Source organism: Nocardioides soli (genome assembly GCF_014191495.1).
In the GTDB taxonomy this organism is placed as follows: domain Bacteria; phylum Actinomycetota; class Actinomycetes; order Propionibacteriales; family Nocardioidaceae; genus Nocardioides; species Nocardioides soli.
In genome coordinates this window covers 1,421,583-1,478,988 of record NZ_JACHWR010000002.1, presented here as the reverse complement: position 1 = coordinate 1,478,988, position 57,406 = coordinate 1,421,583, and the positions used below count along the sequence as shown (strand labels likewise).

The following is a 57,406-nucleotide window of genomic DNA, read 5'->3' as shown; positions in this document are numbered from 1 at the left end:
GTCGACGCCGACGCGGTCCACGGTGTTGTCCGACTCGAACTGCCGGTCGGCAGTGGCGTCGGGGACGTACTTCACACAGACGACAATGTTCATGGTGGTGTGGCCGGGACGGCCCCTCCTGTGTCCGATTCCGAGGGCACCGCGCAGCGACGCACCTCAATCCAGGGATGTGGTCGTGAGGCTACCGTCGCGTACCACGGGCCGAAACCGGCGACAGGGTCGGCTTCGTCACAGCCGCGCTGTCAAGCTCGGCCCGAGCTCCCGTCGGGCCGGGCGCAGGTCAGGGCCGGACGATCCGCTCCAGGATCCGTCCGACGACCAGGTAGGCGACCGCGCCGAGGCCCCAGTTGGCCAGCGCGCTCTTGGTCGCCGCGTCGGCCCCCTCGAAGGTGAAGATGCCGTTGTCGCGGGAGAAGACCCCCAGGTCGATGGCGTCGGCGGCGTCGAGGACGAACGAGACGAGCGCGTTGTCCTGGTTCGCGTCCAAGGCGATCAGCAGGGCACCGGTGGCGAGGAACAGCGCACAGACCACCGCGACCAGCCAGATCACCTGGGCCAGGCGCGCGCGCACCGCGACGCCGGCGCCACCGCCCCTTCTCCGCTCCGCCACGTCCGTTCCCATCTGCCTCACCCCTTCGTCGAGGCGACGATCCCCATCCTGACCCATCGGCAAACGGTCAGCGACCCACGAACGCCGCCTTCCCGGGTCCGTTCGCCACGAAGGACTCCATGCCGATCGTGCGGTCCTCGGTCGCGAACAGCGCCGCGAACTGCTGCCGCTCGATCTCCAGCCCGGTCTCGAGGTCGACCTCGCTCCCCCGGTCGATCGACTCCTTGGCCGCCCGGACGGCGTACGACGCGGCGCCCGCGAACTGCTTCGCCCACGCGACGGCCTCGTCGTACACCGCGTCCGCGGCGACGACCCGGTCGACCAGGCCGATCTCGAGCGCCTCGTCGGCCTTGACGAAGCGGCCGGTGAAGATCAGGTCCTTGGCCTTGCTCGGGCCGACCAGGCGGGTCAGCCGCTGGGTGCCGCCGGCGCCGGGGATGATGCCGAGCAGGATCTCGGGCTGGCCGAGCACGGCGTCCTCCGCCGCGAAGCGCACGTCGGCGCATAGCGCCAGCTCGCAGCCGCCGCCGAGGGCATAGCCGGTGACCGCGGCGACGACCGGCTTGGGGATCCGCGCGACGGCGCCGAACGACGACTGCAGCGCGCCGGACCGCTTCACCATGTCCGTGTAGGACATGTCGGCCATCTCCTTGATGTCGGCGCCCGCCGCGAAGACCCGCTCGCCGCCATAGATGACGACGGCCTTGACGTCGTCGCGCTCGGTGGCCTCCAGGGCCGCGGCGCGGATCTCCTCCTGGACCTGCACGTTGAGGGCGTTCATCTTCGGCCGGTCCAGCCGGATCGTCCCGACCCCGTCGGCCACCTCCAGTCGCACGAACTCGCCCATCACGCACCTCGCCTCTCGGTCTGCGGCTGCCCGCCGCTGTTGTCCACGTCCGGTCTCGGGCATTGTGCCGTGATCGGGAACAATGGCGAGCGTGACCCCTGGACTCTGGCGCAGCCGCGGTGAGCGCGCGCCGGTCTGGCCCGGCCGCAGCTGGCCCCTCGGGTCGACGTGGTCGGCGGAGGCCACCAACTTCGCGGTGCACGCGCCGCGCGCCACCGCCGCCTGGGTCTGCCTCTTCGACGACGAGGGCGGCGAACAGCGGCACCGGCTCACCGAGCAGACGCTCGGCATCTGGCACGGAGCGATCCCGGACGTCGCACCGAGCACCCGCTACGGCTACCGGGTCGCCGGGCCCTGGGACCCCGATCAGGGACTGCGGTTCAACCCGAACAAGCTGCTGCTCGACCCGTTCGCCCGTGCCGTCTCCGGCGACCTGACCGTGGACCCCGCCATCTTCGGCTACGACCTGGACGAGCCGGCGGCGATGGACACGCGCGACTCCGCGCCGTACGTCCAGCGCAGCGTGGTCGTCGACGACCGCTTCGACTGGGGCGAGGACCGGCCGCTGCGCTACCGGTGGCGCGACAGCGTCATCTACGAGATGCACGTGAAGGGCATGACCCAGCTGCACGACCGGGTGCCCGAGGAGCTGCGCGGGACGTACGCCGGGCTCGCCACGCCCGCGGTGACCGGCTACCTCCGCGACCTCGGCGTCACCGCGGTCGAGCTGCTGCCGGTGCACCAGTTCGTCTCCGAGCCGGCGCTGACCGAGCGCGGCCTGACCAACTACTGGGGCTACAACTCGATCGGCTACTTCGCCCCGCACCACGCCTACTCCTCCGCCGGCGACCGCGGGCAGCAGGTCACCGAGTTCAAGCAGATGGTCAAGGGGCTGCACGAGGCCGGCATCGAGGTGATCCTCGATGTCGTCTACAACCACACCGCCGAGGCGGGGCCGCTCGGGCCGACCCTGTCCTTCCGGGGCCTCGACGACCGCGGCTTCTACTGCCGGGGCGGCGACGGTGCACCGGGGGCGCCCTTCCAGGACACCTACTGGGACGTGACCGGCTGCGGCAACACCGTCGACGCGTCGAACCCCTTCGCGCTGCGGCTGATCCTCGACTCCCTGCGCTACTGGGTCACCGAGATGCACGTCGACGGCTTCCGCTTCGACCTGATGTCGGCACTGACCCGGGTGCACCACCGGGTCGACATGAACAACCACCTGCTGATGGCGATCGGCCAGGATCCCGTGCTGCGGCACGTGAAGCTGATCGCCGAGCCGTGGGACGCCTCGATGGACGGCTACCGCGTGGGCGAGTTCCCGCCGCCGTGGGTGGAGTGGAACGACCAGTACCGCGACGAGCTCCGCGACTTCTGGCGCAACCACACCTCGGGCATCCGCACCGTCGCGACCCGGCTGGCCGGCTCCTCCGACCTCTACCTGGACGACGGGCGCTCGCCGTACGCCTCGGTCAACTTCGTCACCGCCCATGACGGGTTCACGCTGCGCGACCTGGTGACGTACGAGCGGAAGCACAACGAGGCGAACGGCGAGGACAACCGCGACGGCACCGACAACAACCGCTCGTGGAACCACGGGCTCGAGGGCGAGACCGACGACCCGGCGCTGCTCGGCGTACGCCGACGGCAGGCGGCCAACATGATGGCGACGCTGTGCCTCTCGAACGGTGTCCCGATGATCACCGCGGGCGACGAGCGTGGACGCACCCAGGGCGGCAACAACAACGCCTACGCCCAGGACAACGAGACCTCGTGGATCGACTGGCGCCCCGACGACGCCTGGCTCGACGTGTACGAGATCACCAAGACCGCGCTCCGGCTGCGGCGCGAGCACCCGGCGCTGCGACAGCGGCACTGGTTCGAGGGACGACCCACGATCCGCGGCGGCCCCAAGGACCTGGCCTGGCTGCACCCCTCCGGCCGCGAGATGACCGGCGACGACTGGCACGACCCGAACCTGCGCGCGATCGGCATGTTCGTCTCCGGCGCGCCGCTGCGCTCCCCCGGCCCCCGCGGCGAGCAGCAGGTGGACCGGTCCTTCATGCTCTGGTTCAACTCCGACTGGCTGCCCCAGCGCATCACGCTCCCCGAGAACGACTGGGTGCAGACCGGCGAGGTGGTGCTCTCCACCGACGTCCGACTCCCGGTCGGCACCCACGTCGAGGCCGGCGACCGGATCGCCGTCGGCCGCCGTACCGTCGTCGTCCTCCGCGAGGTCTGACCGCCGGCAGGTGGTTTCGAGGCTCGTCGCTGGCGCTCCTCGCACCTCAACCACCGTGACGGTGGTTGAGGTGCGAGCGAAGCGAGCCTCGAAACCCCGTCTATGGGAGGGCGACGATGCCGAGCTCGGCGGGGGTGGCGAGGAGGTCGTTGCGGGGTACGACGCGGACGGTGTAGCCGAAGGAGCCGGAGCGGTCGAGCACGAGGTCGCCGTCGAAGCGGTGCCGGCCGCCCTCGTAGGACTCGACGGGGTGCAGCGACTCGAGCGCGGTGTCCACGAGGTCGTCCTCGCCGGTGCTGCGCCCGTGGACCAGCTGGACGTCGACCTCCCCGGGCGTGAGATCGCCGAGGGCGACGAACGCTCGCACGCTCATCGTGTCGCCGACCTCGGGGGCGTCGCCGACCCCACTGCTCTCGACGTGCTCGACGCGGACGCCGGGCCAGCCGGCGCGCACCCGCCGCTTCCACGCGGCGAGCTCGACGGCCCCGGCGTAGTCGGAGTTGAGCCGACGCCCGGTGGTCGCGGCCGGCGTGTAGAGCTGGCGGACGTAGTCGCTGACCATCCGGGTGGCGAGCACCTTCGGGCCGAGCGACTTCAGCGTGTGCCGGACCATCTCGATCCAACGGGTCGGCACGCCGTCGGCGTCGACGTCGTAGAAGCGCGGCGCGACCTCGTTCTCGATCAGGTCGTAGAGCGCGGCCGCCTCGAGGTCGTCGCGGTGGTCGACGTCCTCGACGCCGTCGGCCGTGGGGATCGCCCAGCCGTTGTCGCCGTCGTACCACTCGTCCCACCAGCCGTCGAGCACCGACAGGTTCAGGCCGCCGTTGAGCGCGGCCTTCATGCCCGAGGTGCCGCACGCCTCGTAGGGGCGCAGCGGGTTGTTCAGCCAGACGTCGCAGCCGGGGTAGAGCGGCTGCGCCATCGCGATGTCGTAGTTGGGCAGGAACACGATGCGGTGCCGGATCGCGGGGTCGTCGGAGAGCCGCACGATGTCCTGGATCAGCTTCTTGCCGCCGTCGTCGGCGGGGTGCGCCTTGCCGGCGATCACCAGCTGCACGGGCCGCTCGGGGTGCAGCAGCAGGCTCTTGAGCCGCTCGGGGTCGCGCATCATCAGCGTCAGCCGCTTGTACGACGCGGCGCGCCGCGCGAAGCCGATCGTGAGCACGTCGGGGTCGAGGGCCGACTCGATCCAGCCCAGCTCGGCGCGGGCCGAGCCACGCTTCTCCCACGACCGGGCCAGGCGCCGGCGGGCCTCCTGCACGAGCCGCTCGCGCAGCTGTCGCTTGACCGCCCACATCTCGCTGCCCGGCACCTTGTCGGCAGCCGCCCAGAAGGCGTCGGTGTCGTCGCTGTCGGGGTCGGCGCCCTGGCTGGCCGCCAGCGCGATCACCTCGCGGCCGACCCAGGTCGGGGCGTGCACGCCGTTGGTGATCGAGGTGATCGGCACCTCGGCCTCGTCGAAGGCGGGCCACAGGCCGCTGAACATGCCCCGGCTGACGTGCCCGTGCAGCCGGGAGACGCCGTTGGCACGCTGCGCCAGCCGGAAGCCCATGACCGCCATGTTGAAGACGCCCGGGTCGCCGCCGTCGTAGTCCTCGGCGCCGAGCGCGAGCAGCCGGTCGACCGGGACGCCCGGGGTGGCGCCGGCGTCGCTGAAGTACTGCTCGACCAGCGTGCGCGGGAAGCGGTCGATGCCGGCCGGCACCGGGGTGTGGGTGGTGAAGACCGTGGACGCGCGGCCGACCTCGAGCGCGGTGTCGAAGTCGAGGCGCGGGCCGCCTTCGGCGACCGTCAGCTCGCGGATCCGCTCGACCCCGAGGAAGCCGGCGTGGCCCTCGTTGGTGTGGAAGACCTCCGGCGCCGGGTGCCCGGTGATCCGCGTGTAGACGCGCAGCGCCCGCACGCCGCCGACGCCGAGGAGCAGCTCCTGGCGCAGGCGGTGCTCGCTGGTGCCGCCGTACAGGCGGTCGGTCACGTCGCGGTAGTGGTCGGGGTTGCCCTCGATGTCGGTGTCGAGCATCAGCAGCGGCACCCGGCCGACGCTCACGACCCAGATGCGGGCGAGCAGCTCGGGCCCGTCGGGCAGCGCGATGCTGATCGTCGCGCGCTCGCCGTTCGGCTCGCGCAGCAGCGAGATCGGCAGCCCGTCGGGGTCGAGGACCGGGTACGTCTCCTGCTGCCAGCCCTCGCGCGAGAGCGACTGCTTGAAGTAGCCATGCCGGTAGAGCAGGCCGACGCCGACGATCGGTACGCCGAGGTCGCTCGCGGCCTTGAGGTGGTCGCCGGCCAGGATGCCGAGCCCACCGGAGTACTGCGGCAGCACCGCGGTGATGCCGAACTCCGGCGAGAAGTAGGCGATCGCCTCCGGGCCGTCCACGCCCGCCGCCCGGCGCCGCTGGTACCACCGGTCGCCGGTCAGGTAGCGCTCCAGGTCGGCGTGGGCCGCTCTCAGTCGTGCGAGGAACGCCTCGTCGCCGGCCAGCTGCTCCAGGCGCTGACGCCCGACGGCGCCGAGCAGCCCCACCGGATCGCGCCCGGTCGATTCCCACAGCTCGGCGTCGACGTCGGCGAAGACGTCTTGGGTCTCGGGGTGCCACGACCACCGGAGGTTGCCGGCGAGGTCCCCCAGCGCCGCGAGCGGCGGGGGCAGCACGGGGCGGACGGTGAATCGACGGATGGCGCGCACGGGTCGGACGTTACCCCGACATTCTTGGATCGTTCAAAGAGCCGGTCGGGTTTCGGCTGTCGGCAGCCAAGACCCGCACGACACGCCGTAGTCGCCAGGCGTGTCGCGCGGGTTTCGGCTGGCAGCAGCCGAAACCCGCGTGGCCCGCTGCCCTTGCCGCGCGCCATGTGCGTCTGGCTAGGTTGGAGTTCATGGTCGGTCGTATCCCCGTCATGGACGTCACGCCCCTGGTCGACCTGGGCCGACAGCCCGCGAAGGCGACGGTGGGCGAGCCGTTCCCCGTCACCGCCAGCGTGTTCCGCGAGGGGCACGACCAACTGGGTGCCGAGGTCGTGCTGACGGACCCGGCCGGACGACGCCGGCCGCCGGTGCGGATGGTGCCGGACGCCGACGTGCCCGACCGGCACGTCGCCTGGGTGACCCCGGACTCCCCGGGTGCGTGGACCTTCGAGATCGCGGCCTGGTCGGATCCGGTCGCGACCTGGCAGCACGACACCGGCCTGAAGGTGCCGGCCGGCGTCGACGTCGAGCTGATGTTCACCGAGGGCCGGCTGCTGCTCGAGCGGGTCCGCGCGACCCTCGACCCGCGCGACCCGCACACCCCCGACGCGACCGCCGTACTGGGCGCCGGCATCGAGGCCGCCGCCGACGTCGCCCGCCCCGCCGCCGCCCGGCTCGCCGTGCTCCAGGCGCCCGAGCTCGAGGCCGTGCTCACCGCCCACCCGCTGCGCGAGCTGCTCACCGTCGAGGGCCCCTACCCGGCGTACGCCGACCGCTCGAAGGCCCTGTGCAGCAGCTGGTACGAGTTCTTCCCCCGCTCCGAGGGCGCCACCAAGGACCCGAAGACCGGCAAGGTCACCAGCGGGAGCCTCCGGACCGCCGCGAAGCGGCTCGACGCCGTCGCGGCGATGGGCTTCGACGTCGTCTACCTGCCGCCCGTCCACCCGATCGGCGAGGTCAACCGCAAGGGTCCCAACAACACCCTCGACCCCGGCCCCGACGACACCGGCTCCCCGTGGGCGATCGGCTCCAGGTACGGCGGACACGACGCGATCCATCCCGATCTCGGCACGTTCGACGACTTCGACGCCTTCGTCGGCCGGGCGAACTCGCTCGGCCTCGAGGTCGCGCTCGACCTCGCGCTGCAGGCGGCACCCGACCACCCGTGGGTGACCAGCCATCCCGAGTGGTTCACGACCCGCGCCGACGGCACCATCGCCTACGCCGAGAACCCGCCCAAGAAGTACCAGGACATCTACCCGATCAACTTCGACAACGACCCGTCCGGCATCTGTCAGGAGGTGCTGCGGATCGTGCGGCTCTGGATGTCGCACGGCGTCCGGATCTTCCGCGTCGACAACCCGCACACCAAGCCGGTGGCCTTCTGGGAGTGGCTGCTCAAGGAGATCCGGCGCACCGACCCCGACGTCGTCTTCCTCTCCGAGGCGTTCACCCGGCCGGCGATGATGCACGCGCTCGGGGCGATCGGCTTCCACCAGAGCTACACCTACTTCACCTGGCGCAACACCAAGTGGGAGCTCGAGGACTACCTGCAGGAGCTCTCGCACCGCTCCGACCACCTGATGCGGCCGAACCTGTTCGTCAACACCCCCGACATCCTGCACGCCTACCTGCAGTACGGCGGCCCGGCGGCGTTCAAGATCCGGGCCACGATCGCCGCGACGGCGTCGCCGAGCTGGGGCGTGTACGCCGGCTTCGAGCTGTTCGAGCACGTGGCCGTGCGGCCCGGCAGCGAGGAGTACCTGGACTCGGAGAAGTACCAGATCCGGATCCGCGACTGGGACGCCGCCGAGCGCGAGGGGCGCTCGCTCGCGCCGTACCTCACCCGGCTGAACGAGATCCGGCGCGCGCACCCCGCCCTCCGGCTGCTGCGCAACCTCTCGATCCACTGGAGCGACGACGAGAACATCCTGGTGTTCTCGAAGCGGGCCGGGGGTTTCGAGACAGGCGCTAGCGCGCCTTCCTCAACCACCGGCGGCAGCGCCAGCGCGCTTTCCTCAACCACCGGCGGTAGCGCTAGCGCGCCTTCCACAACCACCGGCGGCAGCGCCAGCGCGCCTTCCACAACCACCGGCGGCAGCGCCAGCGCGCCTTCCACAACCACCGGCGGCAGCGCCAGCGCGCCTTCCTCGACCACCGGGGACGACGTGGTGATCGTGGTCGTCAACGTCGACCCGCACGCCGCGCGCGAGACGACGGTGCACCTCGACATGGCGGCACTCGGCCTGGGCGACACCGACTCGTTCGTCGTCCACGACGAGATCAGCGGTGCCGACTGGACGTGGAGCCAGCACAACTACGTGCGGCTCGACCCCTACCAGGAGCCGGCCCACGTGCTCACGTTGAGGAGCACCCGGTGACCCACGACGTGGCGCACAGCGAGGTGCTCGGCCAGAACACGCCCGAGTGGTTCAAGACCGCGGTGTTCTACGAGGTCCTGGTGCGGGCCTTCCGCGACTCCAACGCCGACGGCACCGGCGACTTCCGCGGGCTGGTCGAGAAGCTCGACTACCTCCAGTGGCTCGGCGTCGACTGCCTGTGGATCCCGCCGTTCTTCCCGAGCCCGCTGCGCGACGACGGGTACGACGTCGCCGACTACACCGGCGTGCACCCGGAGATCGGCACGATCGAGGACTTCCACTACTTCCTCGACGAGGCGCACAAGCGCGGCCTCCGGGTGATCATCGACTTCGTCATGAACCACACCAGTGACCAGCACGCATGGTTCCAGGCCTCCCGCTCCGACCCCGAGGGCCCGTACGGCGACTTCTACGTGTGGTCCGACAGCGACGAGCTGTACCAGGACGCCCGGATCATCTTCGTCGACACCGAGCCGTCGAACTGGACCTGGGACCCCGTGCGCCAGCAGTACTTCTGGCACCGGTTCTTCTCCCACCAGCCCGACCTCAACTTCGACAACCCGGCCGTGCACGACGCGATCCTCGACGCGATCCGGTTCTGGCTCGACATGGGCATGGACGGCTTCCGCCTCGACGCGGTCCCCTACCTCTACGAGCGGCCGGGGACCAACGGCGAGAACCTCCCGGAGACCCACGAGTTCCTCAAGAAGGTGCGCAAGGTCGTCGACGACGAGTACCCGGGCCGGGTCCTGCTCTGCGAGGCCAACCAGTGGCCGCAGGACGTCGTGGAGTACTTCGGCGACTTCGACGCCGGCGGCGACGAGTGCCACATGGCCTTCCACTTCCCGGTGATGCCGCGCATCTTCATGGCCGTGCGCCGCGAGTCGCGGTTCCCGATCTCGGAGATCCTCGAGCAGACGCCGCCGATCCCGGCGAAGTGCCAGTGGGGCATCTTCCTGCGCAACCACGACGAGCTGACCCTCGAGATGGTCACCGACGAGGACCGCGACTACATGTGGGGCGAGTACGCCAAGGACCCCCGCATGAAGGCCAACATCGGCATCCGACGGCGGCTCGCCCCGCTGCTCGACAACGACACCAACCAGATGGAGCTCTTCAACGCGCTGCTGCTGTCGCTGCCCGGCTCGCCGGTGCTCTACTACGGCGACGAGATCGGCATGGGCGACAACATCTGGCTCGGCGACCGCGACGGCGTACGCACCCCGATGCAGTGGACCGCCGACCGCAACGCCGGCTTCTCGGCCGCCACGCCCGGCAAGCTCGACCGGCCGGTGATCCAGGACCCGGTCTTCGGGTACCAGTCGGTCAATGTCGAGGCTCAGCTCGAGAACTCCTCGTCGCTCCTGCACTGGACGCGGCGGATGATCCACGCACGCCGCAACCACCCGGCCTTCGGGCTGGGCGCCTTCCACGACCTCGGCGGCTCGAACCCGTCGGTGCTCTCCTACGTGCGCGAGCTCGCGGCGCCGGACGCCGACCCCGCCTCCGGCCACGGCGCGGAGCAGGGGCAGGCGACCGGCGACCTGATCCTCTGCGTCAACAACCTCTCCCGCTTCCCGCAGCCGGTCGAGCTCGACCTGCGCCGCTACCAGGGCCGCCGCCCGGTCGAGCTGCTCGGCGGGGTGCCGTTCCCCGAGATCGGCGAGCTGCCCTACTTGCTGACCCTCGCCGGCTACGGCTTCTACTGGTTCCGGCTGACCGCCCCCGACACCGCTCCCCCGGCCGGCGACGAGGGGGTACTGCTGTGACCGAGACGCCCAGCCCGGGGCCCGACGTGTTCGCGAGGTACCTGGAGCGCACCCGCTGGTTCGGCGGCAAGGGCCGGCCGTTCTCGATCGCCGGCGTACGCCGCATCGGCGAGCTGCCGCGGACCGCGGACGATCCGCGCGTGGTCGTCGACCTCGTCGAGGTCGGGTACGACGACGACCAGGGCGGCACCGAGGTCTACCAGGTGCCGCTGTCGCTCTACACCGACCCGGAGCCGCGGCTCGACCACGCGTTCGTCGGCTGGTGGGAGGAGCCGGCGTACGGCTGGGTGCATGCCTACGACGCGCTGCACGATCGCGAGGCGATGGCGCTCTGGCTCCGGGCCTTCGACCGCGCGGCCCGCGAGCCGGGCGGCAACCTCAACGACGAGAGCGGGCTGCGCTTCCACCGGATCGGCGAGCACGAGCTCGACCTCGAGACGCACTCGACCCTCTTCTCCGGCGAGCAGTCGAACTCGTCGGTGGCGTTCGGCGAGGACGCGCTGATGAAGGTCTTCCGCAAGATCACGCCGGGCGTCAACCCCGACATCAGCGTGCACGACGTGCTCACCCGGGCGGGCTCCGAGCACATCGCGAGCCTCTACGGCTGGCTGGACTGGGTCGACGAGGGCGCCGACGAGGGCCAGGGCACCACCCTCCAGCTCGCGATGCTCCAGCAGTTCCTGCGCACCGCCAGCGACGGCTGGGATCTGGCGCTGGCGAGCGTCCGCAACCTCTACGCCGAGGCCGACCTGCATGCCTACGAGGCCGGTGGCGACTTCGCCGCCGAGGCCGAGCGGCTCGGTGTCGCGCTGCGCGAGGTGCACGACGTGCTGGCCGAGCACTTCCCCGTCGACCGGCTCGACGCCGCGGCCGTCGCCGGACTGGCCGACGACATGGACACGCGGCTCGACCAGGCGCTGCCGGTGGTCCCCGAGCTCGCCGCCCACGCCGACGCCCTGCGCGCGGCGTACGACCGGCTCCGCGGGCTGCGCGACGTGGCGGTCCAACAGGTCCACGGCGACCTCCACCTCGGCCAGACGCTGCGCACCAGCCTGGGCTGGAAGATCGTCGACTTCGAGGGCGAGCCGGCCAAACCGCTGGCCGAGCGGCTCCGGCCCGACTCGCCATGGCGGGACGTCGCCGGGATGCTGCGCTCCTTCGACTACGCGCCGCACGTCGTCGAGCGGCAGTTCGCCGACGACCACCCCGACAACGCCGAGCAGCGCGCCTACCGCGCCGAGGAGTGGGCGCACCGCAACCGCAACCACTTCCTCACGGCGTACGCCGGCGGCGAGTTGAGCGACGACCAGCGGGCACTGCTGGAGGCCTACGTCGCCGACAAGGCCGTCTACGAGACCGTCTACGAGACCCGCAACCGGCCGGCCTGGGTGGCGATCCCGCTCGAGGCCGTCGCGAGGATCGGAGCACCGTGAAGACGACACCCACCGCACTCGAGGTCGGCACCGCCGAGCTGCACCAGGTCGCCCACGGCGAGCACGGCGATCCGCACGGCGTGCTCGGGCCGCACCCCCACGACGGAGGCGTGACCGTCCGGGTGCTCAAGCCGCTCGCGTCCCGGGTCGAGGTGCGCTGGGACGGCGGCGAGGTCGAGCTGCGCCACGAGCACGAGGGCATCTGGGTCGGCGTGCTCCCCGTGCCCGACGTGCCGGACTACCGGGTCGCGGTGTCCTACGACGCCGACGAGGTCGTGCTCGACGACCCCTACCGCTTCCTGCCCACGCTGGGCGAGGTCGACCTGCACCTGATCAACGAGGGCCGCCACGAGCAGCTGTGGGAGGTCCTCGGCGCCCGGGTGCACCACTACCCGGGCGCGCTCGAGCCGGTCGTCGGCACGTCGTTCGCGGTGTGGGCGCCGTCCGCGCGCGCCGTCCGGGTCAAGGCCGACTTCAACAGCTGGGACGGCCGCGAGCACCCGATGCGCCAGCTCGGGACGTCCGGCGTGTGGGAGCTGTTCGTGCCGAACGTCGGCACCGGCACGGCCTACAAGTTCGTGATCCTCGGCCCCGACGGACAGTGGCGCGAGAAGGCCGACCCGATGGCGTTCTGGGCCGAGCGGCCCGCCGACACCGCGTCGAAGGTGTTCGAGTCGTCCTACGAGTGGGGCGACGACGCGTGGCTCGCGGACCGCCCGGACCGCTCCCCCGTCCGCGAGCCGATGAGCATCTACGAGATGCACCTGGGCTCCTGGAAGAAGCATCACGACGGTCGCTACTGGTCCTGGGCCGAGCTCGCCGACGAGCTCCCGGCGTACGTCGCGGGGCTGGGCTTCACCCACGTCGAGCTGATGCCGGTGATGCAGCATCCGTTCGGTGGCTCCTGGGGCTACCACGTGACGTCGTACTTCGCGCCGGACTCGCGGTTCGGCGACCCCGACGGCTTCCGGCTGCTCGTCGACCGGCTGCACCAGGCCGGCGTCGGCGTCATCCTCGACTGGGTGCCCGGCCACTTCGCGACCGACGAGTGGGCGCTCGCGCGCTTCGACGGCACCCCGCTCTACGAGGACCCCAACCCGCAGCGCGGCTGGCACAAGGAGTGGGGCTCCCACATCTTCAACTTCGGCCGGCGCGAGGTGCGCAACTTCCTCTACGCCAACGCGCTGTACTGGCTCGAGGAGTTCCACGCCGACGGGCTGCGCGTCGACGGCGTCGCGTCGATGCTCTACCTCGACTACGCCCGCCAGGAGGGCGAGTGGACGCCGAACGTGCACGGCGGCCACGAGAACCTCGAGGCGGTGCAGTTCCTCCAGGAGATGAACGCCACCGTCTACAAGCGGGTGCCCGGCATCACCACGATCGCCGAGGAGTCGACGTCGTGGCCCGGCGTCACCCGGCCCACGTCGGCCGACGGGCTCGGCTTCGGCTTCAAGTGGAACATGGGCTGGATGCACGACTCGCTCGACTACCTGGCCCACGAGCCGGTGCACCGGGCCTACCACCACGGCGAGATGACGTTCTCGCTCGTCTACGCGTTCTCCGAGAACTACGTGCTGCCGCTCAGCCACGACGAGGTCGTGCACGGCAAGGGCTCGCTGCTGCGCAAGATGCCCGGCGACCGGTGGCAGCAGCTCGCGAACCTGCGCGCCTACCTGGGCTTCATGTGGGCGCACCCCGGCAAGCAGCTGCTGTTCATGGGCAGCGAGCTCGGGCAGGAGTCGGAGTGGGCCGAGTCGCGCGAGCTCGACTGGTGGCTCCTCGACCACCCGGAGCACCGGGGCGTCTCGACGCTCGTGCGCGACCTCAACGCGGCGTACGTCGGCTCGCCGGCGGTGTGGCAGCTCGACGGCAACCCGGCCGGCTTCCAATGGATCGACGCCAACGATGCCGGTCGCAACGTCTTCTCGTTCGTACGCCGCGGCGCCGAGGGCTCGCCCGAGGTGGTGTGCGTGTCCAACTTCGCCGCCGTGCCCCACGACGACTACCGGCTCGGGCTGCCGGCGGCCGGCGACTGGGACGAGATCGTCAACACCGACGCCGAGTCCTACACCGGCTCGGGCGTGGGCAACCTCGGCTCGGTCGCCGCCGTCGAGGGCGAGTGGTCGGGGCAGCCGGCCCACGCCACGATCGTGGTGCCGCCGCTGGCGACGGTGTGGTTGCGGCGGCGGGAGGGCGGTGCGGGTTTCGGCTGACCGCCGTGCCCGCTGTGACTGGTGCGGCCGCCCGGCGTGCGCCGGCTCGCTAGGGTTGCGGCGTGACCGACCCGACGACCACCGTGACGACGGTCGCGGAGGGGATCGCCCGGATCGCGTGGAGCGACGACGAGCCGATCGACGTCATCCGGCACAACGTGGTCGCCGCGCTCGCCGACCACGCCCGCGTCGAGGCGCTGATCGACCCCGACGACGAGGGCGCGCAGCGGGCGGCGACCTGGTCGGGCCTGCGCCGCGAGGGCGTGATGCGCGGCGTCACCGTCGGCGGGGCGCCGGTCGACCGGATCGTCTACGCCCGGCTCGCGACCGACACCCCGCTGCACGAGCCGGAGGGATTCCGGGCGCTGCTCAACTCCTTCCTGCCCCGCAAGCGCGCGATCGGCCAGATGCTGATCCGCGACCACGACGGCCGGGTGCTGCTGTGCAGCCTGACCTACAAGACCGACTGGGACCTGCCCGGCGGCGTGGTCGAGGTCAACGAGGCGCCCCGCGAGGCGGTCGCGCGGGAGATTGAGGAGGAGCTCGGTCTCGAGATCCCGGCCGGCCCGCTGGTGCTCACCGACTGGCTCCCGGCGTGGAGCGGCTGGGACGACGCGCTGTGCCTGGTCTTCGACGGCGGCCGCCACGACGCCGCCCTCACCGACACCATCGTCCGCGAGGCCCGGGAGATCCGGACCGCGGAGTTCTGCACGGTCGACCAGGTGCACGAGCGCTGCGCCGACTTCACCGCCCGCCGCATCGAGGCCGCCCTGGCCAACCTGGCCGCCGGCGGCGGCCCGGCGTACACCGAGTCCGGCCGCTGAGCCGAGTTGGCGCCAGATTCTCGCCGAGCCGGCGCCAGATTTCGGGTGTGCCTGAAATCTGGCGCCCACTCGGCCTTGACTACGGGCGTAACGTTGATTACATGATTACAGATGAACTGAGGGAGCGCGTGACGGGCTGGTTCGCCGGCCGACTCCCGGCCGAGTGGCAGCCCGCCGACGTCACCGTCGACCGCGAGGAGATCACAGTCGTGCTGACCATCGCCGACGTCGAGACCGAAGGGTCCGACGCGGCCGTCGCCGAGGCGCGGGCGGGTCGCGCGTCGGCGTTCCGCGAGGACACCCGCGAGCAGCGGATGGAGATCGCCCAGGAGGCGCAGCACCGGTTCGAGCGCAAGGTCTCGTGGGGACTGGCGATCGGGGAGCGACGCGAGCTCTGGACCCACGTCTCCGCCCCGGTGATGACACGGCTCCGACAGCCGCAGCGCGTGGTGCTCGACACGCTGGTCGACGCGGGTGTGGCCAAGTCGCGGTCCGAGGCGCTCGCCTGGTGCGTCCGCCTGGTCGGGCAGCACGAGGACGACTGGCTCACGGAGCTGCGCGAGGCGATGAGCGGTGTCGCCGACGTAAGGGCGAAGGGTCCCGCGGCCTGACCCGTACCCCTAGATTGACCGCATGCGCTTCCTGCTGAACGTCATCTGGCTCCTGCTCTGCGGCATCTGGATGGCGCTCGGGTACGTCGTCGCCGGGGTCATCTGCTGCATCCTGATCATCACGATCCCGTTCGGGATCGCGTCGTTCCGGATCGCGGCCTACGCCCTGTGGCCCTTCGGCCGCACGGTCATCCGGCAGCCGACCGCGGGATTCTGGTCCGCGATCGGCAACGTGATCTGGGTGGTGGTCGCCGGCATCTGGCTCGCGCTCGGGCACATCGTGACCGGCGTCCTGCTCTGCATCACGATCATCGGCATCCCGCTGGGCGTGGCGAACTTCAAGATGATCCCGGTCTCCCTGCTGCCGCTGGGCCGCCAGATCGTGCGCATCGACGAGGTCACGACCCGGCCGTCGACGGCCTGACGGCCTCAGAAGAGCGCCGAGGCCAGGTTCTGCCGGCCGCGCAGCACCCGCGGGTCGTCGTTACCGACCGCACCGAACAGGCCGAGCAGGTGCTCGCGCGCTCGGTCGCGGTCGTCGCCGGAGGTACGCCGCACCAGGTCGACGAGCCGGTTGAACGCGTCGTCGACGTGCCCGCCGAGCATGTCGAGGTCGGCCACCAGGGTCTGCGCGTCGACGTCGTCGGGGCTCTCGGCCGCGGCGGCGCGGGCGGTGTTCAGGTCGACGCCCTGGGTGCGCTGGAGCACCTTCGCCATCGCCAGGCCGGCCGCGGCCTCGGCGTCGGCGGGGTTGGCGTCGACGAGCTTCTGGTACTCCGCGACCGCGCGGTCGACGTCCCCCTCGCCCAGCGCGTCCTGCGCGGCGGCGTACCGCGGGTCGACGGCCGGCTCGCCGTCGGCGTCCGCCTCGCCGGCGACCATGCGCGGCTGGTGCCGGCCGGCGATGCCGTTGGCGGTGAGCTGCTGCATCACCTGGGTGATCTGCGCCCGGAGCTGGTCGAGCGGGAGCACGTCCTGGAGCAGCGGGGCCGGCCGGCCGTCGAGCACGGCGACCACCAACGGGATCGACGGGATCTGCATCGCCTGCGCGATCTGCGGGGCCGCGTCGATGTCGACGAGCCCGACCAGGAAGCGGCCCTCGAACTCCCCCGACAGCGTCTCGAGGTCGCGCGCCAGGTCGGCGCTCTCGGGCATCCGGGTCGGCGAGTAGAAGACCAGGAAGACCGGCGCGGTCATCGATGCCTCGAGCGTCGACTGGAAGTTCTGCTCGGTGAGCTGGACGGCGTACGACGAGCCGGTCGACGCCCCGTCGGCGGCACCACCGGGGGCGCCGCCGGGAGCCGCGGCCTTCAGGCCGGACAGGTCGACGGCACCGGGACGGGAGAACGGCTGCTGGCTCATGGACCCAATCCTAGGGAGATCACGCCAGACCGAGTTCCACCGCCTCCTCATGCAGCTCCTCGCGCACGCTCGGGTGCGCGGCGTGCTCGATCAGCTGACGGGCCTGCTCGCGCTGGTCGTGGCCGACGATCTCGGCGACTCCCTGCTCCGTCACGACCGCGGTCATCTGGAACGACGTCACCGGCTCGTCGACCAGCGGCACGATCGTCGAGCAGTCGGCCTTGGGGTGCCACGAGCGCAGCGCGATGAACGCCTGGCCGCCGGCACTGTGCATCGCGCCGACGAAGAAGTCGGTCTGGCCGCCGAAACCGGAGTGGATCCGGGCCCCGATCCGCGAGGCGTTCGCCTGGGCGAAGAGGTCTACCTGCAGCGCCGTGTTCACGCTGACCATCGACGGGTTCAGGGCGATCCGGGCCGGGCTGTTGGTGACCTCGGTGCGGGCCATCGCGATCCGCTCGTTGCCGTCGACCCACTCCAGCAGCTCCGGCGACCCGAAGAGGAACGACGCCGTGATCGGCACGTTCCGGTCCAGCGCGCCGACCTTCTCGAGCGCGAAGATGCTGTCGGAGAACATCTCGGTCCACACCCGCAGCCCGCTGCGGTCGCGCAGCCCGGTCAGCGTCGCGTCGGGGACGGCGCCGATGCCCGCCTGCAGCGTCGACCCGTCGGTGACCCGCTCGGCGACCAGCTCGCCGATGCGGGCCGACGCGTCGTCGATCACGGTGACCGGGGCGGTCGGCAGCGGTGCGTCGGCGTCCACGAGGACGTCGACCAGGTCCAGGTCGACGAGCGCGTCGCCGTACGTCCAGGGCATCCGGTCGTTGACCTGCGCGATCACGATGCCGCCGCGGCGCTTGGCGGCCTCCAGCGCGGCGGGCAGCACGTTGACCTCCACCCCCAGCGAGACCTTGCCGCCGCGCGGCCGGGTCGTGTGCAGCACCACGGCGTCCGGCGGGAGCTGGCGGCCGAAGAGCGTCGGCACCATCGACAGCCGCGACGGCACGTAGCTCAGCCGCGGGCTGCGCCGCTGGCCCGGCCCGACGAACGACGTCTCCAGGGTGACGCCGTCGCGGTCCGGCAGTCCGGGCTGGCCGTTGAGCGTCCAGAGCCGGTAGGAGTCCAGCGCCGCGTCGACCAGGCCGACCGTGTGCCACGGGATGGCGTGGTTACCGGTGACGACGATGCGGGGGTTGTCGGGCAGGCGGGTCAGGGCGTCGGCGAGGTCCACGACCCGATTCCACCAGAGAGCCGCCGGTCAGGCACGGGTCGTTGGTCTCTTAGAAGCGGGCCGGCTCGCGGTACTCCCCCCACTCCGCGCGCAGCGCGTCGCAGATCTCCCCCAGGGTGGCCTCGGCGCGGCAGGCGTCGAGCATCGGCTCGATGAGGTTCTCATCGGCGCGGGCGGCGTCGACCATCCGGGTCAGGGCCGCCCGGACGGCGGCGTCGTCGCGAGCGGTACGACGGGCGGCGAGCGTGCGCACCTGCTCGAGCTCGACCTCGTGGGAGACCCGCAGGATCTCCAGCTCGTGGGTCACCGACTCCTCGTGGCAGTTGACGCCGACGATCCTCTTGTCGCGCTTCTCGAGCGCCACCTGGTACTGGAAGGCCGCCTCGGCGATCTCCGACATGAACCAGCCCTCCTCGATGCCGCGCAGCAGGCCGCGGGTGACGAGCCACTCGCCGCCCCGGACGGCCTCGGCGATCCGCGCGGGCTGGTCGGAGGTCAGCGTGGAGCCGCCCATCGCGAGGATCTTGTCGAAGATCGCGGTCGCCTCGGCCTCGATCCGGTCGGTGAGCGCCTCGACGTACCAGGAGCCGCCGAGCGGGTCGGCGACGTTGACGACGCCGGTCTCCTCCATGATCACCTGCTGGGTGCGCAGCGCGATCTCCGCGGCCTGCTCGCTGGGCAGCGCGAGCGTCTCGTCGAGGGCGTTGGTGTGCAGTGAGTTGGTGCCGCCGAGCACCGCCGAGAGCGCCTCGATGCCGGTGCGCACGACGTTGTTGTAGGGCTGCTGCGCGGTGAGCGAGACGCCCGCGGTCTGGGTGTGGAACCGCAGCCACTGCGCCTTCTCCGACGTCGCGCCGTAGACGTCGCGCATCCAGCGGGCCCAGATCCGGCGGGCGGCGCGGAACTTCGCGATCTCCTCGAAGAAGTCCACGTGCGCGTCGAAGAAGAACGACAGCCCGGGCGCGAAGACGTCGACGTCGAGGCCCCGGGACAGCCCCAGCTCGACGTACCCGAACCCGTCGGCGAGGGTGAACGCGAGCTCCTGCGCGGCCGTCGAGCCGGCCTCGCGGATGTGGTAGCCGGAGACCGAGAGCGGCTTGTACGCCGGGATGTTCGCGGCGCAGTACTCCATCAGGTCGCCGATCAGCTTCAGGTGCGGCTCGGGCGCGAAGAGCCACTCCTTCTGGGCGATGTACTCCTTGAAGATGTCGGTCTGGAGCGTGCCGTTGAGCGTGCTGGTGTCGACGCCGGCGCGCTCGGCGGCGACCAGCATCATGCAGAAGACCGGCACGGCGGGGCCGCTGATCGTCATCGACGTCGTGACGTCGCCGAGGTCGATGCCATCGAAGAGCACCTCCATGTCGGCGACGGAGTCGATCGCGACGCCGCAGTGCCCGACCTCGCCGAGCGCCTTCGGGTCGTCGGAGTCGCGGCCCATCAGCGTGGGCATGTCGAAGGCCACCGAGAGGCCACCCCCGCCGCGGCCGAGGATCATCCGGTAGCGCTCGTTGGTCTGCTGGGCGTTGCCGAAGCCGGCGAACTGGCGGATCGTCCACGTCCGTCCGCGATAGCCGGTCGGGTAGAGGCCGCGGGTGAACGGGAACTCGCCGGGCCACTCGGAGTCGTCGGTGCCGTACGCCGGGGCCAGCTCGACGCCGCTCAGCGTCGTGAAGTCCGCGTCGCGGACCCGGGCACTCTCGTAGCGCCGCTGCCAGCGGGCTCGTGCGTTCTCGCTCATGTCGAAATACTAGGACGTCCTACTAATTCCACCAAGCCGACGGACGACGTCCAGAAGATCGGGTATTGCCACCCCTGACTCCGCTCCGGTAGGACGGACTCCGGCGCCGCCCGCCACGAGCGGGTCGCACTCGGCCGGCGCCATCCTCGGGAGGACACATGAAGAGAAAGCTCCTGCCATTCGGGGTCGCCCTCGCCACCTGCGCGGCCGGTCTCCTGATCCCGTCGGGCGCATCATCCGCAGCGCCATCGACCACGGCGGACCGGGCCGCACCCAGCGACGTACGCGAGATCTCGCCCGACGCGAAGTACTCGACCAAGGGGCTCGCCATGCGGCGCGCCCAGGCGCGTGCCAACACGCTCGCCGCGGCGGCCACGCCACCGGTGGGCACCACGCGGTCGTGGCTGGCGCTCGACGACTTCAACGGGCGGCTGTACCTCAAGCCGTACACGCTGAAGGGCGTCGGCGACAAGATCGAGGTCTGGGTCGCCGACGACACCTCCTTCCCCGCCGGCGACTGCCGCGGCACGGCCAGCACCGAGGTCACCCAGGCCCAGGTGGACCGCCTGATCAGCGAGTTCGACGGCAACATGTACCCGAAAGAGACCGCGACCTTCAGCACCCCGCCGGACCTCGACGGCACGAACGCCCAGATCGCCGGCGACTACACCGGCGACGGCGACAACACCGTCGCGCTCGTCGACAACGTGCGTGACGACAACTACTACGACTTCCCGGCGGCCTCGACCTACATCGCGGGGTTCTTCTCGTCGCAGTTCAACGACCTGGTCGACCGCAACGTGATGACCATCGACGCCTACGACTGGGCGCACCGCACCGGCGAGAACCCGCCGGACGAGCCGACGACGGATCCGTGCACCAGCCGGCCCGCGCGGCCCAACCTCTACGAGGGCACCTTCGCCCACGAGTGGCAGCACCTGCTGCACCACTACACCGACCCGTTCGAGGGCAACTGGATCAACGAGGGTCTCTCCGACTTCGCCCAGACGCTCGTCGGGTACGTCGACGCGACCAAGACCGTCGACCAGCCGGGCGCCGACAGCCACCTCTACTGCTTCCAGGGCTTCGGCACCGTGCAGACGCCGTACAACCCCAACCCGCGTGACTGCGGCGGCGCCCAGAACTCCCTGACCCTGTGGGGCGAGGACCCCAACCCGGCGGCCGTGCTGGCCGACTACGGCAACGCCTACTCGATGATGCTCTATCTCTACGACCGCTTCGGCACGGAGTTCATGTCGGCGCTGCACCGCGACGGCACCTACCAGGGCATGGCCAGCCTCGCCCACGAGCTCCAGGCCGAGGGCATCGACGATCCCTACCGGGTCGTGCACCAGTACCAGTCGATGGTGCTGCTGGACAGGATCGTCGGCGACGCCAAGCACTCCGTCGTGCTCGGCGCCGACAAGCGCGTGGTCACGACGCCGAGCCTGCGCTCGACGGTCAACCTCGACAACCCCGAGTCCTACGACACCCCGGGCGCCGCACCCAACGGCGCCGACTACGTCGTGCTGCGCGGGGCGAACGGCGAGACGCTCAAGGGCGCCAAGCTCCGGTCGCTGGTCTTCGACGGGGCCGCGACGCTGCCGACGCAGCCGCTGCTGTGGACCACGGTGACCAACGACCCCGACCGCCCGGGCGACTCCGTGCTCTGGTCGGGCAACGCCAACAACCTCGACGCCGCGGCCGTGGCCGAGGTCACCGTGCCCGCGGCCGACCCGACGCTGCGGTTCCTCGCCAAGTACGGCGCGGAGCTCGGCTACGACTACGGCTACGTGCAGGTCTCGACCGACGGTGGCAAGACCTACACGTCGATCGCCGGAGACAAGACGGTCGACGGGCCCTTCGGCCCGGCCCTCAACGGGACCACGAACGGCTTCGAGCCGCACACCTTCGACCTGTCGGCGTACGCCGGCCAGACGGTGCTGATCAGCTTCCGCTACGTCAGCGACGGCGGTGTCAACGAGGGCGGCCTGCTCCTCGACGACATCGCGGTCGGCGGCACGACCGTCAGCGACGGCTCGAGTCTCGCGCCGTTCCGGTCCCCGACGCAGATCCACCCGCAGGAGGTCCAGAACTGGAACCTCAAGCTGGTCGGCATCCGCGACCGGGGCCGGCCGACGGTGCTCCAGGTGGAGTTCGACGGCAAGCGGCACGTCGACCTGAACCGGCTCGAGCTGGTGGCGGCGGCACCGTTCGAGAAGGTCGTCGCGATCGTGGCGACCGACGACCCGACCGAGCTCGTCCAGCAGTTCGCGCCGTACACCCTGAAGGTCAACGGCGTGACCCAGCCGGGCGGCGCCTGAGCCGGCGGGTCTGACCACGGAGCCGTCCGCCGCGGACCTGCGCCGCGGCGGGCGGCTCCGGGCGTCCGGGCAGCCTGGGCGTCTGGGCGCCTGGGTGCCCCGCGTCGGGTACATCCCCTGGTTTCGACGCGCCCGTCGCGGCCTCGCAGGCTCGGCCGCGGGGCTTGCTCAACCTGGCCGACCCACGGCCCCGACCTCGTTCCTCGGTCGGCCCGAGTCGTCTCAAACCTGGCCGACCCACGGCCCCGACCTCGTTCCTCGGTCGGCCCGAGTCGTCTCAGAAGTCCCCGGCCGCCTTGCGGACCGGCGTCAGCAGTGCCGAGACCTGCTCGAGCTCCGGGTCCGACAGCGCGCCGAGCGCGAAGCCGGCGTCGATGAGATCGCGGGTCGCCACCTCCACGAGCGCGCGGCCCTCGGGCGTGATCTCGGCCAGCACCGCGCGACCGTCGTCGGGGTGTGCGCGGCGTACGACGAGGCCGGCCGCCTCCAGGCGCCGGACGATCGAGGTGACCGAGGTGGGGTGCACCTGCAGCCGCTCCCCCATCTTGCCCAGCGGCAGCGAGCCCCGGGAGGAGAAGGTCAGCAGCACCAGCGCCTCGTAGCGCGCGAAGGTCAGTCCGTGCGGCTTGAGGATGGCATCGAGGCGCCCGATCAGCAGCTGCTGCACGCGCATCAGCGAGGTGACCGCGTGCATGGCGGGCACGCCGTCCCAGCGCTTGCCCCACTGGCGGGCGGCTTCGTCGATCGGGTCGAAGGGCAGGGCCACGAGGGTGAGGTTAGTTGAACCCGCCTCCGGGCAGGCCGGGAGCGCCGCGGAACCCGCCGGATCGCGAGGTCTCGATCACAGGAGCGGTCCGTCCGTCGCGGGCCGCCGAGAGGGGCTCAGCCTCGAGGCTCAGGCGCGCAGGATCTTCTCCATCGACCTGCCCTTGGCGAGCTCGTCGACGAGCTTGTCGAGGTAGCGGATCTGCTGCATCAGCGGGTCCTCGACGTCCTCGACGCGGATGCCGCAGACGACGCCGGTGATCGCGGACGCGTGCGGGTTGAGGTGGGCCTGGGCGAAGAAGTCCTCGAACGTCGTCCCCGCGGCCAGATGCTCCCCCAGCGCGGCCTCGTCGAATCCGGTGAGCCACTCGATCACCTGGTCGACCTCGGCCTTCGTGCGGCCCTTCTTCTCCGCCTTCGTCACGTACAAGGGATAGACCGACGCGAAGCTGGTGGTGAAGATCCGGCTCATGCCTGCGAGCGTAGTTGCTCGCCCGCGCGGTCAGACCAGGTTCACCGCGCGCGCCGAGACCGCCGACATCGCGTGCTCGATGTCGTCGAGGGTCTCCGCCGGGATCTCGGTGTCGACGGACAGGGCGACCAGCGCCTGGCCGCCCGGGGTCTGCCGGGACACCTGCATGCCGGCGATGTTGACGCCGGCCTCGCCGAGGATGCCGCCGACCGTGCCCACCATGCCCGGCCGGTCCGCGTAGGTGAGGAACGCCAGGTGCTGGGTCGGCTCGATGTCGAGGTCGAAGCCGTTGACCTCGACCAGCCGCTCGCGCTGGCCGATGCCGACCAGCGTGCCGCTGACCGAGACGGACGACCCGTCGGCGAGCGTGCCGCGGATCGTGATCAGGTTGCGGTGGTCGGGGCTCTCGGGGTCGATCACGAGCCGGACCGCCAGGCCACGCTCGGCGGCGAGCAGCGGCGCGTTCACGTAGGAGACCTGCTCCTCGACGACGTCGGTGAAGATGCCCTTGAGCGCGGCGAGCTCGAGCACCTTCACGTCGTACTCGGTGATCTCACCACGCACCTCGACGTCGACCTGCTGGGCCACCTCGCCGGCCAGTCCGGTGAACACCCGGCCGAGCTTCTCGGTCAGCGGGATGCCGGGGCGCACCTCCTCGGCGATCACCCCGCCCTGGACGTTGACGGCGTCGGGCACCAGCTCGCCGGACAGCGCGAGCCGGACCGACCGGGCGACGGCGAGCCCCGCCTTCTCCTGGGCCTCCGCCGTGGAGGCGCCCAGGTGCGGGGTGGCCACGACGTTCTCGAGCTCCAGGAGCGGGCTGTCGGTGCACGGCTCGACCGCGAAGACGTCGAGGCCGGCGGCCGCGATCCGGCCCTCCTTGAGTGCGGCGTACAGGGCGGCCTCGTCGACGATCCCGCCGCGCGCCGCGTTGACGAGCACCAGCGACGGCTTCACCTTCGCGAGCTGCTCGGTGCCGATCAGGCCGACGGTCTCGGGGGTCTTCGGGAGATGGACCGACATGAAGTCCGCCTCGACGAGGAGCGTGTCGAGGTCGACGAGCCGCACCCCCATCTGGGCGGCGCGGCCGGCCTGCACGTAGGGGTCGTGGGCGATCACCCGCATGCCGAACGCCGCCAGTCTGTGGGCGACCAGCACGCCGATCCGGCCGAGGCCGACGACGCCGACGGTCTTCTCGTACAGCTCGGTGCCGGTGTAGCGCGAGCGCTTCCACTCCCCCGCCCGGAGCGCCGCATGTGCCGGTGACACGTGGCGCGCCGCGGCGAGCATCAGCGCCACGGCCAGCTCGGCGGCCGAGACGATGTTGGAGGTCGGCGCGTTGACGACCATGACGCCGGCCTGCGTCGCGGCCCGGACGTCGACGTTGTCGAGGCCCACGCCGGCCCGGGCGACGACCTTGAGCCGCCGCGCGGCGGCCAGGACCTCGGCGTCCACCCTCGTCGCGGACCGGACCAGCAGGGCGTCGGCGTCCACGATGGCGGCGAGCAGCTCGGCGCGGTCCGCGCCGTCGCAGCGACGGATCTCGAAGTCCGGGCCCAGCGCCTCGACGGTGGCCGGGCTCAGCTCCTCGGCGATCAGTACGACGGGCAGGTTCACAGCGATGCGGTCCTCGGCAACGAGTGGTTCAGTGGGCACGACGCTGTGCTCGTTCGCGACCCTACCGGACCGGTCGGCTCAATTGAGTGGCGTCCATCTGGCGAGGCCATCTACCCTCGTCGCGTCCCACTCCCTCCCGCAGGCAGGTTCTCTTGGAGCTCTGAGGTGTCCCTCGACCACCACCTCATTTCTGGAGCTCTGCCATGCCCGCACCCACCTCTGTCATCGCCGCGTCCGGCCTCGGCTTCGCCTGGCCCGACGGCACCCCGGTCCTCCAGGACCTCGACCTGCTGGTCTCCCCCGGCCGCTCCGGCCTCGTCGGCGTCAACGGCGCCGGCAAGTCCACCCTGCTGCGCCTCGTCGCGGGGTTGCTGACGCCGACCACCGGCGTCCTGAACGTCGCGGGCGAGGTCGCCTACCTGCCGCAGGACCTGACGCTCGACGTGACCCAGCCCGTCGAGGAGTTCCTCGGCATCGCGGCCGTACGCCGGGCGATCCGCGCGGTCGAGTCCGGCGCCGACGATCCCGCCCGCCTCCAGTCCCACCTGGACACGATCGGCGACGACTGGGACGTCGAGGAGCGAGCGGTCGCCGAGCTCGGCCGGCTCGGGCTCCCGCCCGACGTGCTCGACCGCCGGATGGGCGAGATCTCCGGCGGCGAGGCGACCCAGCTGGGCCTGGCCCGGCTGCTGCTGCGCCGACCCGACGTACTGCTGCTCGACGAGCCCACCAACAACCTCGACGCGGAGGCCCGGCAGCGCCTGTACGACGTCGTCGACGGCTGGAGCCGCTCGATGCTCGTGGTCAGCCACGACCGGGACCTGCTCGAGCGGATGGACCGGATCGGCGACCTGCGTGGCGGGTCCGTGCGGTGGTACGGCGGCGGCTACTCGTCGTACGCCAGCCAGGTCACCGCGGAGCAGGAGGCCGCCGAGCAGGCCGTGACCGCGGCCCGGTCGGACCTGCGTCGCCAGCGCAACGACCGGATCGAGGCCGAGCGGGTGCTCGCGCAGCGTCGCCGGCAGGGCAAGAAGGCGGCCGAGACCAAGGGCCTGCCGCGCATCGTCGTCGGTGCCAAGAAGCGCGCCGCCGAGGAGTCGGCGGCGAAGTACCGCCGGGTCCACGACGACCGCCTGGACCGGGCCCGCGAGCGCCTCGACGAGGCCGAGTCGCGACTGCGGGAGGACCGCGAGATCCGGGTCGACCTGCCCGGCACCGAGGTGCCGCGCGGGCGCGTGGTGCTGGAGGCCGCTCCCGACGACGAGCGGAGCCTGCCGATCAGCGGCCCGGACCGGGTCGGCCTGGTCGGCCCCAACGGCTCGGGCAAGACGACACTGCTGCACCGGCTCATCGACCGGGCCCGGGTGCCGGTCTCCCTGCTCCCCCAGCGCCTGGACGTGCTGGACGACGACGACACCGTGTTCGGCAACGTCGCCCGGCGCGCCCCCGGCGCGGACGCCAACCTGGTCCGGTCGCGACTGGCCCGCTTCCTCTTCCGGGGCGGTGCCGCCGACCGGCGGGTCGGCGACCTGTCCGGGGGCGAGCGGTTCCGGGCGACGCTGGCCGCGCTGCTGCTCGCCGACCCGGCCCCGCAGCTGCTGCTGCTCGACGAGCCGACCAACAACCTCGACTTCGCGTCGTACGACGCCCTCGTGTCGGCGCTGGAGTCGTACCGGGGCGCACTGGTCGTGGCGAGCCACGACTCGGCGTTCCTCGACGACATCGGCGTGGAGCGGATCGTCGACCTCGGAGCTCCCGAGCCGTCGGACGAGGCCTCGGCGGGCTGACCCTGGTGCGTCGTACCTGACCTCAGGGTCGCGGATTTTGCGGTTCCACGACACCTGGGTCAGGTGCGATCGGCGCGCACGACCACGTCTCGGTGCGGGAGCCACCAATCCGACAACGGGCCGAAAATCGCCTGCCGGTCCGGCCCGGGGGCTGACAGGCTGTCCCCATGCACCTCGAGACCGAGCGCCTGGTCATCCGTCCCTGGCGGCACGAGGAGGCCGAGCGGCTGCTCGACATCCTGAGCCGGATGGAGGTCATGAAGTGGCTCGGCGACGGGGAGCCGGTGCTGATGAAGGACCTCGACGAGGCGCACGCGCGGATCGATCGCTACAACACCGAGCGCGACCAGCCGCCGCTGGGGATGTGGGCGGTCGAGCGCCGGAGCGACGGGGTGGTGGCCGGCACCGTGCTGCTGCTGACGCTGCCCAACGCCGAGCACGGCGAGGTCGAGATCGGCTGGCACCTGCACCCGGACTCGTGGGGGCACGGGTACGCGACCGAGGCGGCCGCGGCGGTGCTCGCCCACGGCTTCGATGCCGGGCTGCCCGAGATCATCGCGGTCAGTCACCCGACCAACGACGCGTCGCAGGCGGTGATGCGGCGGCTCGGTATGACCGACCACGGCGTGATCGAGAAGTGGTACGCCGACCCCTCGGCGTACTTCTCGATCACCGCGGAGCAGTGGCGCGCGGCGTGCGGCGGTTTCGAGGCTCGTCGCTAGCGCTCCTCGCACCTCAACCACCGTGAACCGCTCGTCGCTAGCGCTCCTCGCACCTCAACCACCGTGAACCGCTCGTCGCTAGCGCTCCTCGCACCTCAACCACCGTGCGCTGCGGTGGTTGAGGTGCGAGCGAAGCGAGCCTCGAAACCACCGTGAGCGGTGGGGGCTCAGGTCTCGAAGAGCGCCTGACCGACGTACTCGCCCGCTCGGGCGCCGGGCGGCACGGCGAAGAGCGCCGAGCCGGTCACCTTGAGGTACTCCATCAGCGCGTCGGACTTGGCCATCGCGTTCTGGATCGGGATGAAGTGGGTGTCCGGGTCGCGCACGAAGGCGATGAAGAACAGCCCGGCGTCCAGGCCGCCGAGAGCGTCGGAGCCGTCGACGAAGTTGTAGCCGCGGCGCAGCATCCGCGCTCCGCCGTGGAAGTCGGGGTGCACCACCCGGACATGGGCGTCCTTCGGGATCACCGGGCCGGCGCTGCCCGGCATCGTGAAGTCGGGCTCGCTGAACTCGGTGCCGCCCGAGAGCGGCGCACCGGAGTCCTTGGTGCGCCCGACGAACTCCTCCTGCTCGCCGAGCGGCTGGCGGTCCCAGACCTCGATGGTCATGTTCATCCGGCGGGTGACGAGGTAGGAGCCGCCGGCGAGCCAGCCGGCCCGTGGGTCGTCGTCCGCGCCGACCCAGACATGCTCCTCGACCGCGGCGGTCTCCTCCGCCTTCACGTTGGCGGTGCCGTCCTTGAAGCCGAAGAGGTTGCGCGGGGTGGACTGCGAGGTGGACGTCGTCGACGTGCGGCCGAAGCCGAGCTGCGACCAGCGGACCGCGACGGTGCCGAACCCGATGCGCGCCAGGTTGCGGATCGCGTGGACGGCGACCTGCGGGTCGTCGGCGCAGGCCTGCACGCAGAGGTCGCCGTACGAGCGCCGCGGGTCGAGCATGTCGGCCGGGAAGTGCGGGAGGGTGCGCAGGGCCTCCGGCTGCCGGTCGGCGATGCCGAACCGGTCGCGGCCGCGCGCGTCGCGGAACAGGGTCGGGCCGAGGCCGAACGTGATCGTGAGGCCGCTGGCCGGCAGCCCGATCGCCTCGCCGGTGTCGTCGGGCGGCAGGTTCACCGCGCCCTCGGTCGGACCTACCTCGCCGGCCGGGAGCCCGCGGGTCATCCGGTCCGCGGCCTCGGTCCACGCCTTGAGCAGCGCGATCAGCTGCGCCCGGGAGCCCGCGGTCAGGTCGAACGCCGCGAAGTGCAGCCGGTCCTGCGCCGGGGTCGTGATGCCGGCCTGGTGCTTCCCACGGAACGCGAAGGCGTCGTCGCTGCCCGTCGGGTCCGGGCTCTCGGATCCCTCGGCGGCGGTCGCCCGGCCGACGGCGAAGGCACCGGCGGCCAGCCCGGCCGCGGCCACGCCGCCGCCGACCAGGCCCCGTCGGGAGATGTGCTCGCTCAGGACAGCACCGCCGCGGTCAGGTTGGCGAGCGGTTCGGACAGCGCGTTGACGGCGTTCGAGAGCTGCTGGACCTGGTCCTGGCTCAGGTCGTCGTAGTACACGAAGCCGGTGTCGGTGCGCTGCGCGTCGAGCAGCTTCTGCAGCGCCGCGAAGCGCGCGGTCAGCGTCGTCGCGAGCTCGGGGTCCTTCTGCTCGACGATCGGCTGCACGCCCTCGTAGGCGACGCGGGCGCCGTCGACGTTGGCCTGGAAGTCCCAGAGGTCCGTGTGCGACCAGATCTCCTCCTCGCCGGTGACCTTGCCGGTCGCGACCTCCTCGAGCAGGCCCCGGGAGCCGTTGGCGATCTGGTCGACGGTGTAGGTGAGCCGCTGGACGCGCTTGTCGAGGGTCTCGGTGTTCTTCATCAGATCCTCGGCGTACGTCGCCCGCTCCTGGTCGGTGAGCGGGGTGTAGCCGGTCGCCGGCGGCCAGAGGTCCTTCTCGATCCGGTGCCAGCCGGTCCACTCCTGGCCCTCTTCGAGATCGGCCTCGCGGGCGTCCATCATCGGGTCGAGGTCACCGAAGGACTCGGCGACGGTCTCGATCCGCTCCCAGTGCACCCGGGCCTCCGGGTAGAGCGCGCGTGCCTCGTCGTCGCGGCCCGACTCGTAGAGCTCGACGAACTGCTGGGTCTTGGCCACCAGCTGGTCGGACTGGTCCTGGACGTAGGCCTGGTAGTTCTTCAGCGCCTGGCCGACCAGCTGCTGGTCGTCGGCGGAGACGGCGGGCTCCTCGTCGGACTTGCTCACGGTGAAGTCGGCGCGGATGCCGTCGCCCTTCATGCCCGGCTTGCAGGCGGTGACGTACGAGCCGGCCGGCGCGTTGACGACGAGCTCCCGCGAGAGCTGGGGGCCGATGTTCTCGACCTCGCCGACGATCCGCAGGCCGTCCTCGCCGAGCAGGTAGAACTCCGTGACCTGCGAGCCGTCGTTGGTGACCTTGAACCGCAGGGTGCCCGAGGGCGCGTCGACGGCCGAGAGGTCGCACGCGTCGTCGGTCGAGGTGACCGAGACGGTGCGGGCGTCGCCGGAGCCGGAGTCGTCGCCGCGGGTGTTCTCGGTGCAGGCGGCGACGAGCGGGACGGCCGCCACCAGGGCGATCGCGAGGGGCTTGCGCATGTGGTCGGTCCTTCTGGGACGGTCAGACGAGGGGTCAGCTGACGGGAGTGGGCGTGGGAGCGGAGGTCGCGCGGCTGCGCCGGCGCGCCGAGACGAGGAAGAGCGTCATGACGGGTACGACGTACAGAACCCAGACCGCGGCCTCGAGCACGGTCGTCTGCGGGGAGAAGTTGAAGATCCCCTTGAGCAGGGTGGCGTACCAGGTCGTCGGGTCGATCGTGTCGGAGACGTCCCAGGCCAGGGTGTGCAGCCCGGGCAGGATGCCGGCCTCCTGGAGGTCGTGGACGCCGTAGGAGAGGACGCCGCCGGCGACCAGGATCAGGAACGCGCCGGTCCAGGTGAAGAACTTGCTGAGGTTGATCGAGATCGCGCCGCGGTAGAGCAGGTAGCCGAGCAGCACCGCGGTGGCGATGCCGAGCGCGGCGCCGAGCAGCGGCTGCCAGGTGGCGTTGGTGTCGCGGGAGACGGCCTCGGTCGCGGACCACAGGAAGAGCGCGGTCTCCAGGCCCTCCCGGCCGACGGCGAGGATCGCCACCAGGACCAGGGCGAACCACGAGCCCTCGGCGGCCGCGTCGATCTGGCCGCGCAGCTCGCCGCTCAGCGAGCGGGCGGCGCGGGCCATCCAGAAGATCATCCAGGTGACCAGGCCGACCGCGACGATCGACAGGGTGCCGCCGATCGCCTCCTGCGCCTCGAAGGTCAGCCCGCGCGGACCGAAGAACAGCGCGAAGCCGAACCCGAGGGCGATGGCCACGGCGAGCGCCACCCCCACCCAGATCCGGGGCAGCAGGTCGCGCCGGTCGGTCTTGACCAGGTAGGCGACCAGGATGCTGACCACCAGCGAGGCCTCGAGCCCCTCACGCAGGCCGATCAGGTAGTTGGCGAGCACGAACCCTGATCGTACGCTCGTCAGTTAGGTTTGCCTAACCAACTGTGAGTCAGATCGCACAGCCGTCGGGGCCGCAGGCCTCCGCATCGCCGCCGACGGCCTGGAGCACGGGGTGGGCGTCGGCCCAGGCCTGCTGCAGCACTTGGGCGAAGACCTCGGCCGACTGGGCGCCGGAGACGCCGTACTTCTGGTCGACGACGAAGAACGGGACGCCGCTGGCGCCGTACGCCCGGGCCTGGGCGATGTCGGCGGCGACGTCGTCGGCGTACGCCTGGCTCGTCAGTACGCCGCGCACGCGGGCCTCGTCGAGCCCGGCCGCCACCGCGATCTCGGTGAGGACGTCGTGGTCGCCGACGTTGCGGGCCTGCTCGAAGTACGCCGAGAGCAGCGCCTCCTTCAGCTCGCGCTGGCGCGCCGGACCACCGGTCGCGAGCGCGAGGTGGAGCAGCCGGTGCGCGTCGACGGTGTTGGTGTGCACGGTCTCGAAGAGCCGGAACGCCAGGCCCTCCTCGGCGGCGAGGTCGATGAGCTGCTGCTGCATCTGGCGCATCTCCGCCTCGCTGCGGCCGTACTTGCGCGCGATCACGCCGGTCGAGAGCTCGTGGCCGTGCTCGGGGGCCGAGGGGTCGAGCTCGAAGGAGCGGTAGACGACCTCGACGTCGTCCGCGTGCTCGAAGCCGGCCAGGGCGGTCTCCAGACGACGCTTCCCGACGTAGCACCACGGGCAGACGACGTCACTCCAGATCTCGATCTTCACGTCGGGCCAACGCGACCGGCGGACCGAATGTTCCGAATCCAGACGTTCCGTGACCGGTGGTTTCGAGGCTCAGGCGCCAGCGCGCCTTCGCACCTCAACCACCGCCACGGTGGTTGAGGTGCGAGGGCCGCCAGGCCCGAGCCTCGAAACCACCGCCCGCGCACGCCCCCTCGGTCTCGACTTCGGCCCATCGCTGGACGTCGCTCGTAGATCGTATATTCTTATATCTATGATTCGAACCGGCGGCGCGCCGCTCACCATCGCGGGCGGCATCCGGGAGTTCGCGATCGCGAGCCCCCGCGCCACCGCGGTCGTCGACGGCGACCGGACGCTGACCTTCGGGGCGCTCGACGAGCGGGCCAGCCGGCTCGGCGCCCGCCTGCTCGAGCGTGGGCTGCGCCGCGGCGACCGGGTGGCGGTGCTGCTCGGCAACCGGCTGGAGTACCCCGAGATCGCGGCCGGCATCGCAAAGGCCGGCCTCGTCATGGTGCCGCTCAACCCGCGGCTCGCCCCGAGCGAGAGCCGCTACATCCTCGAGCACTCCGGTGCCCGCGCACTGGTGCTCGACGCCGCGCTCGCCGCCGTCGCCGGCGACATCGACGACCTCCGGCTGGTCGTGCTCAGCATCGGTGGCACCCAGCTCGGCCCGGACTACGAGGCCGAGCTCGCGGTCGCGAGCTCCCGCGACCCAGGTGTCGCCGTCGCGGAACAGGACCCGTTCTGCATCGCCTACACCTCCGGCACCACCGGGCGACCCAAGGGCGTCGTCATCTCCCATCGCAGCCGGGCGCTGACCTTCTACCTGAGCGCCCTCGAGTGGGGGCTCGGTCCCGGGCGTACGTCGGCCGCCGTCGCGCCGATGTACCACGGCGCCGGGTTCGCCTTCGGCTACGCGCCGGTCTTCTGCGGCGGCACGGTCACCATGCTGCGGCACTGGGACCCCGAGGAGTTCCTGGCGCTGATGGCCCGGGACCGGGTGCGGTCGACCTTCCTGGTCCCGACCCACGCCCAGATGCTGCGCGGGCTCGGCGAGGGCGCGGTCGCGAAGCACGACCTCGGTGCACTCGACACCCTCTACTTCAACGCCGCCGCACTCCCCTGGCCGCTCAAGCAATGGGTGATGAGCGAGTTCCCCGGCCGCGGCATCCACGAGCTCTACGGCTCCACCGAGGCCGGCATCATCACGAACCTCCGCCCGGCCGACCAGTTCACCAAGCCCGGTTCCGTGGGCCACGCCTGGTTCATGACCGAGCTGCGGGTCGTCGACGACGCCGGCGACCCCGTGCCGGCCGGCGAGCCGGGCGAGCTGTTCAGCCGCTCGCCGTTCCTGATGAACGGCTACCACGACGACCCCGACGCGACCGCGGCGTGCACGACCCACGACGGGTTCCTCACCTGCGGCGACGTGGTGGTCCGCGACGACGACGGCTACGTGCACGTCGTCGACCGCAAGAAGGACCTGATCATCTCCGGCGGCGTCAACGTCTACCCCCGCGAGGTCGAGGACGTGCTCGCGCAGCATCCCGCCGTCGCGGAGTCGGCGATCGTCGGCCTGCCGAGCACGACCTGGGGCGAGGAGGTCGCGGCGTACGTCGTGCTGCGCGACGGCCGCGCGCTCGACGACGCGCTCGCCGGCGACCTCGAGAGCCACTGCCGCGACCGGCTCGCCGGCTTCAAGATCCCCCGTCACTGGAGCGCCCTCCCGGCGCTCCCCCGCAATGCCAGCGGCAAGGTCCTCAAGCGCGAGCTGCGCGACCGGGCCCCCGCCTGACCCACCCCACCCATCACGACCGGAGGAAACGTGCGACCCCACGTCGAGCTCATCCAGGAAGACGACTACGTCTGGCATGCCGCGGAGCTGCCGGCCGGGGAGGGCCGGGCGAGTGAGCGCCGGCTGTCCGTGGACGAGGAGGACGGCTCCTCGTCGTTGCGGGTGGACTTCCACACCGACTGGGGTCGTGGTCCGGGTATCCATCACGCGAACACCGAGTACTACGTGCTCGACGGGCAGATCGACTACGGCGGCCGGAAGATCGGCAAGGGCGGCTACGTCTACGCGCCGAAGGGGGTGCCGACCGACTACCTCAAGATCGCCGAGGGCACCCGGCTGCTGCACTACCGCGAGTACGGCGATGCCGGGTTCGACCCGGTCGAGTCCCTCGGCGGTGCCCGGTCGTGGGCGGAGGCGCGCGAGGAGGTCATCGTGATCGACTCCGAGGCGATGAACTGGGACGCGGTGCCCAACCCCGGCCCGATGCCCGGCCTGTTCATCAAGTACCTCCACGTCGACCCCGTCACCGGCTTCTACACCCGCCTGGTGCACGCCCAGGAGGGTTGGAGCGACCACCGCCTCGCGCACCACCCGTGCTACGAGGAGGCCTACACCACCCAGGGGCTGATGGAGTACAACTTCGGCACCCTCGACCTCGGCACCTACTTCTTCCGCCCCGCCCGGGTCAAGCACGGCCACTTCACGACGATGGAGGGCGGCGCCACCTGGCTGCTGCGCTCCGACGGCGAGCTGGCCAACTGGTACACCCAGCGAGAGTGGGTGCGTTGGGGCGGCGACGGCGTCAACTACGGACCCGCGGGCCTGCAGGAGGAGCCGCACCCGCCGGTGCGCTGGTCGCACTCGACCCACGACCTCGCGACGCCGTGGCGCTCCGACGAGGACATGCGCCAGATGACGGCGTCCTGGCAGTTCCAGATCGACCAGGGCCAGGACAACTCCGCCGTCAAGCACCAGGGCACCGGCGCCGACCCCTCACTGATCGCGATCCTGAAGGCCATGGACGCGGCCAACCTGCAGGGCGGCCACGGCGGTCACGACCACTCGCACGACCACGCGCACGACCACGCGCACGACGAGTCCGCCACGCCGGACTGGGGCTTCTCCGGCCGCGAGGTGGAGCATCCCGACGAGCGGACCGGCACACACGCCCACAACTGGGGCACCCGGGTGGACTGGAAGGACGGCGACCCGATCCCGGCTCCGATCATCTCCTCGCTGCCCGTCCGCAGCCGCTCCCGCGGCCGCTGGGACGGCGACGGAATGTGACGGGCCGCAACTGATGGAAGCGGTCCACGGGTTCAACGGACACAGCCTCGCGGTCTTCCTGCACATCGTGCTGTTCGCCTACTGGCTGGGCGGCGACGTCGGCGTCTACTACGCCAGCCGCTACATCCTCAGGTCCGACCTCGGGCCGGAGGCGCGGGCGGTGTCGACGAGGATCATGCACGGCGTCGACATCGCCCCGCGCATCTCGCTGGTGCTGTTCCTGCCCAGCGGGATCACGCTGATGGCGGTCGGGCCACTGGGCGACGAGTTCTTCGTCGACGGCTGGCTGCTGGTCCTCGTGTGGGTCGCCGGCCTGGCCTGGCTTGCGGTCTCGCTCATCGACTACCGCGGCGGCGACACGCCCCTCGCTCGCCTGTCCCAGAAGGCCGACCTGGTCGTGCGCTACGGGCTCAGCGCCGGGCTCGTCGGGGTGGCGGTCTACACGATGCTCGCCACCGAGCCCTTCGGCGTCGACACCAACCCGACGTGGCTGGGCGCCAAGGTCGCGGCGTACGGGCTGTGCATCTTCTGCGGGGTGATGATCCGCCGGCAGCTCCTGCCCTTCGGCCCGGCGTTCGGCAGGCTCGTCACCAGCGGGTCGACCCCGGAGGTCGAGAGGGCGATCCTCGGCTCGATCCGGCGGTGCGAACCGTGGGTCTACTCCATCTGGACGCTGGTGCTGGTGGCGGCGCTGCTCGGCGTGGTGAAGCCGGGCTCGACGGCGTTCTGACCCCACGGCCGACCCAGCGGCCGACCAGCGGCTCAGGCGGCGGGCAGGATCACGGTGAACGTCGTGCCCTCGCCCAGCCGCGAGCCGACCTCGACCCGGCCCTGGTGGCGCTCCAGGATCGTGGCGACGATCGCCAGGCCCAGGCCGGTGCCGGGCTCGCGCAGCGCGTCGGGGTTGGTGGTGCGGAAGAACGCCCGGAACAACCCCTCCTGGTCGTCCTCGGAGATGCCCAGGCCGGTGTCGGCGACACCCAGCACGACCTCGCCCGCGCGGCGCGCCGCCGACACCGTGATCGAGCCGCCCGCCGGGGTGTACTTCACGGCGTTGCTGACCAGGTTGCCGACGAGGCGGTCGAGCTCGACCGGGTCGCCGGGCACCATCAGCCCGTCCGGCTCCAGGTCGACGGTGACCGTGAGCCCCTTCGACCTGGCCGTCGACTCGACCAGTGACACGACGTCGCGGGCCACCGTGCGCAGGTCGACCGGGACCCGCGTGAGCGGGTGCTGCGGGTTGCTCACCCGGGCCAGCAGGAGGAGGTCGTCGACGACCTTGCCCATGCGCTGGGTGCCGCGGTTCATCGCCTGCTGGTAGCGATCCGCCTGCGGATCGAGGTCGAGGGTCCCGAGCAGCTCGAGGTTGCCCGAGATCACCGTCAGCGGCGTCCGCAGCTCGTGGGAGAGCGTCGCGATCAGCTGGCTGCGGTGGTCGTCGATCTGTTGCAGCTCGCGCACCAGGTTGCGCTCGCGCTCCAGCGCCCCCGCGGTCACCAGGGCGGCGCCGAGGTCGTGGCCGATCTGCAGCGCGGAGTCGATCTCGACCTGCGACCACGGCGGTTGGTCGGCGTGCCGGGAGAGCGCCATGAAGCCCACGCACTCCTCGCCGACGCCGAGCGCGACGCCGAGCACCGACGACACGTCGCGCTGGAGGAAGTGGTCGCGGATCTCGGGCACGTCGGGTGGAATGCTGTCCGCGGTGATCACCACCGGCCGCTGATCGGCCCACAGGCTCGGCGCGACCCGCACGGCCACGTCGACGAGGTCGCGCGAGATCGGGACCAGCCGGCCGGCGTCGGTGCGTACGACGCCCACCCCGGGTCCGTCCGGCTGGAACACCTGGAGCCACGATCCGCGGGCGTCGAAGCCGGTGACCAGCGGGCCGTGGGTGTGTCGCAGCACGTCCTCGAGCGAGCCGTGGGTGGGGCGCGAGGCCGAGCGGATCAGCCGGCGTGCGGACTCCGCGTGGGCCACCTGCTGGACCAGCGCCTCGCGCTCGAACGCCGTCAGCACGGCGCGCTCGGCCTGCGCGGCGTACCGCTCCAGGAGGCCGCGTTGCCGCTCGTCGGGCCGCCGGCCCGACGAGGGCCGGTCGACGGACAGGATGCCGACGACGGCACCGTCGTCGTTGCTGAGCACGGCGAGCAGCCCATCGGTGGGCCGCCAGGCATCGGGGTGCGCGCTGGCCACCTGCTCGACCTCGACCCAGTGGCCCTCGAGCTCGGTGAGAGCGGTGGCCTCGATGAACCGGAGCCGCGGACCCCACGGCCGCGCCCGCTCCAGGACGGGGGTGATGACCGAGACCGGGTCGCTCTCCTCGACGTACGCGCGGTGCTCCTCGGGACCCGTGTAGGCCATCGTGACCAGCTCGTCGCCGAGCACCACCGACAGCGCCGCCACCTCGAAGCCGACCATCTCCGCCACCGACTCCACCATCAGCTGCAGCACGGCACGCGCCGACGAGTCCGACCAGGTCGCGTGGTCGGACTGAATCCTCGATCCGTCAGGCCCCACGGGGCGAACCTATCGCTCGGCGCGCCCCGGGGCGGGACGTCAGCCAGCCAGCCGCCGGCCGAGCAGCCGACCGAGGGTCAGGGCCGGCGTGAGCAGCATGCCGGAGCAGAAGCTGTTGCCGCAGGTGGCACCGGCTCCGATGACCTCGCCGACGGCGTACAGACCGGGGATGGGCGCGCCCGACTCGGTGCGCACCGCGCAGCTCGCGTCGATGTCGAGACCCTGGAAGGTGACCAGCGTGATCGCGTGGTTGCGGATCGCGTAGAAGGGCGGCGTGGCGATCGGCGCGGGCAGATGACGGCGACCGAAGTCGGGATCGGCGCCGGCGGCGACGAAAGAGTTGTAGCGGCCGACGGTCGTCTCGAGGGCGCCCGGCGCGATGCCGGCGAGCGCCGCCAGGGCGGTCAGCGAGCCGGCGGCGTGCACGCCCGGACGAGCGCCTGCCAGCGCCCGCACCTCGTCGGGGTCCCGACCGACCAGCAGCCGCTGGGACCCGGTCGAGAGGGTGAGCGCGGCGTCGTCGAACACCGTCCAGAAGGTCTGGTCGGGGATGCCGACCAGCGCCCGTTCCTTCGCGTCGATCGACGGCTCGTCCTCCGCGACCCAGCGCCGGCCGGTGCGGTCGACGTAGATCTCGCGCGGCGGCCGCTCGGCGGTCAGCACCTGCCGCTCGCGCCAGTTCGCCCGCGCCGGCGAGACCGGGTCGGGCAGCCCGCCGAACGACGGCAGATGGGTGCCGGCACCCTGCAGCGCCGCCCCGACCGACCGCCCGAGCTGCAGCCCGTCGCCGGTCGAGGTGCGGGCGGCGGCCGAGACCAGCGGCGCTCCCTCGAGCTCGGCGAAGAGCTCGGCGTCCGCGCCGTACCCGCCCGTGGCCAGCACCACCGACCGCGCGCGCACCTCGACCTCGGCGCCGTCCCGGTAGGTCTCGACCCCGACCACGGCGTGCCCGTCGGTCACCAGGCCGGTCACCGGCGATCTGGTCCAGAGCTCGACCGTCGACGAGGCCAGCTCGGCGCGAAGCACCTCGAGGATCGAGGCGCCCTCGTCCTTGCCGTAGTAGGTGCGGGCGGTCCGGTAGGGCTCGTGGCCGTGCACGATGCGCGGCGTCTCGGGCGCGAAGGCGAAGCCGCGCGCGGCCAGCCACTCGATCGTCTCGGGCGCGTGCCGTGCGACCTGAGCGACGAGGTCCTCGCGGGCGGTTCCCCGGGCGATCCGGCGGATGTCGTCGAGGTGCGCCTCGGGGCTGTCCTCGATGCCGCGCTCGCGCTGGCGCGCGGTCCCGCCCGCCGCCAGGTGGCCACCGCTGATGTGCAGCGTCCCGCCGATCCGGTCGTCCTTCTCCACGACCAGGACCCGTGCACCCCCGGCGGCCGCGTGCAGCGCCACGCTCAGGCCCGCCGGACCGGCACCGACCACCACGGCGTCGTACTCGAACACTGCCATTGCTAGATCATATATGTTTCAGTGGTGGCTCGGTGGGTTCGTCGGTTTCGGCTGCTGACAGCCGAAACCCGCACGACACGCCGGGGCGCCTCGGCGTGTCGTGCGGGGTCTGGCTGTCAGCAGCCAAAACCCGCATCCTCGACGACCACATGCACGATCCGGTGCGGCGAGGTGACGACGGCCGCCCGGGTGGCACCGAAGGGCGGCAGGTCGAGGGCGAACACCGCGCCGCTCCACGCGCCGGGGTGGCCGTCCGCGCGCCGGCGTACGTCATCGAGGTCGGGCACCGTCACGACCACGCCGACGAGCCCGCGGCGATCGAGCCCGGATCGGCCGAGCAGCGAGCCGCCGGCCGACTCGGGCAGGCCGTAGTCGACGAGGTTGAGATAGGGCTCGTCACGCGCCGGGCCGACGGTCGACGACCGTACCCGGAGCCGCTCCGTCGACCCCAGGAGGTCGCTGAAGGAGGGGTCGTCGAAGGAGTACTCGTACACCACGCCCCAGCCGAGCACGTCGGCATAGAAGTCCAGCGACGGCCCAGCGTCGCCGAGCGGCAGCGAGATGCTGCAGACCTCGCTGACCACGCGGTCACGGATCCTGGCGAAGCCGGCGAAGAAGTCCCGCGGGCCGCTGAGGAACGCCGTCACGGTGCCGTCGGGCCCGGGCAGGTGCGCCTCCCGGAAGGCGCCCTCCGCGAGCTCGTAGCTGGCCTCCCCGGACTCCACCCGGTAGCCGAGACCGCGCGCGTGGGCGACGGCACGGTCCAGGTCGGGCGCGTAGAAGTCCACCACCCGCAGCGCGTCGCGGCCCAGGCGGGTGGCCTCGTCGCGCACGGCGTACGCCGGCACCGGGTCGGGTCGCCACACCACGGCGCCCGCCCAGGTCCCGGGGGTCCGCAGCGCGACCACCTCGGCGCCGTGGACCATCGCCCGGCCCGCCTCGACCATCCCGAAGACGTCGCCCAGACGGCTCAGGTGGGCAGTGAGGTCCGCGGTGGAGAAGAGCGGTCCGAAGAGGCGCGGCACGTCTATATCATCGCATCGTGACCGCTTCCGCAGATGCCGTCCCCGCCGTCGTCCTGGCCCGGGTCCCCGCGGGGGCGCCGACGCCGGAGGACCTCGCGCTCGTGGAGCTGCCGCGCCACCGCCTCGGGGCGGGCCAGGTGCGGGTCCGGGTGACGACGCTCTCCCTCGACCCCTACCAGCGCTCCACGCTCGGCGGCCGACACCTGGGCGACGCTCCGGTCGGCCTCGGCGACGTGCTGCCCGGCCGCTCCGTCGGCGAGGTCGTCGAGTCGCGCGATCCCGGGGTCGCCGTCGGCCGGCGGGTGCTCGCCGAGACCGGGTGGCGCGCCGAGGCGGTCGTCGACGGGGCCGCTGTCACGCCGGTCCAGGTGCCACCGGGGGTCCCGGCCTCCGCCGCCCTGGGCGCTCTCGGCATGCCGGGACTCATGGCGTACGCCGCGCACGTGCGGCACCTGCGCCCGACTGCCGGAGCGACCGTCGTGATCGGCGCGGCGACCGGCGGCGTCGGCTCGGTCGCGGGTCAGCTCGCCCGGCTCGCCGGCGCCCGCACGGTCGGGATCGTCGGCTCCGACGAGAAGGCAGCGCTCGCGACCGGACCTCTGGGGTACGACGTGGCCGTGCGGCGCGGCCCGTCGCTCGCCGACGAGCTCGCCCGGGCGTGCCCGGATCGCATCGACGGGTACTTGCACCTCGGCGACCAGGACACGCTCGACGTCGTCCTGGAGCAGTTGGCGGTCGGCGCCCGGGTGTCGCTGGCCGGGCTGATGGACCAGTACAACGGCGGCGCTCCGACCCGCCTGCGCGCCGGCGCCGTGATGGCGGCCCGGGCCGAGGTGCACGGGATGGTGGTCTACGACCACGGCGACCTCGCGGCCGAGCATGCGCAGCGCGTGGGCGACCTGCTCGCCTCCGGAGCCCTGGTCGCCCCGGAGGATCGCTACGCCGGCCTCGATCGGGCAGCGCTCGCGTTCGCTCGGCTGATGGGCGGGCACACCGTCGGAAAGGTCGTCGTCGACGTCTGACCGCCACTCACCCGACGCGATCGTGCCCCGGCCCTCCTGACGGAGAACCGGGGCACGGTCGTCATGCGCTGGTCAGCAGGCCTTGGCCACAGCCTGCTTCGCGGCCTTGAGCTGCTTCTGGGACTTCGTCAGCTTGCCCTTGGCGGCCTTCAGCTTCTTCTTGGCGGCCTTGACCTTCTTGGCGTTCTTCGCCTTCTTCACCTTGGCCTGAGCCTTCTTGACGTTGGCCTTGGTCTTCTTCACCTTGGTCTGCGCCGCCTTGGCCTTGGCCTCGGCCGCGGTGCACGTCGCCGAGGGCGCCTTCACATCCGGCGGGCCCGCGACGTCCACGCCGACGGCCGCCGAGGTCGAGCCTCCGAAGGCGGCCGCGTCGGTCGGGACGAACGTCGCGGTGTAGGCGTGCCTGCCCGCGGCGACGCCGGCCAGCGCGAGGCTGGCGGCACCCGACGCGACGGCCGACTCTCCGACCTTGGTCGCGCCCTCGCGGAACTCGACCTTGCCGACCGCGCCGGCCGGAGCGACCGTCGCGGCCAGGTGCACGGCGTTGGCGGCCGCGGAGGTCGCCGCCAGCGTCGTCGTGGTCGCCGTCGCGGGCGCCGCCGGTGCGCAGTGGATGAGGTTGTCCGATCCGCTCGCGGTCATGGTGAGGACCGCGCCGGTGACGGCGATCTCGCTCGGAGCGGCGGTGCCCGCACGGTCTCCGCTCAGCGCGGGCATCGCGAACGGGGTGTTGCCGGGCTTGCTCGGCGAGTAGCTGCTCTCACCCGAGAGGGTCACCGCCTCACCGTCGACCGTCGTGGCCAGGTCGACCTTGAACTTGGAGATCGTCACGAACGCCGGCATGCCGGGCACGAAGTCCTCGGCCAGCACGCCGGCCACGTTCGTACCGGTGACGGTCGCCGCCAGGTCGGCGCGGTAGCCGATCGCGAAGTCGCCGAACACACAGGTCAGCTGCTGGGTGTCGCCGAGCCCCACGGGGCCGACCGCGGTGCAGGGCATCTCGGACTCCGAGGTACCGGGCCCGTAGGCCTGCACGCTCATCGTCACGTCGACGCTCTCGATGCTGACCTCGGTCGCGGCGGCGGTGCCGGTGCGGGTGCCGGCGACCTCGGGCATCGGGATGGCCGGATTGTTGGTGATCGGCGTCGGGTAGGTGACGTCGCCGGACAGCTCCACGGCCTCGCCGTCGACCGTGGCGTTGACCACGGCGGAGGTCGCGTGCACCTTCAGGAAGGTCGGCATGCCGGTCGGCGGGATGTCGCTGAGCGTCGCCGTCACGCCGGTGCCGTTCGCGATGACGGCGACCTCGGCCGGGTAGGCGATGTCGAAGGAGCCGAACGCGCACGCCATCTGCTGGTCGATCTCGACCGGCGCGACCGGTGCGCAGGACATGTCGGAGTCCGAGGTGCCCGGCCCGTAGGCCTGGACGCTCATGGTCACGTCGATGCCCGCGACGCCGACCGACGAGACGTCGGCCGTGCCGGTGCGAGTGCCGGTGACGTCGGGCATCTCGATGACGGGGTTGTTCGTGATCGGCGTCGGGTAGGTGACGTCACCGGACAGCTCCACGGTCTCGCCGTTGACGGTGGCGTCGACCACGGCGGAGGTCGCGTGCACCTTCAGGAAGGTCGGCATGCCGGTCGGCGGGATGTCGCTGAGCGTCGCGGAGACCGCGGTGCCGTCGACGGTGAGCGCGACCTCGACGGGATAGGCGATGTCGAAGCTGCCGAACACGCACGAGAGCTGCTGCGTCACGGTCTTGCTGCTCGGTGCCGCCTGGGCCGCGGTGGTCAGCCCCGGCGCGACCAGCGTGCCGACCGTGAGAGCACCGACCACCAGGCCGGCAAGTTTGCGAAAGCGCATCTATTTCCTCCTCGGATGACCCCACCGCCACTGGTGTGGCCTGCGTCTCGTTGCGAGGATATACGATATCTCCACGCGCAGAAGAGTTTCTCGGAGCCGTTCGTCGAGTCCCCGATATCGGCGACGGCCGGGGCTCAGAGTCCGTAGCGGGCGAGCTTGTCCTCGCGGCCACCGCCGGCGAACTTCCGCAGCATCCGCCCGGTCGTCAGCCAGGCGATCTCCTCGCCGTTCTTCCTCGTGGCGAGCATCCGCTCGACGAGGTACGGCGCGACGTCGTCGACGTGGTCACTGAGGATGTTGACCATCTTGCGCTGGCTCTGCACCGACTCGGGGTGGGTGGCGGCCTCGCGCAGCCAACCGTCGGTGATCAGGATCCCGGGCCGCACCTGGCCGACGTGCACCGACGTGCCCGCGACCTCCTTCACCAGAGCCCTGGTGAACAGGTCGAGTCCCCGCTTGGTCGCGGAGTAGACGCCCATCCCGGGCCGGATCGATCCGTCGCTGCCGCCACCGAGGACGTTGAAGACCCGTCCCCCACCTGTCGTCGACATACCGCGCACGGCGACCTGGGCGCCGTTGATGGTGCCGAGCATGTTGGTCGACACCATGACGGCGACCTCGTCCGGCGTGGTCTCGACGATCGTGCGCATCGTGTAGGCGACGCCGGCGTTGTTGACCCAGAGGTCGACGCCGCCGAGCTCGGCGGCCGCCTGGTCCCAGAGGGCCTGCACCTGCGCCGCGTCGCTGACGTCCGTCGGTCGCCCGACCACGCGGGCGCGAGCGTTCGCCTCCGGTTGGAGCTTGCCGACGGCCTCGTCGACCGCCTCGCGAGACCGTCCGGAGACGGCGACGCTGTGGCCGCGGCGGAGCAGCTCGCGGGCGAGCGCGAAGCCGATGCCCTTCGTGCTGCCGGTGACGACTGCGTTGGTCATGACGGGTCCTCCTGGATGGGTCAGCGGGCTCGGGCGAGCACGAGTCGGGCCTGGCGGACCACGGCCTCGTCGACGAAGCGGCCGTCGTCGTCGACGGCGACGCCCGCGCCGGCGAACTCCCAGCGGCCGACGAGGCGGCGGGCCGTCTCCACCTCCTCGGGCGAAGGGGTGAAGACGTCGTTGGCGATCGCGACCTGACCCGGGTGGATGCAGGCGCGGCCGACGAAGCCGAGCCGCGCGAGCTCGACCGTCGACGCCCGGAAGGCGTCGAGGTCACGAAAGTTCGTCGAGACCGGCGCGATCGGCGGCTTGATGCCGGCGGCCGCGGAGGCCAGCACGACGTGCGAACGCGCGTAGAGCAGCTCCCGCTCGTCCGCGCCCGGCACGATGCCGACGTCGGCACGCAGGTCGGCCTCGCCGATCTGCAGTCGCTGCACCCGCGGCGCCCGCGCCAGCTCTCCGGCCCGCAGCACGGCACGGGCGCTCTCGAGGAGGGGCACCACGCCGGCGATCGACCCGAGGGAGGCCAGCAGCTGGTCCAGGTCGAGCAGCTCGTCGACGGTCTCGGTCTTGGCGACCATGAACCCCGTCAGCGCCGGTGCTCCCGCAACGGCGCGAACGTCGGCGTCGCGCATGGGACCGGCGTTCACCCGGACCCAGACGCCCACGTTGTGGAGGACCGGCAGGTCGTGCAGCCAGATGCGGGTCGTGTCGCGGGCGCGCTCCTTGTCACGCGGAGCGACGGCGTCCTCGAGGTCGATGATGACCTCGTCGGCGCCGCGCTCGAGGATCCGCTCCAGCTTGTCCTCGGCATCGCCCGGCACGTAGAGCGCGGAGCGGGCCAGGAAGTCCCTCCGGTCAGCCGACACGGGTCTCCCCCTTGATCAGCGACTTCGCGACGACGGTGCGCAGGATGTCGTTGGTGCCCTCGCCGATGCTCATCAGGATCGAGTCGCGGTAGAGCCGCTCGACCTCGTACTCCGTCGAGTAGCCGTAGCCGCCGTGCACCTTCATCGCGTCGATCGCGGCCTGCAGGGCGACCTCGGAGCAGAAGATCTTGGCCATGCCGGTGGCGCCGTCGGCACGCCCGCGGCGTACGGCGTCGGCGGCCCAGTAGGCCATCAGCCGGGAGGCCTGCACCTGGGTGCCCAGCTCGCCGAGCTTGAGCTGGATCGCCTGGAAGTCGGCGATCGGCTGCCCGAAGGCCTTGCGCTGCTGGGCGTAGGCCAACGCCTCCTCGTGCGCGCGCTGGGCGATGCCGACGGACCGGGCGGCGATGTTGACCCGCCCCCACTCCAGGGCCGAGAGCACCTGCTGCATGCCCTTGCCCTCGACCCCGCCGACCAGCTGGCTCACGGGGACCCGGACGTCGGTCAGCGCGATCTCGCAGGACTCGGTGCCCTTGTAGCCGAGCTTGGCGATGTCCTTGGTGACCTCGTAGCCCGGGGTGTCCGCCTCGATCAACAGCACGCTCATGCCACGGTGGGCGGGGCTCGCCTGCGGGTCGGTCTTGACGAGCACCGGCAGCGGGTCGGCGTACCGCGCGTTGGTGATCCACATCTTCGCGCCGTTGACCACGTAGTGGTCGCCGTCGAGGCGCGCGGTGGTGCGGATGCCCTGCAGGTCGGTGCCGGCGTCGGGCTCGGTCAGGCCGATGCCGGTACGCCGCTCGCCGGTCGCCAGCGCCGGCAGGTAGCGATCCTTCTGGTCCTGGGTGCCGTGCATCGCGATCAGGCGGCAGGCCAGCGAGTGGCTGCCCAGGATGCCCGCGACGCCCATCCAGCCGCGCGCGATCTCCTCGAAGACCAGGGCGAAGGAGACCGGATCGAGGTCGAGCCCGCCGTACTCCTCGGGGACGGTGATGCCGAAGAGCCCCATCTCCTTCATCCCGTCGACGATCTCGGTCGGATAGCGCCCGGACTGCTCCCACTCCCGGGCGACCGGCACGATCTCCTTGTCCACGAACGTGCGCAGCAGCGCCTTGAACTCGCGCTGGTCCTCGTCGAGCTCGAACCTCATCGGGTCTCCTCTTCGATCGGATGGAAGACGGGCAGGGCGCGACCGTCGGGCAGATCCACCCAGCCGACGGCGACGGCCTCGCCGATGGCCGGCTCCGCGGGTAGGCGGCTGAGGAGGATCGGCCCCTCCGGCAGCCGTACGCGCGCGACGACGTACGTCGTCGCGATGTCGGCCCGCGGAGCCCGGTGGACCACGGTGAAGCTGTCGACGGTGCCGCGGCCGCTGGCATCCACCTGCGTCAGGTGCTCGGTCTCACCGCAGCGGGTGCAGACGGCGCGGGGCGGATGCTGCCGATGGCCGCAGGCGCAGGCCTGGACGGTCAGCCGGTGCTGCCGCGTGGCGTCCCACCAGGCCTGGGTCATCTCGTCGGCGAGCGGGACGTCGGGTGGGGGCCACGTCATCGGGCCACCTCCTGCCGCGTCGGCCGGGTGGCGGTGAGCAGGCAACCGAACCTGCCGACCAGACGGTTGCTGACGCACCGCTGCACGGCCGGCTGGCCGGGTGGCGGTGAGCAGGCAACCGATCCGGCCAGCCAAACGGTTGCTGACGCACCGCCGCACGGGCGACTCACCGACGAGCGGTGGGCGATCCACCTGCCGAGCGGGGGGAAACGGTGGATCTCCCACCGCCGACCCGGGACGGCGCCGGGCCGCGGTGCGATATCCACCTGATGAGCGACCGAAAGAGTGGAGGAGCCACCGCCACCCGGAGGCATCGCGGTCATCGCGCCACCCCCAGCAGCACGGTGGCGTGGGTGGAGAGGATGCCGCCGGTGCCGTGGGCGACCGCGACCTCGGCGCCGGGCACCTGCCGGGCGCCGCACTCGCCGCGCAGCTGGCGGACCGCCTCGACCAGCAGCAGCACGCCGAACTGGCCGGGGTGGCAGTAGGACAGCCCGCCGCCGCTGGTGTTCAGCGGCAGCGCCCGCTCCCGCAGGAACGATCCGGCCTCGCCGGGGCCGCAGAAGCCGAGCGCCTCCAGGCTGAGCAGCACGGTGATCGTGAAGGAGTCGTACAGCTGGGCGACGTCGACGTCGGCCGGGGTGAGCCCCGCGCGTCCGAACGCGGCCGCGCCGGAGGCCACGGCGCCGGTGACGGTCAGGTCATCGACCGCCGTCATCGAGGCGTTGGTGGTGCTCTCGCCGTACCCGAGCACCTCGACGGGCGTACGGCGTAGGTCGCGAGCGCGCTCCAGCGAGGTCAGCACGACCGCTCCCCCGCCGTCGGTGACCAGGCAGCAGTCGGCGACGGTCAACGGCGAGGAGAGCATCGGGGCGCCGAGCACGTCGTCGACGGTCAGCGGTCCGGCGTCGTGGCGGTACGCCGCGGGGTTGAGCAGCGCCCACTCCCGGGCGGCGACGGCGACCTCGGCGAGCTGCTCGCGAGAGGCGCCGTGCCGGTGGAGGTAGGCCTGCGCCGCCATGGCGTAGTACGACGCCGGGTAGAGCGGGTCGTACGGCGCCTCGAACTGCGCCTCGGGCGTCCACGCCTCGTAGACCCCGCCGAGCGAGCGCGAGCGCGCCGAGCGCTGGTTCGAGGCGAACGAGATCACCACGACCTCGACCTGCCCGGCCTCGATCGCCTGGGCGGCACGGGCCACGAACATCTCGAACGCCGAGCCGCCCGCGAACGTCGAGTCGGTCCACGACGGCCGGATGCCGAGGTGCTCGGCGAGCGAGGTGGCGGAGAACCGCGCGACCCCCGTGGTCGCGATCCCGTCGACGTCGGCGAGGGAGAGCCCGGCGTCGGCGAGTGCCCGGGTCACGGCCTGGGTCTGCAGACCCAGGATCGACAGCCCGGTCGAGCCGAGGTCGCACTCGGCGGCGCCGACGATCGCGACGCTCATGGGCGCCGCACCTCCGCACGCGCCGGCGCGACGGCGACGCGGGCGCCCTCGCCGACCACCTCGACGGTGCAGTCGAGGGTCGTCAGGTCACCGTCGACCGAGGTCACCCGGCCGGCGCAGCGCACCGTCTCCCCGGCGTACACGAGGTTCTTGAAGCGGAACGAGAGCGCCGTCAGCGTCGCCTCCGGACCGGCCCAGTCCAGCACCATCTCGGCCAGCAGCGCGCCGAAGAGCTGGCCGTCGACGACCGGCGCCGGCAGCCCGCGCTCGCTCAGCCAGGCGCTGTCGTAGTGCAGCCGGTGCCAGTCCCAGGTCGCACCGGCGTAGGCGACCATGTCGGCGAGCTCGATGGTCCGCTCCAGCGACAGCTCCGTCGCTCCGCTCACGGCTGCACCTCGACGTAGATCAGGGTCTCCTCGTTCTCGACGAGCAGCTCGCCCGCCTGGTCGGTGTAGGTCGCCAGCGAGGTGACCACGACCATCCCGGCGCCGGAGCCGGTCGTGCGCTCGGCGACGTCGGTGACCGTCCAGGTCGCGGTGACGACGTCGTCGGGCCGCACCGGCCGGTGGAACCGATAGGAGTTGCCACCGCGCACCTCGCGCGTGCCGGGCAGGTGGAAGTCCCAGCCGTGACCGGCGAAGCCGTTCTCGTCGCGGGGCAGGTTCACGAACTGGTTCGTCTCGCAGACCAGCGTGGGCGGCGCGACGTCGCCGGCCAGGTGCGCCGGATTGTCGTCCCCCGTCGCCAGCGCGAAGTAGCGGATCGCGGCCCGGCCTAGCGGCTCGGGCGCGGTGTACGTCGCCGTGCGGCCGACCAGCGCGCGCACCTCGTCGGTGAGGAGCGTCATGCCGGCTCCCCCGCCAGCACCGCCGTCGGGAAGACCTCGAACAGGAACTCGGAGCGGAGCAGCCCGGCGCACCCGGCGACCGACGCCTTGGCGGCCGGGAACCTCCGCTCGCGGGCCGCCGCGATCTCCGCGGCGTCCCCGTCGGGGCAGACGTACTCGAGCACGTGGGCGAGCCGGTCGGGGGCGGCGCCGACCTCGTCGAGGACGAGCTGGATCGCTGCGTACGTCGCGTCGGCCTGGGCCGCGGAGTCTCCCGGGTGGAGCGCCTCCTGGGTCTCCATGTCGAGGGCGGCGAACCCGCTCATGTAGAGGGTGTCCCCGGCGAGCACGCCGGGGGTGTAGGTGAGGGTGTCGTAGCGCGTCCAGCCCGGGTTGACCGCGGTCAGCGGGAGCCGCGACGCGGTGACGTCGAGCGCGGCCAGCACCCCGGGCCGGTGCAGCCGCGACATCAGGATGCCGCCCGCGCCCGGGTAGACCCCGGCGCCGCCGAGCCGGTCCTTGCGCTCGCGGTGGGTGCGGCGATAGACGTCGCGGGTCGCCGGCGTCGAGTAGTCGTACGTCGTGACCGCGGCGTCGAGCGAGAGCCCCAGCGCCTCGAGCCGGCGGCCGGCCTCGTCCAGGCACCAGGCGTACTGGCCGACGAAGTCGCCCTCGTGCACGACCTCGCCGCTCGCGTCCACCGGGATCACCGTCGGCAGCACGACCGCGCCCTCGCCGACGGGCGGGGCACCGATCTCGGCGCGGTACGCCGCGCCGTCCGGCAGCGACTCGACCACGATCGTGGCGACGTCGCCCTCGGTCGTGCGCAGCTCGTCGTAGCGCTCCAGGGCGTCGACGGTGATGTACTCGGTCCAGGTCATCGGGTCTCCTCCGGGGTCGCGAGGCGGTCGGCGACCGCGATCAGGGCGGGCAGGTCCAGTGCGTCGACGGCAGCGGCGAGCTCGGCCGCGGCGGCGGGGCCGCCGAGGTTGCCGGCGAGCTTGGCGTCCAGGGCCGCACCCGCGCTGCGGTCGACCTGGCCGTGGAGCGTGCGTCCGTCGCCGAGCTCGACGACGACGCGGCTCGGTGCGTCGGCCGCGACCCGGGCGTCGGGCACCTCGGTCACCCGGACCCGGGCGGCGAGGGCGCGGACGTCGGGGCGGGCGAGCGAGTCCGGCGCGTAGGTGTCGACGGTGACCTCGCCGTCGGTCAGCAGCGCGGCGAGGCTCCACGGCAGCGAGAACTTCGCGTCGTACGCCGTGCGCGGGTCGACCTTGTCGGGCGTGCAGACGATCGCGGCGCTGTCGGGGTGCACCTCGACGGCGACCTCGCGGATGGTGGCCGGGTCGAGCGGGAGCACCTGGCGACCGGCGTCGAGCGCGGCGTGCATGAGCTGGCAGGCCGGATAGGGCTTCAGCGTGATCCGGGTGGTCTCCCAGCGCAGGCCGAGGTCGGCCGTCACCAGCGCGGCGTCGGCATGCCCGTCGGCGAGCGCGGCGTAGACGCCGCGCTCACCCTCGACGACGCTGGCCGGTCCGTCCGCCCCGGCCGCCGCCAGCCGGGCGGCCAGGATCCCGGCATGCGAGGCGAGGCCGGGGTGCAGCTGCTTGGTCGACGAGCCGGTGGCCAGGAACTCCAGCAGCCCGCCCGCGCTGCTGCCCGCGATGCCCAGGGCGTCGACGGTGGTGGCGCGGTCGAGCTCCATCAAGCGGGCCGCGACGAGGGCCGAGGAGAAGACGCCGCACGCCATCGTGGCGTGCAGTCCCCGGTGGTGGAACGCGTGCGGCGCCGCCCCCGCGATCCGGCACACGGCCTCGAAGCCGGCGACCGCGGCCACGAGCGCCTCGTCGGCGCCGGCGCCGACCTGCTCCCCCACGGCGAGCAGCGTCGGCAGCACCACCGCGGTGGCGTGCACGAGCCCGCCGGCATGGGTGTCGTCGAAGTCCAGCGCGTGCACGAGCGTGCCGGTCGCGAGCGCCGCGGCCGGCGCCGAGACCCGGACCCCGCGCGCCAACAGCGTCGACTCGGCCGGACCGCCCAGCCCGGCGGCCACGGTCAGCGCGGGCTCGGCGACACCCCGGCGGGCCGCCGCAACGGCGGTCCCGAGCCCGTCGAGCAGGTGCCGGCGGGCCGCCGCGGCGACCTCGTCGGGCAGGTCCGCGCGGCGCAGGCCGAGGGCCCACGCCGCGAGGTCGGAGGAGACGGTCACGGCAGGTCCCCGAAGGCGCCCTGCTCGGTCAGCTCGCTCACCCGGGCCTCGTCGTACCCGAGCAGGTCGCCGAGCAGGCGGTCGGCGTCCTCATGGCGCAACGGCGCGCGGCGGTACGTCGGGCGCTCGGCGCCCACCCGCACCGGCGACGCGACCTGCCGCACCGTGCCGTAGCGCGGGTGCTCGGTCTCGACGAGCAGGTCACGCGCGATCGTGTGCGGCTCGGTCAGGGCCGCCTCGACGTCGTTGATCGGGGCGGTCGGCACCGACGCCGCGCGCAGCGGCTCGACCCACTCGGCCACGGTGCGCTCCGCGAAGATCTCCTCCAGCAGTGGCAGCAGCAGGTCGCGGTTGCGGTCGCGGTCGGCGAACGTCGCGAAGCGCGGGTCGTCGGCCCACTCCGGCCGCTCGATGACGTCGGTGAGGCGCTGCCAGAACTTCTCCTTCGCGCAGCCGACGACCAGCCAGCCGTCCTGGGCCTCGAACGCCTGGAACGGCACCAGCGACGGGTGCGCGGAGTGGCGCGTGCGCACCGGCCGGAACCCGGCGTTGAGGTGCCAGGTCGCCGGATAGGTCAGCAGGCCCATCGCGGTGTCGTAGAGGCTGACGTCGCAGTCCATGCCGACCCCGTCGCGACGCGCCGCGTGGATGCCGGCCAGCAGCGAGATCGCGGCGACGAAGCCGCCGCTGTAGTCGACCATCGACAGCCCCGACTTGGTCGGCGGGCCGTCGGGGTCACCGGTGAGGTCCATCCAACCCGCGAGCGCCTGCAGCACGTAGTCGTAGCCGGGCTCCTGCTGCCGCGGCCCGGTCATCCCGAAGCCGGTGAGCGAGCAGCACACGATCCGCGGGTTGAGGTGCTTGAGGTCGTCGTAGGTGATGCCGATCTTCGCCGGCACGTCGCCGCGCAGATTGCTGTAGACGGCGTCGCCGACCTTCACCAGGTCCTCGAAGACCGCGCGGCCCGCGGGAGTCGCGAGGTCGAGCGACAGGCTTGACTTGTTCCGGTTGAACGCCTCGAAGAAGAGCGAGTCCTCGCCCTCGGCGTACGGCGGCACGTAGCGGCCGACGTCGCCGCCGACGCGCGGGTCCTCGATCTTGATCACCTCGGCGCCCAGGTCGGCCAGGTGCACGCTGCCGAACGGTCCGGCGCCGTACTGCTCGACCGCGATGATGCGAACGTCCTGCAGGGGCTTCATCGGCACAGCTCCTCGATGACGGCGATGACCTCGCGCTGGGCGGCCCGGATCTCGTCCGGCGCGAGCCCGTGGGTGGGCGGGGTGAGCTTGATGGTGTCGGCGAGGCCGGCGTACGCCGCGATCCGCTCGGCGACCTGGTCGCGCGTGCCCGAGAGCGTCAGGGCGTCGACCATCGCGTCGGAGACGTGGCCGGCGAGCCCTCCTGCGGTCGAGCCGGCGAAGGCGTCGATGACCTTCTGCTGGTCCGCGGCGAGGCCGTGGAAGTCGAAGAAGTCGGCGTAGGTGCGGACGGTGGCGTAGAAGCCCACCATGCCGGCGCTGCGGCGCCGGGCGACGGCGGGGTCGCGGTCGACGGAGCAGCAGGCCGACGTGACGACGTCGACCCGGCGACCGTGGGCGCCGAGCTCGGGAAGGATCCTCTCGCGCAGGAACGCCGGCGACGTGAGCTCGTGGGAGATCCAGCCGTCGCCGATCTCGCCGGCCAGCCGGGTCAGGGCCGGCCCCATCGCGGCGAGGTAGACCGGGATGTCGGTGCGCGCCGGCGGGTAGGGCCGCCGGTAGCCGCGGATCCGCATCGGCTCCCGCTCGCCGTCGAGCTCGATCGGCTCGCCGCCGGCGCAGCGGGCCCAGAACTCGCGGACGTTGCGGACCGTCTCGCGCAGCATCGTGACGGGCTTGTCCCAGTCGACGCCGTGCCAGTCCTCGTTGAGCCGACGCACGCCCGTGCCCAGCCCCAGCACGAACCGACCGCCGGAGAGCTCGTCCAGGTCGAGCGCCTCCAAGGCCGTGACCATCGGGCTCCGCGTGAAGGCCAGCGCGATCGCCGTCCCCACCTGCGCGCGCGTGGTGGCGGCCGCGACCGCGGCCGCAGTGACGGTGGCGCTGCGGTGCAGCTCGGGCACCCACACCGCCTCGGCGCCGGCCTCCTCGGCCGCGCGGGCCGCGGCCGCCACCTCGGCCAGGGTCTCGCCCCACGGACCGAACGTGATCCGCATCAGTCCTCCAGCGTCAGCGGCCGCTCGCCCTCGGGGAAGATCCCCTCGAGCTGCTCGGCGCCGCGCCGGTAGACATAGAAGGTGCGCAGGAAGGAGCACACCTCCTTGCCGTCCTGGTTGAGGGTGCGGGTGCGCACGGTCACGATGCCGGCGTGGGGGCGCGAGGACGACTCGCGCTTCTCCTTCACGATCGACTCGCTGTAGAGCGTGTCACCGGCGAAGACCGGGTGGGTCATCCTGATGTCGTCCCAGCCCAGGTTCGCGAACGCGTTCTGGGTCAGGTCGGTGACGCTCTGGCCGACCGCGATCGCGACGGTCAGGGTCGAGACGACCAGCGGCTTGGTGAACTCCGAACGCGCGGCGTACTCGGCGTTGAAGTGCATCTGGTTGGTGTTCATCGTCAGCAGCGAGAACCAGGTGTTGTCGGCCTCGCTCACGGTGCGCCCCAGAGGGTGCTGGTAGACGTCGCCGACGGTGAAGTCCTCGAAGAACCGTCCCTGCCAACCGGGCTGCACGCTCACGCGATCTCTTCCTCTCTGGCGGCGGCGAGCAGCAGCTCGGCGACCGCGTCGGGCCGGGTGAGCGGGGCGTCGTGCCCCGCCTCGACCCAGGCGTACGGGATGCCGCGCTCGTCGAGCCGGCTCCGGGTGGTGCCGCACGGGTACGCCGCCGGCGTGCCCGTGCAGAAGACATAGGTCGTCGCGGCGACCGGCTCGCCGGCCGAGGCCGGGTCCAGCGACGGGGCGAACGGCACCGGCGCGAGCCGCTCGTTCATCCAGGCGGCGGTGGCGGCGTCGAGGTCGCCGGCCGACTCGATCGGCCGTGGCGGGATCATCGTCTCGCGCGGCGGCAGCTGCAGCGGGGAGGCACCCAGGTCGACGGCCCGCTCCCCCGGCTCCGGCACGGCGGCATCGACATACACGATCGCCCGGACGGGCACGCGCAGCGCCACCTCGCGCACGACCACACCGCCCTGGCTGTGCCCGGCGAGCACCACGTCGTCGCCGGTCACCAGCGCCGCGACCTCGTCGACCCAGGTCTCGAGCCCGCTCGCGGTCTCGCTCAGCGTCGGGGCGTGCACCTCGTGACCGGCGGCGCGCAGCAGCGGCGCGACCCGGTCCCAGGCCCAGCCGCCGCGGAACGCCCCGTGGACGAGGACGAACGTACTCACCCGGCGTACCCCGGCTCGTCGAGGACGACCTCGAGGTACTCGCGCGGGTAGGACTCGTAGGGCCGGAGGTGCTCGTACATCGCGACCAGGTGGTCCTGGTAGTCGGGGTGCTGCGTGCACTGCTCGTAGGACGCGACGGAGTCGAAGTAGCGCAGGTGCGTGAAGTGGGTCCGGTCCTCGACCCCGCGCACGAGGCGACGCCCGCGGTAGCCCGGGTGGTCGCGGAAGAAGCGCCCGAACTCCGCGGACAGCGCGACGTACGCCGCGGCGTGCTCCTCGCCCGGCTTCGTCCACGCCTGGCTGACCACCACGATCACGACGGCCTCCCTCCCTGACGGACTCCACGTCGAACACCGATCCGGTGACAACATAGATCATATATCCGTAGCATGCAGGCATGACGAGCAGCACACAGACCAAGACGATCCACGAGTTCCTCGCCGAGGCGCCGGACGTCGACCGCTCCGAGCTCTGGGCGGCGCTCTGGGGCATCCTGAGCGAGGCCAAGAACAAGATCACGGCCGAGCTCGAGGTGACGCCGCACGCCTCGGGCGCCGGCCTCGACTACTGGACCAGCCCCGACGGCGGCTACGAGGGCTCGCTGAACCCCTACGTCGGCGACCCCGACGAGGGCGTCGAGTGGCTGGTCCACTCCTGGATCGGCAACCGCCAGGCGTCGATCCTCGACATGAACCTCCAGGTCTGGCTCGGCCCCCACATCGACGTGCCGCACCTGGTGATCGTCTTCGGCACGGTGCCCCGCGTCTTCCACTTCAGCGATGTGGTGCCGCGCCGCGACCCGATGACCGACGTCGACTACCTCAACCGGTACTTCGAGCCCGAGAACGCCGCGTGGCTGCGGCTGCGCGGCGACGACCGGTTCCTCTGGTCGGTCAGCCACGGCACCTACATGCGGGCGTTCAACTCGCCGATCGCCAACTCCTACATGGCCACCTGTCCCGACGACGAGGCCGTCGCGGTGCTCGGCGAGTCGGTGCGCGAGCGCGTCGACACCTGGCTGCGCTGGGTCCGCGAGGCGCAGCCGGTGCCGGTCGAGGAGCGCGCGGCGCTGCGGCGGCGCGACCACCTGGTGCGTCGCTACGGCTACACCCTCGACCCCATGAACGAGCTGTCCAAGAAGTTCCTCGGAGCCGAGCGCGTCGACGAGCTGGTCGCGACCCGTGCCGGGCTGGGCCAGATCGCCGAGCTGGAGGGTCGGTCGTGAAGGTGCTCGTGATCGGCGCCGGTCTGGTCGGCACCGAGGTCGGCCTCCGCCTACGGGCGCTGGGCCACGACGTCGCGGTCACCACGACGACGCCCGGCAAGGTCGAGGGCCTCCGCGCGCACTTCGACGAGGTGCTCGTGCTGCGCGGCAGCGACCGCGATGCCGTCGCGGCCGCGGTCGCCGGCCGGGATGCGGTCGTCGTCGCCGCCGGACCCTCCGCCCAGCGCGCGATGACGCCCGAGGACCGCGCGACGTCCTACCGCGAGATCCTCGTGGACACCGCCGAGTCCGTCACCGCGGCCGACAACCGGGCGTACCTGGTGGCGCTCTCGTCGCTCTCGGTCTACGGCAACGCCGCCGACCACCTGCCCGAGGTCACCGAGGACTCCCCCGTCACCGACTCGACGGACCCGAGCCCGACGATGTTCCTCGCCATGGAGGGGGTGTACCTCGAGCGGGCCGGCGACCGGGCCTGCGTCTTCCGGTGTGGCGACATCTTCGGCGCCGACGACCCGCCGGTCGAGGCGAAGGTGGGCATGGCGCACCAGTACCTCGGCGGCTCGGTGCCCTTCAGCGGCGACGCGCTCTTCTACCGGCTCGCCGTGGAGGATGCCGCCGACGCGATCGTGCACGCGCTCGAGCGCCGCCTGATCGGCCTCCACAACCTGACGCACCCCGAGGTCCCGCCCACCAACGCGGCGCTCTTCGACGCGATCTCGGCGGCGCAGGGCCTGCCGGCGCTCACCTACCGCGACGAGATCGCCTCACCGCGGAGTCCGATCTCCGTCGCCCGGCTCACCGCGAGCGGCTTCGTCGCCGGCCGGTCGTACGACGCCGCCACCCTGGCCGCCGCGACCTGACCCGGCCGGAGGCCGGCACCGCATCGGCGCAACGGCCATCGGCCCGGCAGCAGGCTGCCGGGCCGGTGGTCGTTCTTCCTGCCGCTCAGGGCTTCCGGCGCGCCACCTGGGGCACGCAGAGCAGGCCCGCCGCGCCGAGCAGCACCAGCGCCAGCGCCCACAGCGCCACGACGGGGAGCGCGTCCCCGCCGCCGGTCTGCGGGAGCGAGCCGCCGTCGGCCGTCGAGCCGCCGTTGGCCGTGCCCGAGCCGTCCGGACCGGCGTCGTCCTCGATCGGCTCGGAGCCGACCTTCATCGTGCCGAGCGACTCGGCGTCGGCCGTGCAGGCGGCGTCGATCGAGAGCGCCGCGAAGTTGAACGTGAACCCGGTGACGGACACCTCCACCTCGTCGTCGCCGGCGACGCTGCCGGTCAGGGTCGGCACCGGCACCTTCTGGCGGGGCGGCGCCACGGCATGGGTCGAGCCCTTCAGGGTGGTCTTCCTCTTGCCGACCACGACGTCGAGAGTGACGTCCATCTTGCCGTCGATCGGCACCGGCGAGATGCCCGGCAGGTCGGTCATCTTCGCGGACAGCGAGATGTCGTGGCCCGCCTTCTTGCGATAGCCCGAGACCGTCACCGTCGCCGGGTAGTCGAAGTCGGTGTTGAGCGGGTTCAGGACGCACGCGAAGTCGACGGAGCCCTTCGCCGGCTTGCCGCTGTCCGACCCGGGCTTCGAGGTCGGCTTCGGGGTCGGCTTCGAGGTCGGCTCGGCCGTGGGACTGGTCGACGCGCTCGGGGTGGCGGTCGCGCTGGTCGTCGTGGTCGGCGTGGGGGTGGGAGTCGCCGTCGGCAGCACGCAGTCGGTGGCGATGCCCATGACGACCAACTGGAAGCTGGTCAGCACGTCGGGCAGCGAGTCGACCGGGAAGGCCAGCGTGCCCTGGAGGTCGGGCACCGGAACCGGCTGGTTGGCGCCGCCGTTCGTGATGCTGCCGCTGCCGGTCAGCGTGGTCGTCGTGCCGCCGAGCGTGAGCACGAGCTTCGAGGTGCCCGGGAAACCGGCCATCTTCACCGGGGCGATCGCGGGCAGGTCGGAGACCTCGACGGTCACCGCCGTGCCCGCCGGCCCGGTCGCCGAGAAGACGAACTGGGCGTCGGGCCAGGCGAACGTGTTGGGGGGCTTGGCGGGGTCGACCACGGTCGAACAGTTGAGGCTGACGGTGGACGTCGACGCGGCCGTGGCGGTGCTTGCGAAGGCGGCGATCGACGCGAGCGCCAGGCCGGCGACGCCGAGGATCGCGGCGACCGAGTGCCGCACGCCGGTGCGCCTCAT

Annotated in this window: 51 protein-coding genes (2 of these 51 only partly in view); 17 read left to right on the top strand and 34 right to left on the bottom strand. The window is 72.0% G+C overall.

All coding sequences use genetic code 11. The features are described 5' to 3' along the window. The 3 genes from FHU40_RS17315 to FHU40_RS17305 all read right to left on the bottom strand — a co-directional run. On the bottom strand, positions 1 to 75 hold the start of the coding sequence (locus tag FHU40_RS17315) for an electron transfer flavoprotein subunit beta/FixA family protein (protein ID WP_252274623.1). The gene continues 714 nt to the left of window position 1, outside the view; only the first 75 of its 789 coding nucleotides appear in the window; the start codon lies at positions 73 to 75; the stop codon falls past the left edge of the window. A 205-nt stretch (positions 76 to 280) separates the two neighbouring features. Continuing rightward, positions 281 to 622 carry a hypothetical protein gene (locus tag FHU40_RS17310; RefSeq protein WP_183593471.1) on the bottom strand — a complete coding sequence of 114 codons (342 nt, stop codon included), beginning with the start codon at positions 620 to 622 and terminating at the stop codon, positions 281 to 283. 55 nt (positions 623 to 677) lie between these two features. Continuing rightward, positions 678 to 1,457: an enoyl-CoA hydratase/isomerase family protein gene (locus FHU40_RS17305; protein ID WP_183593470.1), complete on the bottom strand. Its 780-nt coding sequence runs from the start codon at positions 1,455 to 1,457 to the stop codon at positions 678 to 680. Positions 1,458 to 1,548: 91 nt separating this feature from the next. On the opposite strand from FHU40_RS17305, the gene glgX reads away from it, so the two are divergent. Further along, positions 1,549 to 3,702 carry a glycogen debranching protein GlgX gene (gene glgX, locus FHU40_RS17300; protein WP_183593469.1) on the top strand — a complete coding sequence of 718 codons (2,154 nt, stop codon included), beginning with the start codon at positions 1,549 to 1,551 and terminating at the stop codon, positions 3,700 to 3,702. Between the two features lie 100 nt (positions 3,703 to 3,802). On the opposite strand, the gene glgP is transcribed toward glgX, so the two are convergent. Continuing rightward, positions 3,803 to 6,388, bottom strand: coding sequence for an alpha-glucan family phosphorylase (gene glgP, locus FHU40_RS17295; protein WP_183593468.1), 2,586 nt, complete (start codon positions 6,386 to 6,388; stop codon positions 3,803 to 3,805). Between the two features lie 191 nt (positions 6,389 to 6,579). Here glgP and FHU40_RS17290 point away from each other — a divergent pair, with 191 nt between their 5' ends. From FHU40_RS17290 to FHU40_RS17260, 7 genes are all read left to right on the top strand, one after another. Then, the gene (locus FHU40_RS17290; protein WP_183593467.1) at positions 6,580 to 8,769 is read left to right on the top strand and encodes a maltotransferase domain-containing protein; all 2,190 of its coding nucleotides are present in this window, start codon (positions 6,580 to 6,582) and stop codon (positions 8,767 to 8,769) included. Then, on the top strand, positions 8,766 to 10,538 hold the full coding sequence (gene treS / locus FHU40_RS17285; RefSeq protein ID WP_343057902.1) for a maltose alpha-D-glucosyltransferase: 1,773 nt from the start codon (positions 8,766 to 8,768) through the stop codon (positions 10,536 to 10,538). Before FHU40_RS17290 ends, treS begins: the two co-directional genes overlap by 4 nt. Further along, the gene (locus tag FHU40_RS17280) at positions 10,535 to 11,971 is read left to right on the top strand and encodes a maltokinase N-terminal cap-like domain-containing protein (protein ID WP_183593466.1); all 1,437 of its coding nucleotides are present in this window, start codon (positions 10,535 to 10,537) and stop codon (positions 11,969 to 11,971) included. The genes treS and FHU40_RS17280 overlap by 4 nt, the downstream gene beginning before the upstream one ends. Continuing rightward, positions 11,968 to 14,184, top strand: a complete 2,217-nt coding sequence (gene glgB / locus FHU40_RS17275; RefSeq protein ID WP_183593465.1) for a 1,4-alpha-glucan branching protein GlgB — start codon at positions 11,968 to 11,970, stop codon at positions 14,182 to 14,184. The genes FHU40_RS17280 and glgB overlap by 4 nt, the downstream gene beginning before the upstream one ends. 62 nt (positions 14,185 to 14,246) lie before the next feature. Further along, positions 14,247 to 15,008: an NUDIX hydrolase gene (locus FHU40_RS28390; RefSeq protein WP_183593464.1), complete on the top strand. Its 762-nt coding sequence runs from the start codon at positions 14,247 to 14,249 to the stop codon at positions 15,006 to 15,008. A gap of 101 nt (positions 15,009 to 15,109) precedes the next feature. Then, a complete protein-coding gene (locus tag FHU40_RS17265) occupies positions 15,110 to 15,619 on the top strand; it encodes a hypothetical protein (protein WP_221199878.1) in 510 nt (169 codons plus the stop codon). A 22-nt stretch (positions 15,620 to 15,641) separates the two neighbouring features. Continuing rightward, positions 15,642 to 16,043, top strand: a complete 402-nt coding sequence (locus FHU40_RS17260; RefSeq protein ID WP_183593463.1) for a YccF domain-containing protein — start codon at positions 15,642 to 15,644, stop codon at positions 16,041 to 16,043. Positions 16,044 to 16,048: 5 nt separating this feature from the next. Here FHU40_RS17260 and FHU40_RS17255 read toward each other — a convergent pair whose 3' ends face one another. Genes FHU40_RS17255 through icmA form a run of 3 tightly spaced genes read right to left on the bottom strand, consistent with a single transcriptional unit; the run spans position 16,049 to position 19,947 of the window. After that, positions 16,049 to 16,981, bottom strand: coding sequence for a tetratricopeptide repeat protein (locus FHU40_RS17255; protein ID WP_183593462.1), 933 nt, complete (start codon positions 16,979 to 16,981; stop codon positions 16,049 to 16,051). A 19-nt stretch (positions 16,982 to 17,000) separates the two neighbouring features. Further along, a complete protein-coding gene (locus FHU40_RS17250; protein WP_183593461.1) occupies positions 17,001 to 18,209 on the bottom strand; it encodes an acetyl-CoA hydrolase/transferase C-terminal domain-containing protein in 1,209 nt (402 codons plus the stop codon). Between the two features lie 49 nt (positions 18,210 to 18,258). Beyond that, a complete protein-coding gene (icmA, locus tag FHU40_RS17245) occupies positions 18,259 to 19,947 on the bottom strand; it encodes a coenzyme B12-dependent isobutyryl-CoA mutase large subunit (protein WP_183593460.1) in 1,689 nt (562 codons plus the stop codon). A gap of 158 nt (positions 19,948 to 20,105) precedes the next feature. On the opposite strand from icmA, the gene FHU40_RS17240 reads away from it, so the two are divergent. Beyond that, positions 20,106 to 22,271 carry a choice-of-anchor J domain-containing protein gene (locus FHU40_RS17240; RefSeq protein ID WP_183593459.1) on the top strand — a complete coding sequence of 722 codons (2,166 nt, stop codon included), beginning with the start codon at positions 20,106 to 20,108 and terminating at the stop codon, positions 22,269 to 22,271. Between the two features lie 277 nt (positions 22,272 to 22,548). Here FHU40_RS17240 and FHU40_RS17235 read toward each other — a convergent pair whose 3' ends face one another. The 3 genes from FHU40_RS17235 to serA form a co-directional block, all read right to left on the bottom strand. Then, complete coding sequence (locus FHU40_RS17235) at positions 22,549 to 23,037, bottom strand: MarR family transcriptional regulator (protein ID WP_183593458.1); 489 nt, start codon at positions 23,035 to 23,037, stop codon at positions 22,549 to 22,551. Between the two features lie 129 nt (positions 23,038 to 23,166). Then, positions 23,167 to 23,508, bottom strand: coding sequence for a DUF2200 domain-containing protein (locus tag FHU40_RS17230; protein ID WP_183593457.1), 342 nt, complete (start codon positions 23,506 to 23,508; stop codon positions 23,167 to 23,169). Between the two features lie 30 nt (positions 23,509 to 23,538). After that, a complete protein-coding gene (gene serA / locus FHU40_RS17225) occupies positions 23,539 to 25,164 on the bottom strand; it encodes a phosphoglycerate dehydrogenase (protein WP_343057901.1) in 1,626 nt (541 codons plus the stop codon). Positions 25,165 to 25,328: 164 nt separating this feature from the next. Between serA and FHU40_RS17220 the strand changes: the two genes are divergently transcribed. Together FHU40_RS17220 and FHU40_RS17215 are read left to right on the top strand one after the other, a co-directional pair. Continuing rightward, complete coding sequence (locus FHU40_RS17220; RefSeq protein ID WP_183593456.1) at positions 25,329 to 26,912, top strand: ATP-binding cassette domain-containing protein; 1,584 nt, start codon at positions 25,329 to 25,331, stop codon at positions 26,910 to 26,912. A gap of 167 nt (positions 26,913 to 27,079) precedes the next feature. After that, a complete protein-coding gene (locus FHU40_RS17215; protein ID WP_183593455.1) occupies positions 27,080 to 27,634 on the top strand; it encodes a GNAT family N-acetyltransferase in 555 nt (184 codons plus the stop codon). A 167-nt stretch (positions 27,635 to 27,801) separates the two neighbouring features. Here FHU40_RS17215 and efeB read toward each other — a convergent pair whose 3' ends face one another. The 4 genes from efeB to FHU40_RS17195 are packed head-to-tail and all read right to left on the bottom strand — an operon-like array spanning position 27,802 to position 31,879. Then, positions 27,802 to 29,064: an iron uptake transporter deferrochelatase/peroxidase subunit gene (gene efeB / locus FHU40_RS17210; RefSeq protein WP_343057939.1), complete on the bottom strand. Its 1,263-nt coding sequence runs from the start codon at positions 29,062 to 29,064 to the stop codon at positions 27,802 to 27,804. An 8-nt stretch (positions 29,065 to 29,072) separates the two neighbouring features. Further along, positions 29,073 to 30,233, bottom strand: a complete 1,161-nt coding sequence (gene efeO / locus FHU40_RS17205) for an iron uptake system protein EfeO (RefSeq protein WP_183593454.1) — start codon at positions 30,231 to 30,233, stop codon at positions 29,073 to 29,075. Between the two features lie 34 nt (positions 30,234 to 30,267). After that, positions 30,268 to 31,122: an iron uptake transporter permease EfeU gene (gene efeU / locus FHU40_RS17200; protein ID WP_183593453.1), complete on the bottom strand. Its 855-nt coding sequence runs from the start codon at positions 31,120 to 31,122 to the stop codon at positions 30,268 to 30,270. 49 nt (positions 31,123 to 31,171) lie between these two features. Next, on the bottom strand, positions 31,172 to 31,879 hold the full coding sequence (locus tag FHU40_RS17195; RefSeq protein ID WP_183593452.1) for a DsbA family protein: 708 nt from the start codon (positions 31,877 to 31,879) through the stop codon (positions 31,172 to 31,174). 229 nt (positions 31,880 to 32,108) lie between these two features. Between FHU40_RS17195 and FHU40_RS17190 the strand changes: the two genes are divergently transcribed. The 3 genes from FHU40_RS17190 to FHU40_RS17180 are packed head-to-tail and all read left to right on the top strand — an operon-like array spanning position 32,109 to position 35,667. Then, on the top strand, positions 32,109 to 33,650 hold the full coding sequence (locus FHU40_RS17190; RefSeq protein WP_183593451.1) for a class I adenylate-forming enzyme family protein: 1,542 nt from the start codon (positions 32,109 to 32,111) through the stop codon (positions 33,648 to 33,650). 30 nt (positions 33,651 to 33,680) lie between these two features. Next, entirely contained in the window at positions 33,681 to 34,937 is a 1,257-nt protein-coding gene (locus FHU40_RS17185) for a DUF4437 domain-containing protein (protein WP_183593450.1), read from the top strand. Positions 34,938 to 34,950: 13 nt separating this feature from the next. After that, on the top strand, positions 34,951 to 35,667 hold the full coding sequence (locus tag FHU40_RS17180; protein ID WP_183593449.1) for a hypothetical protein: 717 nt from the start codon (positions 34,951 to 34,953) through the stop codon (positions 35,665 to 35,667). A 32-nt stretch (positions 35,668 to 35,699) separates the two neighbouring features. Here the strand turns inward: FHU40_RS17180 and FHU40_RS29590 are convergent, their stop codons facing one another. The 3 genes from FHU40_RS29590 to FHU40_RS17165 all read right to left on the bottom strand — a co-directional run bounded on the left by FHU40_RS29590 (position 35,700) and on the right by FHU40_RS17165 (position 39,925). After that, positions 35,700 to 37,454, bottom strand: coding sequence for an ATP-binding protein (locus tag FHU40_RS29590; protein WP_183593448.1), 1,755 nt, complete (start codon positions 37,452 to 37,454; stop codon positions 35,700 to 35,702). A gap of 39 nt (positions 37,455 to 37,493) precedes the next feature. Continuing rightward, positions 37,494 to 38,900: an FAD-dependent oxidoreductase gene (locus FHU40_RS17170; protein ID WP_183593447.1), complete on the bottom strand. Its 1,407-nt coding sequence runs from the start codon at positions 38,898 to 38,900 to the stop codon at positions 37,494 to 37,496. 116 nt (positions 38,901 to 39,016) lie between these two features. Continuing rightward, a complete protein-coding gene (locus FHU40_RS17165) occupies positions 39,017 to 39,925 on the bottom strand; it encodes a hypothetical protein (RefSeq protein ID WP_183593446.1) in 909 nt (302 codons plus the stop codon). A gap of 17 nt (positions 39,926 to 39,942) precedes the next feature. Between FHU40_RS17165 and FHU40_RS17160 the strand changes: the two genes are divergently transcribed. Then, the gene (locus FHU40_RS17160) at positions 39,943 to 40,947 is read left to right on the top strand and encodes a zinc-binding dehydrogenase (RefSeq protein WP_183593445.1); all 1,005 of its coding nucleotides are present in this window, start codon (positions 39,943 to 39,945) and stop codon (positions 40,945 to 40,947) included. 72 nt (positions 40,948 to 41,019) lie between these two features. Here FHU40_RS17160 and FHU40_RS17155 read toward each other — a convergent pair whose 3' ends face one another. The 15 genes from FHU40_RS17155 to FHU40_RS17085 all read right to left on the bottom strand — a co-directional run bounded on the left by FHU40_RS17155 (position 41,020) and on the right by FHU40_RS17085 (position 54,323). Further along, the gene (locus FHU40_RS17155) at positions 41,020 to 42,810 is read right to left on the bottom strand and encodes an Ig-like domain repeat protein (RefSeq protein WP_183593444.1); all 1,791 of its coding nucleotides are present in this window, start codon (positions 42,808 to 42,810) and stop codon (positions 41,020 to 41,022) included. Positions 42,811 to 42,944: 134 nt separating this feature from the next. After that, on the bottom strand, positions 42,945 to 43,742 hold the full coding sequence (locus FHU40_RS17150) for an SDR family oxidoreductase (RefSeq protein WP_183593443.1): 798 nt from the start codon (positions 43,740 to 43,742) through the stop codon (positions 42,945 to 42,947). 20 nt (positions 43,743 to 43,762) lie between these two features. Next, positions 43,763 to 44,611, bottom strand: coding sequence for an HpcH/HpaI aldolase/citrate lyase family protein (locus FHU40_RS17145; RefSeq protein WP_252274634.1), 849 nt, complete (start codon positions 44,609 to 44,611; stop codon positions 43,763 to 43,765). After that, positions 44,601 to 45,761 carry an acyl-CoA dehydrogenase family protein gene (locus FHU40_RS17140; RefSeq protein ID WP_183593442.1) on the bottom strand — a complete coding sequence of 387 codons (1,161 nt, stop codon included), beginning with the start codon at positions 45,759 to 45,761 and terminating at the stop codon, positions 44,601 to 44,603. The genes FHU40_RS17145 and FHU40_RS17140 overlap by 11 nt, the downstream gene beginning before the upstream one ends. Continuing rightward, a complete protein-coding gene (locus tag FHU40_RS17135) occupies positions 45,758 to 46,162 on the bottom strand; it encodes a Zn-ribbon domain-containing OB-fold protein (protein WP_221199877.1) in 405 nt (134 codons plus the stop codon). Before FHU40_RS17135 ends, FHU40_RS17140 begins: the two co-directional genes overlap by 4 nt. 319 nt (positions 46,163 to 46,481) lie before the next feature. Then, positions 46,482 to 47,606, bottom strand: a complete 1,125-nt coding sequence (locus FHU40_RS17130; RefSeq protein WP_183593441.1) for an acetyl-CoA acetyltransferase — start codon at positions 47,604 to 47,606, stop codon at positions 46,482 to 46,484. Next, entirely contained in the window at positions 47,603 to 47,992 is a 390-nt protein-coding gene (locus FHU40_RS17125; protein ID WP_343057900.1) for a MaoC/PaaZ C-terminal domain-containing protein, read from the bottom strand. Before FHU40_RS17125 ends, FHU40_RS17130 begins: the two co-directional genes overlap by 4 nt. Beyond that, positions 47,989 to 48,453, bottom strand: coding sequence for an FAS1-like dehydratase domain-containing protein (locus FHU40_RS17120; protein ID WP_183593440.1), 465 nt, complete (start codon positions 48,451 to 48,453; stop codon positions 47,989 to 47,991). Before FHU40_RS17120 ends, FHU40_RS17125 begins: the two co-directional genes overlap by 4 nt. After that, a complete protein-coding gene (locus FHU40_RS17115) occupies positions 48,450 to 49,313 on the bottom strand; it encodes a Rid family hydrolase (RefSeq protein ID WP_183593439.1) in 864 nt (287 codons plus the stop codon). Before FHU40_RS17115 ends, FHU40_RS17120 begins: the two co-directional genes overlap by 4 nt. Next, positions 49,310 to 50,641: an MmgE/PrpD family protein gene (locus FHU40_RS29585; protein WP_183593438.1), complete on the bottom strand. Its 1,332-nt coding sequence runs from the start codon at positions 50,639 to 50,641 to the stop codon at positions 49,310 to 49,312. The genes FHU40_RS17115 and FHU40_RS29585 overlap by 4 nt, the downstream gene beginning before the upstream one ends. Next, entirely contained in the window at positions 50,638 to 51,840 is a 1,203-nt protein-coding gene (locus tag FHU40_RS17105) for a CaiB/BaiF CoA transferase family protein (protein ID WP_183593437.1), read from the bottom strand. Before FHU40_RS17105 ends, FHU40_RS29585 begins: the two co-directional genes overlap by 4 nt. Then, positions 51,837 to 52,835 carry an LLM class flavin-dependent oxidoreductase gene (locus tag FHU40_RS17100; RefSeq protein ID WP_183593436.1) on the bottom strand — a complete coding sequence of 333 codons (999 nt, stop codon included), beginning with the start codon at positions 52,833 to 52,835 and terminating at the stop codon, positions 51,837 to 51,839. The genes FHU40_RS17105 and FHU40_RS17100 overlap by 4 nt, the downstream gene beginning before the upstream one ends. Continuing rightward, on the bottom strand, positions 52,835 to 53,356 hold the full coding sequence (locus FHU40_RS17095) for a MaoC/PaaZ C-terminal domain-containing protein (RefSeq protein ID WP_183593435.1): 522 nt from the start codon (positions 53,354 to 53,356) through the stop codon (positions 52,835 to 52,837). The genes FHU40_RS17100 and FHU40_RS17095 overlap by 1 nt, the downstream gene beginning before the upstream one ends. Beyond that, positions 53,353 to 54,006: an alpha/beta fold hydrolase gene (locus FHU40_RS17090; RefSeq protein ID WP_183593434.1), complete on the bottom strand. Its 654-nt coding sequence runs from the start codon at positions 54,004 to 54,006 to the stop codon at positions 53,353 to 53,355. Before FHU40_RS17090 ends, FHU40_RS17095 begins: the two co-directional genes overlap by 4 nt. Next, positions 54,003 to 54,323: an antibiotic biosynthesis monooxygenase gene (locus tag FHU40_RS17085; protein WP_183593433.1), complete on the bottom strand. Its 321-nt coding sequence runs from the start codon at positions 54,321 to 54,323 to the stop codon at positions 54,003 to 54,005. The genes FHU40_RS17090 and FHU40_RS17085 overlap by 4 nt, the downstream gene beginning before the upstream one ends. Before the next feature lie 80 nt (positions 54,324 to 54,403). Between FHU40_RS17085 and FHU40_RS17080 the strand changes: the two genes are divergently transcribed. Beyond that, complete coding sequence (locus tag FHU40_RS17080; RefSeq protein WP_183593432.1) at positions 54,404 to 55,231, top strand: red chlorophyll catabolite reductase; 828 nt, start codon at positions 54,404 to 54,406, stop codon at positions 55,229 to 55,231. After that, the gene (locus tag FHU40_RS17075) at positions 55,228 to 56,091 is read left to right on the top strand and encodes an NAD-dependent epimerase/dehydratase family protein (protein ID WP_183593431.1); all 864 of its coding nucleotides are present in this window, start codon (positions 55,228 to 55,230) and stop codon (positions 56,089 to 56,091) included. Before FHU40_RS17080 ends, FHU40_RS17075 begins: the two co-directional genes overlap by 4 nt. 85 nt (positions 56,092 to 56,176) lie before the next feature. Here the strand turns inward: FHU40_RS17075 and FHU40_RS17070 are convergent, their stop codons facing one another. Then, positions 56,177 to 57,406, bottom strand: coding sequence for a hypothetical protein (locus FHU40_RS17070; protein WP_183593430.1), 1,230 nt, complete (start codon positions 57,404 to 57,406; stop codon positions 56,177 to 56,179). After that, positions 57,403 to 57,406, bottom strand: partial view of a neocarzinostatin apoprotein domain-containing protein gene (locus FHU40_RS17065; RefSeq protein ID WP_183593429.1) — the end only. 680 nt of this gene lie beyond the right edge of the window; the window shows 4 of its 684 coding nt (coding positions 681–684); its start codon lies beyond the right edge, outside the window; its stop codon occupies positions 57,403 to 57,405. The genes FHU40_RS17070 and FHU40_RS17065 overlap by 4 nt, the downstream gene beginning before the upstream one ends.

What these genes read in the sequence shown, in the direction of transcription:
- FHU40_RS17310 (WP_183593471.1), bottom strand. Translation starts at nt 622, where the DNA reads ATGGGAACGGACGTGGCGGAGCGGAGAAGGGGCGGTGGCGCCGGCGTC.
- FHU40_RS17305 (WP_183593470.1), bottom strand. Translation starts at nt 1,457, where the DNA reads ATGGGCGAGTTCGTGCGACTGGAGGTGGCCGACGGGGTCGGGACGATC.
- FHU40_RS17290 (WP_183593467.1), top strand. Translation starts at nt 6,580, where the DNA reads ATGGTCGGTCGTATCCCCGTCATGGACGTCACGCCCCTGGTCGACCTG.
- FHU40_RS17265 (WP_221199878.1), top strand. Translation starts at nt 15,110, where the DNA reads ATGATTACAGATGAACTGAGGGAGCGCGTGACGGGCTGGTTCGCCGGC.
- FHU40_RS17260 (WP_183593463.1), top strand. Translation starts at nt 15,642, where the DNA reads ATGCGCTTCCTGCTGAACGTCATCTGGCTCCTGCTCTGCGGCATCTGG.
- FHU40_RS17255 (WP_183593462.1), bottom strand. Translation starts at nt 16,981, where the DNA reads ATGAGCCAGCAGCCGTTCTCCCGTCCCGGTGCCGTCGACCTGTCCGGC.
- icmA (WP_183593460.1), bottom strand. Translation starts at nt 19,947, where the DNA reads ATGAGCGAGAACGCACGAGCCCGCTGGCAGCGGCGCTACGAGAGTGCC.
- FHU40_RS17240 (WP_183593459.1), top strand. Translation starts at nt 20,106, where the DNA reads ATGAAGAGAAAGCTCCTGCCATTCGGGGTCGCCCTCGCCACCTGCGCG.
- FHU40_RS17230 (WP_183593457.1), bottom strand. Translation starts at nt 23,508, where the DNA reads ATGAGCCGGATCTTCACCACCAGCTTCGCGTCGGTCTATCCCTTGTAC.
- FHU40_RS17220 (WP_183593456.1), top strand. Translation starts at nt 25,329, where the DNA reads ATGCCCGCACCCACCTCTGTCATCGCCGCGTCCGGCCTCGGCTTCGCC.
- FHU40_RS17215 (WP_183593455.1), top strand. Translation starts at nt 27,080, where the DNA reads ATGCACCTCGAGACCGAGCGCCTGGTCATCCGTCCCTGGCGGCACGAG.
- efeO (WP_183593454.1), bottom strand. Translation starts at nt 30,233, where the DNA reads ATGCGCAAGCCCCTCGCGATCGCCCTGGTGGCGGCCGTCCCGCTCGTC.
- FHU40_RS17190 (WP_183593451.1), top strand. Translation starts at nt 32,109, where the DNA reads ATGATTCGAACCGGCGGCGCGCCGCTCACCATCGCGGGCGGCATCCGG.
- FHU40_RS17180 (WP_183593449.1), top strand. Translation starts at nt 34,951, where the DNA reads ATGGAAGCGGTCCACGGGTTCAACGGACACAGCCTCGCGGTCTTCCTG.
- FHU40_RS17170 (WP_183593447.1), bottom strand. Translation starts at nt 38,900, where the DNA reads ATGGCAGTGTTCGAGTACGACGCCGTGGTGGTCGGTGCCGGTCCGGCG.
- FHU40_RS17155 (WP_183593444.1), bottom strand. Translation starts at nt 42,810, where the DNA reads ATGCGCTTTCGCAAACTTGCCGGCCTGGTGGTCGGTGCTCTCACGGTC.
- FHU40_RS17150 (WP_183593443.1), bottom strand. Translation starts at nt 43,742, where the DNA reads ATGACCAACGCAGTCGTCACCGGCAGCACGAAGGGCATCGGCTTCGCG.
- FHU40_RS17140 (WP_183593442.1), bottom strand. Translation starts at nt 45,761, where the DNA reads ATGAGGTTCGAGCTCGACGAGGACCAGCGCGAGTTCAAGGCGCTGCTG.
- FHU40_RS17135 (WP_221199877.1), bottom strand. Translation starts at nt 46,162, where the DNA reads ATGACGTGGCCCCCACCCGACGTCCCGCTCGCCGACGAGATGACCCAG.
- FHU40_RS17130 (WP_183593441.1), bottom strand. Translation starts at nt 47,606, where the DNA reads ATGAGCGTCGCGATCGTCGGCGCCGCCGAGTGCGACCTCGGCTCGACC.
- FHU40_RS17120 (WP_183593440.1), bottom strand. Translation starts at nt 48,453, where the DNA reads ATGACGCTCCTCACCGACGAGGTGCGCGCGCTGGTCGGCCGCACGGCG.
- FHU40_RS17115 (WP_183593439.1), bottom strand. Translation starts at nt 49,313, where the DNA reads ATGACCTGGACCGAGTACATCACCGTCGACGCCCTGGAGCGCTACGAC.
- FHU40_RS17105 (WP_183593437.1), bottom strand. Translation starts at nt 51,840, where the DNA reads ATGAAGCCCCTGCAGGACGTTCGCATCATCGCGGTCGAGCAGTACGGC.
- FHU40_RS17100 (WP_183593436.1), bottom strand. Translation starts at nt 52,835, where the DNA reads ATGCGGATCACGTTCGGTCCGTGGGGCGAGACCCTGGCCGAGGTGGCG.
- FHU40_RS17080 (WP_183593432.1), top strand. Translation starts at nt 54,404, where the DNA reads ATGACGAGCAGCACACAGACCAAGACGATCCACGAGTTCCTCGCCGAG.
- FHU40_RS17070 (WP_183593430.1), bottom strand. Translation starts at nt 57,406, where the DNA reads ATGAGGCGCACCGGCGTGCGGCACTCGGTCGCCGCGATCCTCGGCGTC.